Consider the following 57,671-nt stretch of genomic DNA (forward strand, 5'->3'; position numbering starts at 1 on the left):
CCAGGGGCCGACGCCTCGTAAACTGAACGAATCAGCCCTGATACAAACCAAAGCTTTAAATCTATATGAGAATTACTATAAATTACGCGATTGAATCTGCCACTATTGTGCCATTGCCTTTCCCGGGCATGCCGAGTGGGCACAGGGATAGCTGGCGCAGCCATTGCGCACGGGAGTCATGTTGGAAAACTACTATCGCGAGCTGGTGTGTTTCCTGAACGCCAGGCTAGGCAACCGCCAGGCGGCCGAGGATGTGGTGCATGACGCCTATGTGCGGGTGCTGGAGCGCGCCAGCGACACGCCCATCGAACAGCCCCGGGCGTTCCTGTATCGCACGGCATTGAACCTGGTGATCGACGGGCATCGGCGCAATACCTTGCGCCAGGTCGAATCCCTGGAGGTGCTGGACAGCGAAGAGCGCTTCTTCACCCCGTCGCCCCAGACCAGCCTCGACCACGGCCAGCGCCTGGACATGCTCCAGCGTGCCCTGGCCGAGCTGCCACCGCTGTGCCGCGAGAGCTTCCTGCTGCGCAAGCTCGAAGGCCTGTCCCACCCGCAAATCGCCGAGCGCCTGGGCATTTCCCGGGCACTGGTGGAGAAACACATCGTCAACGCCATGAAGCACTGCCGCGTTCGCGTGCGGCAGTGGGACGCGCATTAATCTGCCTACGCCGGTCGTCTCGCGGTAAATTTTTTTTCATTGTCCTCGTTCCTCTCAACACACGACTTGTTGGCCCCTAAACGCTGGGCAGGTCACCCCAGGCTTTTCGCGCCCTGTTGAGGGCTTTTCCAGAGGACACTGGACATGACACAGGCAATTGCATCGCCCATCGTTCACGACTTGATCGGCATCGGTTTCGGCCCCTCGAACCTGGCGCTGGCCATCGCATTGCAGGAGCGCGGGCCGGTCCAGGGTGAACTGGACGTGCTGTTCCTCGACAAGCAGGCCGACTACCGCTGGCACGGCAACACCCTGGTGACCCAGAGCGAGTTGCAGATTTCCTTTCTCAAGGACCTGGTGACCCTGCGCAACCCCACCAGCCCGTATTCGTTCGTCAATTACCTCAAGCACCATGGCCGCCTGGTGGACTTCATCAACCTCGGCACCTTCTACCCGTGCCGCATGGAGTTCAATGACTACCTGCGCTGGGTGGCCGGGCATTTCACCGAACAGAGTCGCTATGGCGAAGAAGTGCTGCGCATCGAACCGCTGCTGCACAATCAGCAGGTCGAAGCCCTGCGGGTGATTTCCCGCGGCCGCCAGGGCGAAGAATTCGTACGTACCACCCGTTCGGTGGTGGTCAGTGCCGGTGGTACGCCGCGGATTCCCGAGGCGTTCAAGGTGTTCAAGGACGACGCGCGGGTGTTCCACCATTCCCAGTACCTGGAGCGCATGGCGGGCCAACCGTGCGTGAAGGGCCAGCCGATGAAGATCGCGATCATCGGCGGTGGGCAGAGCGCGGCGGAGGCCTTCATCGACCTCAACGACAGCTTCCCTTCGGTGCAGGTCGACATGATCCTGCGCGGCTCGGCCCTGAAGCCGGCGGACGACAGCCCGTTCGTCAACGAAGTGTTCTCGCCGGAATTCACCGACCTGGTGTTCCAGCAACCCCACAGCGAGCGCGAACGGCTGGTCAACGAGTACCACAACACCAACTATTCGGTGGTGGACATCGACCTGATCGAGCGCATCTACGGGATTTTCTATCGCCAGAAAGTCTCTGGCATCGCCCGTCATGCGTTCCGGACCCTCACTACGGTGGAGAAGGCCACGGCCACCGACGCCGGCGTGGAACTGGCGGTGCGCAACAACGCTACTGGCGAGTTGACCGTGCGCCGCTATGACGCCGTGGTGCTGGCCACAGGATACGAGCGGCAGATGCACCGCACCTTGCTGGAGCCGCTGGCGCAATACCTGGGGGATTTCGAGGTGGATCGCAACTACAAGCTGATCACCGACGAGCGCTGCAAGGCGGCGATCTACATGCAGGGCTTCTGCCAGGCCAGCCATGGCCTGAGCGATACCTTGCTGTCGATCCTGCCGGTGCGTGCCGATGAAATTGCCGGCTCGCTGTATGAGCACGGGAGCAATCGCGGGCAGGCGCGTCCGGTGCGCGATCAGTTGCTCGCCGCCGTATAGGCCCTGTGGAGGCGAGTCACTCGCAGGAAATCTATCAGCCAACGCAACCCTGTGGGAGCGAGCAAGCTCCCACAGGCCATAGGCCCGGTCTCTGGTCACCCGCAGGAAATTCTTCAGAAATTTCCTACACTCACTTCACAGCCTCCTGCTGTTTGACAGGCTTGGTTCGCTGTTCCCTCGTATTGGCAGTCTGAACCCCTCAGCCGGTCCACCCTGACTGTATGTGCAGTCGGTGTGAGCCGGGCCGACTACGCCAAGCGAAACACCCTGACCAGATGATGTTGCTTTTACGCACAGGCCTGGTGGCGCTGTTGCTGGGCTCATTGAGTGTGGTGCCACCAGTGGACGCTGCCCCCGAGGCGCTGCGGGTGCTCGGGCGCTCCAATGTGAGCGATTATTCGGTGTCCCTGGACGACGCCGACTGGACCTGGCTGCGCCAAAAGGGCACGTTGCAGTTGGGCGCCTCGGCGCCGGACTACGCGCCGTTCAGCATCACCGGCAATGGTCGCGACTATGAAGGCCTGACCGCCGATTATGCGCAATTGCTCGGGCAACTCCTTCACATCAAGGTGCAGGTCCAGCGCTACCCATCCCGTGCCGAATCGCTCCAGGCCCTGCGCGGCGGTGAGATCGATATGCTCGGCACCGCCAACGGCTTCGAAGCCAGCGACCCGGACCTGGCGATGTCCCAGGCCTATGCCGATGACCTGCCCACCCTCGTGGCCCGCATCAACGACAGCCAGGACTTGCCCAGCGACCTGGCGGGCAAGCGCGTGGCGATGCTGTATCACTACTTGCCGCCGGAGACGGTCGAGGCGTTTTACCCCGAAGCCTCCTTGCAGCTGTTCCCCTCGACCTTGGGCGCCATCGGTGCCGTGGCGTTTGGTCAGGCCGATGTTTATCTGGGGGACTCGATCAGTTCCAACTACCTGATCAGCAAGAATTACCTGAACAATATTCAACTGGCCGATTTTTCGCGCATGGAAGTGCAGCCGTTCGCCTTCGCGGTCAGCCGCGACAACGTGCGCCTGTTGCGCATCATCAATGCCGCGCTGCAAGCCATCCCCGCCAGCGAACAGATGAGCATCCTGAGGCGCTGGAGCGCTGGCGGCGCGAGCATGCCGGGTCAGCAGACGCTGCATTTCAGCGTCAAGGAGCAGCGCTGGCTGGATGCCCACCCACGGATCAAAGTCGCTGCCAACGAAAACTTCTTGCCGCTGACGTTCTTCGATGAACAAGGCCATTTGCACGGCATCGGCGCCGATGTGCTGGCGAGGATCAGTTTGCGCACCGGTTTGAAATTCGATGTGCAGCGTGGCGACTCGGTTGATGATTTGATCGGGCAGATCAAGAGCGGCAAGGTCGACGTCCTGGCGACCGCCATACCCAGCACCGAACTCGAAGACGAGTTGCGCTTTACCCGACCGTACCTGACGAATCCGTTCGTGCTGGTGGTGCCCGCGCGGGCCAAGGGGCCGCTAACCCTGGACCAGATGGCCGGCAAGCGCCTGGCGCTGGTGCGTGGCAACGTGTTGCGCGAGTTCCTGCTGGAGCAGTTCCCCCGCGTGCAGTTGGTGACGGCACAAAACACCGCCGATGCCATGGCCATGGTCGCCGCCGGCAGGGCGGACGCTGCGGTCAATCCGCTGATCAGCGCCCGCTACATGATCTCCCGCCAGTACCGCGACACGCTGCAGGTCACCAGTACCGTCGGCACCTTGCCCGCGCGCGTTGCGTTGGCGACGAACCGGGGCGCATTGGAGCTTTACTCGATTCTCGACAAGGCGCTGTTGAGCATTTCTCCCGAAGAGATGGACGAGCTGACCAACCGCTGGCGCAGTGAGGTAGTGATCGACGACAGTTACTGGCTGCGCAACCGCACCACGATTCTCCAGGGGTTCACCGTCGCTGCGCTGCTATTGCTGGTGACCTTGGGCTGGGTCATTTACTTGCGGCGCCTGCTGGAGCAATTGCGCGTCGCCAAGGAAAGCGCTGACGACGCCAACCGGGCCAAGACCACCTTCGTGGCGACCATGAGCCATGAGATCCGCACACCGATGAACGCGGTGATCGGCCTGCTGGAACTGGCCCTGAAAAAAGCCGACCAAGGCATCGTGGACCGGGTCGCCATCGAGGTCGCGTCGGGGGCCGCCCATGGCATGCTGGACTTGATCGGCGACATCCTCGACATCGCCCGCATCGAGTCGGGCAAGCTGTCGCTGGCGCCGCAACGGGCCAATCTGCACGAATTGACCGAGTCGGTGGCGCGGATTTTCGAGGGCCTGGCCCGGCAGAAACACCTGCGCCTGCAACGGGTGCTGGACACCGGGGTCAACCATGACGTGTTGATCGACCCGTTGCGCTTCAAGCAGATCGTCTCGAACCTGTTGAGCAACGCCATCAAGTTCACCGACCAAGGCGAGGTGCGCCTGAGTGTGCGCGGCGAGCCGGACATTGAACACAGGCGCCTGGGCATTTGCCTGCGAGTCGAGGACACCGGCTGCGGGATTTCGCCTGAGGACCAGCGCCGCCTGTTCAGCCCCTTTACCCAGGCCAGCCACACGACCCAGTCGGCCCGCAGCGGTTCCGGGCTGGGGCTGGTCATCAGCCGCACCTTGTGCGAAATGATGGGCGGCACCCTGACGTTGCGCAGCGTGACGGGGGCGGGCACGCAGGTCGAGATCCTGCTGGACCTGCCCCTGCTCGACGCCTTGCCGACCTCGCCGCCTGTCGAGGCTGAGGCGCTGGTGCCGGGCCGGGCGCTGAGTATCCTGGTGGTCGATGACTACCCGGCCAATCGCTTGCTGCTGTCCCAGCAACTGGCCTACCTGGGCCATCGTGTCCAGGAGGCGCAGAACGGTGTCGAAGGCCTGAACGCCTGGCGCAGCGAGCACTTCGATGTGGTCATCACCGATTGCAACATGCCCTTGATGAGCGGTTATGAACTCGCGCGGGCCATTCGCGACGAAGAGCATGCGCAAAACCTGTCGCCTGGGTTGATCCTGGGGTTCACGGCCAACGCCCAGCCTGAGGAAAAGGACCGCTGCGCCGAGGCCGGGATGGACGATTGCCTGTTCAAACCCATCAGCCTTCGGGCGCTCAATGCGTGCCTGGTTTCGGTCACGCCGGACGTGGGGGCGCCTCAGCCCGACGATGGCATCGACTTGACCAGCCTGGAACAACTGACCGGTGGCGACACGACCGCCATCAGGGCACTGCTGGAGGAACTGGTCAGCAGCAATGCCGACGATCAGGCGCGACTGTTGCACTTGTCCAGCCGACAAGACTTGCCGGGCCTGGCGGACCTGGCGCACCGGATCAAGGGTGGGGCGCGGATCGTCCAGGCGCAACGGCTGATCGCCGCCTGCGAGGCGCTGGAAAGCGCTTGTCGAGGCGGCGATACGTTGCTGCTCGCCCAAGCCGTGGAAGATATTCGCCAAGCCATCGAGCACGTGGCGGAGCAACTGAAGACCTAACAAGGGCTTCGTCTGGCTTCATTTTGGGAATAATCCTACATCGTCTTTCAAGCGCTTCCTCTAGCCTGACGGCCTTTAATGTTCTGAGCCGGTTTCTACCTGGCGCGTTGCTATTGGAAAGCTTGCCATGCCGAACAAAGCACTCCGTATCCTGATTGCCGACCCACACCATGCTCATCGAATCGTGCTGGAGCGCCTGTTCAATCAACAGGGCTATTTCCGGATTGTCCCCGTCAGCCATGTGCAAGAGTTGCTGACGCTGGTGGAGTACGGCAGCGAGCCCTTCGACCTGATCGTCGTCAATGCCGGGCTGACCAGCGGGGCGTTGGACTTGCACGATTTTGTTATCTATAACCCACAGGTTCGTCACGGGATGATTTACAACGCGCAACCGGCCAGCCTGTCGCCGGTGCCGGTCGCGCGCCGATCGAGCATGCACCTGAGCCAGGCGCCACTGCCTGACCTTGTCTCCCTGCGGCGCCTGATGGAGCAGGTCGACCCTCAAGCCCGTGAGTCGCTGCAACCGTGGACGCACGCCCTCAGGCAGGGCCATGGACGCTGAGAAAGACCGTTGGTCTGCACTGTCGGATCTGACAGGTGTCTGGGCCTGGCGCTTGTGCAAGAGTCCGGTGCAGTCATGGCGCCGGTGCCGTTTGTAATGACCTGGGGAATTGCCTTGAAAGACGTGTTGATCGTGGATGACCACCCTGTCATACGAGGGGCGCTGCGGCTTATTTGCCAGAATGAGGCGTTCACCCACATCCGAGACGCCAGCGGCGTGGCCGATGCCAGGGCCCTCATCAAGGAGTGCGTGCCAGACCTGGTGATCCTCGACCTGGTGATGAACGGTTTCGATGGCCTGGACCTGCTGGTCTGGATCATGGCCCAATTCCCTGAGTGCAGTGTGCTGGTGTTCACTTCCCAGGATGCGCAGCACTTCTGCAACCGCTGCATCTCGGCCGGGGCCCGGGGTTTTGTGACCAAGAAAAGCGACCTCAAGGAACTGACCAAGGCCATCCAGGCCTTGAAGTCCGGTTATGCCTATTTTCCGCAGATGTCCGTCAGGCTGGATTTTCAGCAGCGCAGCGAACAGCAGGCGCTGGAAAGCCTCTCCACCCGCGAGCTGTCCATCCTGCGCATGCTGGCCATGGGCATGCGCGGCAAGGACATCGCCGAAAGCCTGTTCCTGAGTCCAAAAACTGTCAGCACCTACAAGACTCGGTTGCTGGAAAAGCTTGGCCTGCAATCCTTGGTGGGGCTGTCGGAGTTTGCCAAGCGCAATCACCTTTGAATGACACCAGGCTTTTCAGTCGTTCTCTAAATAGAACGCTAAAGCCGATTTTTGCAGTCTAGTGCTGCAAAGGTGTCGGTTCTAAGCTGTGTCCATTGAATCGCAGTACCTGATTTTGGAGACACAGCATGAAAAACATCATCGGCCTCTACACCAGCCCACGGCCCCATTGGGTTGGCGATGGCTTCCAGGTTCGCACGCTGTTTTCCTACGACAACCTGGGCAAGCACGTCAGCCCGTTCTTGCTGCTGGACCACGCCGCCCCGACTGAATTCACGCCCACCACCGAGCGTCGTGGCGTCGGCCAGCACCCGCATCGCGGTTTCGAAACGGTGACCATCGTCTACCAGGGTGAACTGGAGCACCGAGACTCCACGGGCAGCGGCGGCAAGATCGGTCCCGGCGACGTGCAATGGATGACCGCCGCGTCCGGCATCATCCACGAAGAGTTCCACTCCGAAGCTTTCGCCCGGCAGGGCGGGTTCATGGAGATGGTCCAGTTGTGGGTCAACCTGCCTGCCAAGGACAAGATGGCCCCGGCCGGCTACCAGACACTGCTCAAAGGCGACATTCCGAACATTGCGCTGAAGGACGATGCCGGCAGCCTGCGGTTGATCGCCGGGCGCTTCGAGGGGCATCAAGGGCCCGCGAAGACTTTCACCCCCATCGACGTCTGGGACATTCGCTTGAAGGCCGGTAAAGACCTGGTCCTTGACCTGCATGAAGGCCACAACACCGCCCTGGTGGTGCTGCATGGCTCGGTCCAGGTCAATGGCCGCGAACGGGTCGAGGCCGGCCAGCTCGCGCTGTTCGACCGGGCTGGCGACCAATTGAGCCTGCAAGCCAATAACGATGCCGTTGTGCTGCTGCTCAGTGGCGAGCCGATCGACGAACCCATCGTTGGCCATGGCCCGTTCGTGATGAACAGCGAGCAGGAAATCCACCAGGCCTTCAACGATTTCCACTCGGGGCGTTTTGGCCGGATGGACGATTGAACGCGAAAACAACAGCCACGCCGCACCCACTGTGGGAGCGAGCAAGCTCGCTCCCACAGTGGGGATCTGCATGGGGATCTGTGGGGATCTCTACAGGGCGTTCATTCTGTGCCAATCTTCGCCAATCGCTTTCCTGGAGCTGTCCCGATGCTGTCTCTGATCTCCGAGCACCCGCTGCTCTGTGCCCTGGCGCTGCTGGTGCTCGACATCCTGATATGGCGGCTGGTGAGTGCGGATCGGACCTACTGGAAAATCGGCGCGCGGCTGGTGATTTTTTCCTTGTTCAGCATGTTGCTGTTCAACGAGGGCCTCAACCCCATGGAGCCGGCGCAGTGGGTCGACGACGTGCCACGGCACCTGGCGGCCACCGGGTTGCAGATCGCCTGGTGGCTGCTCGCCGCGCGAACCCTGACGGTGATGATGGGCGCGGTGATGATGCAGCGGGTCGGTCACACCGGGCGCTTGTTGCAGGATTTGCTCGGCGCGGTGATTTTCCTGATCGCCGTCATCGCAGCGCTGGCCTATGTGCTGGACCTCCCAGTCAAGGGCGTGCTGGCGACGTCCGGGGCGATGGCGATCATCGTCGGCCTGGCCTTGCAGAGCACCCTCAGCGACGTGTTCTCCGGGATCGTGCTCAACACCACCAAGCCTTATCAGCTCGATGACTGGATTTCCATCGACGGCACCGAAGGCCGGGTCACTGACATCGACTGGCGGGCCACGCGGTTGCAGACCGCCCAAGGCAGCATGGCGGTGATCCCCAACTCACTCGCGGCCAAGGCCAAGGTCATCAACTTCAGTCGACCCAGCGATGTCCATGGGTTGTCCATCAGCGTCCAGGTCAGCCCTCACGCGCGGCCACAAACCGTGATCGACGCGCTGGAGCGAGCGATGATCGGCTGTCGGACCTTGCTCGCCAACCCGGCACCCTGCGTGACGCTCAAAAGCAGCAGCAGTGATGGGGCGGAATACGAGATCAGCGGGTTCGTCGCCTCCAGGGCCCAGAAGCGCGAGGTGCGCAACCAGCTGTTCGACCTGGCGTTCCGGCATTTGCAGGCCTCGGGCGTGAGCCTGTTGTCCAACAGTGAAAGCGCCACCGCCAAGGATGCGTCGCGGCCTCGGGCGTTGCTGGAAAGCTCGAACATCTTCTCCACCTTGCGCCAGGACGAGAAAGATACCTTCAGCCAGAACATGACCCTGCAGACCTTCCGCGCCGGCGACATGATTTTGCCGGCGGGGGAGGTCAGCGATCATTTGTTCATCATTGAATCCGGCGTGGTCAGCGTGACCCTTGTGCGTAACGGCCAGCCATTCGAAGCCGGGCGCATGGGGCCGGGAGAGGTGATCGGCGAAGCCGGGATCGTTTCCGAACAGGCCGCGCTGGCGAGCTTTTCGGCCAAGACCTTCTGCACCCTTTATCGCATCGAGAACAGCTACCTCAAGCCTTGCCTCGACGCCCGTCACGACATCAACGACGCCATGAAAAACCTGCTGGACGTACGCATCCACCTCGCCCAGAACCTCACCCGCGAGCTACCCAAGCCCGTCGCCAAGAAGCGCTTCCTGCAGTGGCTGCGCAGCCGGGCCTGAACCTGCCCCGAAAACACCCCCTGTGGCGAGGGAGCTTGCTCCCGCTGGGTGGCGCAGCCGCCCCAAAATGGCCTACACCGTTCCCCAGGCAGACCGCGTCAGTCGGGTGACGACTGCTTCGCAGCCGAGCGGGAGCAAGCTCCCTCGCCACAACAGCCCGTAGGGTTGGACTCCCTTGAAAAGGCCAATACCCGGTCACGTCTTGCGGCGCCATTGGCCACCCGAACTTCCCAACAATTGGCTATTTGTACCGCGCCACTGCACGGCTAACGTAGCGCTACACCCCATTGTTCTGGAGCTCATCATGCAACCGCGTATCGATTTCTACACCGCTTCCCCAGACGCCTTCAAAGCCATGCTGGCCCTGGAAAATGCCGTCTCGAAACTGGGCCTGGAAAAGTCCCTGCTGGAGCTGGTCAAGCTGCGTTCCTCGCAAATCAACGGCTGCGCCTTCTGCATCGACATGCACACCGCCGATGCTCGTAAGGACGGCGAGACCGAACGTCGCCTCTACGCCGTGACCGCCTGGCGCGAAGCACCGTTCTTCACTGGCCGCGAGCGCGCCGCTCTGGCCTGGACCGAAGCCCTGACCCGCCTGAGCGACACCCACGCGCCGGACGCCGACTATGCCCTGCTGAGCGAGTATTTCAGCCCCAAGGAAATGGTCGACCTGACCCTGGCGATCAACGCCATCAATGGCTGGAACCGTTTGGCGGTGGGCTTTCGCAAGATGCCTGAGGCGTAAACCGGCCGGCAATCAACCCAAGTAGGCTTTTGGCGTAAAACCAGTCATTTGCTTGAAGAAGGCGATGAAGGCGCTGTCGCTGGCAAAGCCCAATTCGAAAGCGCTGTAACTCAGGCCGCGGCCGGTGGCGAGCAGTTCAATGGCGCGCATCAGGCGCCATTGCTGCCGCCATTGCTGATAGCCCATGCCGGTTTCCCGTTGAAAGATCCGGCCGATGGTCCGGCCACTGGCCCCGATTTGCTCTTCCAATACGTTCAATGTCGGCGGCAAATGCTGCAGTGCCGCCAGCAGAGGTGCCAGGCGTTTGTCCTGAGGCAGCGGCAGCAGCATCGGCTGTTGCGGTGCCTCGCGGATTTCATCCAGGCACAACCCCAGCAGGTGCTTGTTACGGCCTTGCGTCCAGTCGCTGTCGAACGCTGCGTCGGTGATCGGTTCGAGTACGGCGCGTAGCAGTGGCGATACATCGATGATGCACACGTGTGAAGGTAAGTCAGCGCACAGTGATGCCTTCAGGTAGATCGATCGATAATCCACGCTCTGTTGCATCACGGCGCGGTGGGGTATCAACGGCGGAATCCAGGCCGCTCGCGATGGTGGCAGCAAGCACAGTTGCTGCGCCAGGGTGATACGCGTACAGCCCTGGCGTGTGAACAACAGTTGCCCGCGCTGATGTCGATGTACGCCGGAATCGTGATGAGCCAGCGTTGCGGCGAGACCGATGACCGGCGCGTCATGGCGGTCGGGGTCGAATAGGGCATGAGCGTCGAGCCAGGCCATGACTTGTCCGATTTCGAGGATTATTTGTCAGGCTTCGGATAATACGACAGCCAATGGCTTCGTAGACTGCTCGCCCGTCTTCGAACGAGCTTGGCTTGCATGATTTCGCGACCTTTCCTTTGCCTGGCGATTGCCTTGGTGATGTTCCCGCAGATTGCCCAGACCCTCTACAGCCCAGCGTTGGCAGACATCAGCGCGAGTTTTGCCGTCAGTGCAGAAATGGCCGCGCAGCTGTTATCCACGTTTTTCTTGGGATTCGCCCTGGGTGTAGCGGTGTGGGGGCGTGTGTGTGACCGCATCGGTCGCCGGCCCGCCATGTTGAGCGGGTTGGCCTTGTATGCTGCCGCGACGATGCTGGGGTTGAATGTCGACACCTTCGATGCGCTGCTGGCCGTTCAGGCCCTGGCTGCGTTTGGTGCGGCAGTTGGTTCGGTGGTGACCCAGACGGTCCTGCGTGATCGTTATCACGGTGTACAACTGGGCCAGGTTTTTTCAGTGATCGGTATTGCCCTCGCGGCCAGCCCAGCGATGGGTTTGTTCAGTGGCGCCAGCCTGGTACGACTCTTTGGTTACCAAGGCGTACTCGGCGGCCTATTGATGCTGTCGTTGGTTTTACTGGTGTGGTGCGCACGCGCCTTGCCCGAAACCCTGCCGGACCGTCTCCCTGCGCAACCCCTATCGAAGACACTGTGGCGCATGCTCAAGGACCCCTCCATCTGGTGTTCGTCGTTTCTTGTCGCCGCCTTCAATGTGGCGCTGTTCAGTTACTACAATCTCGCTCCGTTTCAGTTCGAACGGCTCGGATTGAGCCCCGAGTTGTTCGGCTACAGCGGCGTGATCCTGGCGCTGGGCTCGGGCTTGGGGGCTTGGCTGAACAAGCGTCTGTTGGCGCGAGGCTACGACGGTGGCCAGCTGTCGGCGGTGGCGGCAGTAGTGCTGCTGATCGGTGGCGTGAGTGTTCAAGGCTTGCTCGACAGCGGCGGTTTTGTTGTGGCGATGCTGCTGATCGTGTTGGCGTTTGGCATGGCGATACCCAACGTGCTGGGCGCCGCGTTGGTTCGCTATGGCGACTGCCTGGGTACTGCCGGGGCGTTGTTTGGCTTGTTCTATTACGTGTTGATTAGTGGTGCACTGATGCTCGCTGCCTGGTTTCAGGCGCTGGGCTGGACCTTGATCCTGTGTGGCGTTCTAGCGGTGTGCTTGGCGGGAAACCCAGCGCGACCCAAGTCGAAAAACCAGTCTGATTGAGTCACCACAGGAATCTATCGTCGGCTGGGACAGCTTCGGACGACAGGCACCGCAATAGGTTTGCTTCGTATTAATAGGAAGCATTACTATTCACACCCCGTTTCCACAGCGCGCCGCGATGACCCCCAAGTTGCCCCGCAGTCCCGGCTTTTTCGAGCATTACGAAGAGTTGATCGGCACCTGGACCCGTCGCCTGCGCAATCGCCAGCAGGCCGAGGACCTGGCCCATGACACCTTCGTGCGGGTGCTTGAGTCCGATTCGAGCGGGGTCGAGCAGCCACGGGCCTATTTGCATCAGACGGCGCGCAACATTGCAGTGGATGGCTATCGGCGCGAAGATCGACGGGGGGCCATGGAGGAGGCGGCCGTCGACCATAGCCAGTCGCTGTCGGGCGACCCGGAGCACTACATGCACGCGATCCAGCTGGCAGACTCCATCGAGCGAGCGCTTGCCGAGCTGCCGGCCAACTGCCGTACGGTGTTTGTCTGGCAGAAGATCGAAGGCCTGACCCAGGCGGAAATCGCCGAGCGTTTGGGCCTGTCCAAAAACATGGTGGAAAAATATATGATCCGCACCCTGCGGCATCTGCGCGATTGCCTGGACGGGCCTGGCCAATGATCCGTCGTCCTCTTCCACCTGAGCCACAGGACCTTCCATGATGGATAGCCGTGAATGCCCGTGCGGGCAGGACAGGGTTCGCGACGCGGCGGCGCAATGGTTCGTGCGCCTGCAAGCGCCCGCCATGAGTGTCGAGGAGCGCCAGCGTTTCGAAGCCTGGCTGGACGAACATGCCAACCACCGCGACGAAATTCAATTGCTCCAGGGTATCTGGAGCGCCACGGACCTGCTGCCCAAGGAACGCCTGCGAGCGCTGTGCGAACCTCCCGCCAAACGTCCCAAGCGTCGGCCACTGCTGCGCTATGCCGTCGCCGCCGGACTGTTCGCGGTGGCGCTGGGGTTGGGGCTGTTCAGCGGTTTGAGTTCTTCCACCGACTACAGCGGCGAATACACCACCGTCCTCGGCGAGCGTCGGCATATCGCCTTGCCGGACGGTTCGATGATCGACCTCAACAGCCGCAGCCGGGTGCGTATTCAATTTGCACATCATCAACGTCGGGTGGAACTGGTCGAAGGCGAGGCCATGTTCACGGTCGAGCATGATGCCGGCCGACCCTTCACCGTCGATGCGGGCAACGGCCAGGTGACGGTGACCGGGACGCGCTTCGATGTGCGCCGCGATGCCGACAAGACCCGGGTGGCGGTGGCGCAGGGCAGCGTCAAGGTCCAGGGACGCGCCGCGCCCCCGGCTCAGTTGGCCATACTGACAGCGGGTCTCGGCACCCAGATCGATGCCCAGGGCAAAGTCGCCACACCTTACGCGGTCAACGCCGAGGCGCTCACTGCCTGGCGCAACGGCAAACTGGTGTTCAACAACGCGCCGCTCAAGGAAGTGGCCGAAGAGGTCTCCCGTTATCGCACTCACCCCCTGCGGGTCGGCAATGCGGCGGTGGGCAACCTGCGCTTGACCAGCGTGTTCCGCGCCGACGATCCCGAGGCACTGCTCAAGGCGTTGCCGAGCATTCTGCCGGTGGCCGTGCGCAGCCTGGATGACGGCAGCCAGGAAATAATTGCGCGATAAATTCAGGTTTTTTTCGAGTTCTTCGTCTTCTTGTCCAACTGCAACTGGTTTGCATTAACAGACGCGTATTCTTGCGATCAACAGGACAAGGTTCGACGTGAAAACAACCGCCAAAAACAACAACCGTACCCACGTACGCTGGCTGCCCCTGGCCCTGGCCCTGGCGGTCAGCGCCGCTGTGCCCCAGGCGTACGCCGATCAGGCTACCACCGCCATTCACATCCAGGCGCAGCCGTTGGGGCAAGCCTTGAGCCAGCTCGGCCAGCAAACCGCGTTGCAGGTGTTCTTCAGCCCCGAACTGGTGGCCGGTAAACAAGCGCCGGCCGTGGACGGCACCCTGTCCCCGGAAGCGGCCTTGCACCAACTGCTGCAGGGCAGTGGTCTGCAATACCGGATTGATGACGGTTCGGCGACCGTATTGCCGGCGCCTTCGGCCTCCAGCGCCGGCCCGCTGGAGCTTGGCGCTACTGAAATCCAGGTGGTCGGTGACTGGCTTGGCGACGCCAATGCGGAGGTGGTGCAGAACCACCCCGGCGCGCGGACGGTGATCCGCCGCGAAGCGATGGTGGAGCAGGGCGCGATGAACGTCGGCGACGTGCTGCGGCGTGTGCCGGGGGTGCAGGTGCAGGACGCCAACGGCACAGGCGGCAGTGACATCTCCCTGAACGTCGGCGTGCGCGGCCTGACTTCGCGCTTGTCGCCACGCTCCACGGTGTTGATCGACGGCGTGCCTGCAGCGTTCGCGCCCTACGGCCAGCCGCAACTGTCCATGGCGCCGATTTCCTCGGGCAACCTGGACAGTATCGACGTGGTGCGCGGCGCCGGTTCCGTGCGCTACGGGCCACAGAACGTCGGCGGGGTGATCAACTTCGTGACCCGGGCGATCCCGGAAAAAGCCACCGGTGAAATCGGCAGCACCCTGGAAACCTCCCAGCGCGGCGGCTGGAAGCACATCGACACGGCGTTTCTCGGCGGCACGGCGGACAATGGCCTGGGCGTGGCGCTGTTGTATTCCGGCGTCAACGGCAACGGTTATCGCCGGAGCAACAACGACAACGACATCGACGACGTCATCCTCAAGACCCATTGGGCACCCACCGAGGTGGACGATTTCTCGCTGAACTTCCATTACTACGACGCCAAGGCCGACATGCCCGGTGGCCTGACCCAGGCCCAGTACGACGCGGACCCGTACCAGTCCGACCGCGACTGGGACAACTTCAGCGGCCGGCGCAAGGACGTGTCGTTCAAATGGTTGCGCCAGATCGACGACCGCACCCAGGCCGAAGTGCTGACCTATTACTCCGACAGTTACCGGGGCAGCACCATCGCTTCCCGGGACCAGCGCAACCTGGTGTCCTACCCGCGCACCTATTACACCTTCGGCATCGAGCCCCGGGTGTCCCACGTGTTCGACCTGGGCCCCACCACCCAAGAGGCCAGCGTGGGTTATCGCTACCTCAAGGAAGGCATGCACGAAGAGGCCAGTCGCCTGGCGTTGCGTGATAACGAACCAGTGGTGCGTCCGGGGGCCGACGGTCACGTCTACCAGGACCGTACCGGTGGCACTGAAGCCCACGCGGTGTATATCGATGACAAGATCGATGTCGGCAAGTGGACCATCACCCCGGGCATCCGCTTCGAAAGCATCAGCACCGAATGGCATGACCGCCCGGTGCTCGACACAGCCGGTCGCCCGGTGCAGGAAAAACGCCGCAGCATCGACAGCAACGAACCGTTGCCGGCCCTGAGCGTGATGTATCACCTGTCCGATGCCTGGAAGCTGTTCGCCAACTACGAGACCTCGTTCGGCAGCCTGCAGTATTTCCAGCTCGGCCAGGGCGGTGACGGCAACAACACCGCCAATGGCCTGAGCCCGGAAAAGGCCAAGACCTACGAGATCGGCACGCGCTACAACGATGACGTGTGGGGCGGGGAAGTGACGCTGTTCTACATCGACTTCGACGACGAATTGCAGTACATCAGCAACGACGTGGGCTGGACCAACATGGGCGCGACCAAGCACCAGGGGCTGGAGGCTTCGGTGCATTACGACATGGCCGCGCTCGACCCACGTCTCGAAGGCCTCACCGCCAATGCCGGTTTTACCTACACCCGTGCGACTTACGAAGGCCAGATCCCGAGCTTCAAGGGACGTGACCTGCCGTTCTATTCCCGGCAGGTGGCCAACGTGGGCCTGCGCTACGACGTCAATCGCTGGACCTACAACCTCGACGCCTTTGCCCAGTCCAAGCAGCGCTCACCGGGCAACAGCGTGAACGCCGATGGCAGCTTCAGCGACGACTACATCACCGATGGCAGCGCCGATGGGCAGTTTGGCGACATGCCGGGCTACGTGCTCTGGAACGTGCGCGCCGGTTATGACTTTGGCGCGCAGCTGTCGAACCTGAAAGTCGGCGCCGGGGTGAAGAACCTGTTCGACCATCAGTACTACACCCGTTCCAGTGACAACAACTCGGGCATGTACGTGGGCGCACCGCGTACGTTCTTTGTGCAGGCGAGTGTGGGGTTCTGATCGAGGACCAGGCCCTGTAGCCTGGAACACAATGCCAGGGGCTGAAATACAATCCAGTGGCGAGGGAGCTTGCTCCCGCTGGGTGGCGCAGCCGCCCCAAAATGGCCTGACGCCGTTTTCCAGGCAGACCGCATCGGCTGGTTTACGACTGCTGCGCAGCCGAGCGGGAGCAAGCTCCCTCGCCACAGAGAGCGGTGTGAGGCCTCAGACTTTCAACACTTTCCCGCTAATCGCCACCGCCACCAGCGACAGCGCAATCAACCCAAACGCAAAGCTCAAGCTGCTGCCATGGGCGACGAAACCAATCAGCGCCGGGCCGGCAAGGATGCCGGCATAGCCGATGGTGGTGATGGCCGGCACAGCGATGGCCTCTGGCATCAAGGTCTGTTTGCCGACGGCGGTGTACAGCACCGGCACGATGTTCGAACACCCGGCGCCCACCAACCCATAGCCCAGTAGCGCGGCTTGCCACATCGGTGCGAGGGTCGCCAACAGGAACCCGGCTGCCGCGATCGATCCGCCATAGATGATCACGCGTTTGGCTCCGAGGCGATGTACCACTGAATCGCCGGTCAGCCGGCCGACGGTCATGGTCAGCGCGAAGGCGGCATAACCCAGCCCGGCATAGGCGGTATCCACCGCGCGCTCGGTGGTCAGGAACACGGCGCTCCAGTCCAGCACTGCGCCTTCGGCCAGGAACACGATGAAACAGAGGATGCCGATAAACAGCACCACGCCATGGGGAATGGCGAACGCCGGTCCCGAGCTTTCACTGCCGTAGGGCAGCAGGTGCGGCGCAGCCTTGAACAACGCTACCAGCAGCACGCCATTGACCACCAGCGTCGCCCCCAGCGGCGAAAGCCCCAGGCCAAGCAGCGCGCTAACACCCGCCGCGCCAATGATCCCGCCGAGACTGAACATGCCGTGGAAACCCGACATCATGGTCTTGCCACTGGCCCGTTCGACGATCACCGCTTGCAGGTTCACGGTCGAGTCCACGGTGCCGAGCCCGGCGCCAAACAGGAACAATGCGGCCACCAGCCAGGGCAGGGAAGTCATTGTCGCCAGTAACGGCAACGCCAGGCAGATCAGAATCGTACCGCCGCTGAGCACCCGCCGGCAGCCGAACCGCGTCGCCAGCGCACCGGAAATCGGCATCGCCAGGATCGACCCGACCCCCAGGCACAACAGCAGCAACCCGAGGGTGCCTTCATCCAGGTTCGCCCGCACCTTGGCGTAAGGCACCAGCGGCGCCCAGGCGGCGATGCCGATGCCGGCGATGAGATAGGCGATGCGGGTGGACATCTGTTCCAGGCGTCCGGGGATAAAGGTGGGCGGGGGCGTAATGGCAGTCATGAAACGTCCTTGGCTTACGTGCGATGCGGTGGTGCAGGCAGGAGCCTATGCTTGCATATCCACTGACCGCACCGCGACCCCAAGGTGCCGACGCGAATATCCGGTTGCCAGCAAGCTTTGCTCCCTGGCCTTTGCCGACATAAAGTAGCGGTCCTTGCTGGCTGATACCGGACAGATCCATGACGAAGTTTTATGACGCGCGCGGCAATATCTATGGCGTCATTTCCCCTCGGCAGGTTCGAGACCACGGCATCGCTCTGCCTCAGTCGGCTGCCCAGGCCGCGCAGACACGCGAGTCTTGGGCAACGGCTGCCGTGCACGCGTTCTGCGCCTGGGCGCCGGGCGAAGCGCCGCCGGATGCCAAGGCTCATCGCAGTGACGGTTTGCTGATCGGCCCGTTCCAGAACGAACCGCCCTTTGATCTGTTGATCGTCAATACCGACGGCACCCTGGCCGAGCGCAGTGGCAACGGCTTGACGATTTTCTCCCAGGCCTTGCAAGAGCAGGGCTTGATGGCAGGGACGGGTGATTGCTTGCTGCAGGTCCATCACGATAAACCCGACGGTTTGTCACCGCTGCAAACCTCGGTTCGCGCTGCTGAATTCGAAGGCGCCCAAGGCTTCTGGCTGGACCTGGGCAAACCGCTGTTCGGGCCCGGCGCCGTCGGTGCCCAGGACGTCGAGCGTGTGATGTTCAACCAGTGCGATGTCAGCCGTGTGGCGGCGCTTGACCGGTTGAACCCGGCGTGGGGCAACAGCCAGTTCGTGAACATTGGCAACCCGCATTGCGTGACGCTGGTGGACAGTGCCGAGGCGCTGCCGAGCAATTCGCAGATGCGTGCGCCGGCACTGTGCCAGAGCCTGACCCGCATCGCCTATGCTCCGCCGGGTGGGTCTGGAATGCCGTGCCCTATGGGGGTGAACCTGCAATGGGCCTGGCTCGAAGCCGAAGGGCGAATCGCCGCCCGGGTGTTCGAGCGGGGTGAAGGTCCCACCGCATCCTCGGGCACCAGCGCCAGTGCCGTGGCCAGTGCGGCATGGCGGGTGGGTTGGGTGCAGGCGGGGGCGGTGAGTGTGATGATGCCAGGGGGGACTGCGCCGATTTTGCTGGAAGAAGAGGCGGGTGAGTTGGCGCGGGTCAGGTTGTTTGGGACGGCGCGGTCTGTGCCCTAGAGCTTTCTGAAGGTTTGTGGCGTGGCCGATGCCGCTTCGCGAGCGCGCCCGCTCCTACAATGGATCTGTGTCGGATACAACATTTCTATTCATTGAAAATCCCCTGTGGGAGCGAGCTTGCTCGCGATAGCGGCAAGTCAGTCACATCCATATCAACGGTTAGACCGTCACCGCGAAGCACGCCCGCTCCCACAGGGAAATCAGCCTGGCTGCTGCGCAAACTCCACCACCGGCATCTGCCGCTTCATCAGCACCTCACCGTTGCGAATCGAATAGAGCGGCAAGCCCTGGCTGCGGATCACTTCGTAGTCACTGTCCGCCGACAGGATCAGCAGGTTAGCCGGACGCCCGGATTCCAGGCCATAGCGCTCGCCCAGGGCCATGGCCTTGGCGCTGTTGTCGGTGACCAGGTCGAGGGCGCTTTGCAGGTTGCGGTAGCCGAGCATGTGGCAGATGTGCAGGCCGGCTTCGAGGACTCGCAAGATGTTGCCGTTGCCCAGCGGGTACCACGGGTCGACGATGGAGTCCTGGCCGAAGCACACATTCATCCCGGCCTCGAGCAGTTCATTGACCCGGGTGACACCGCGGCGTTTGGGGAAATTATCGAAGCGCCCTTGCAGGTGAATGCTTTCGGTCGGGCACGAGACGAAGCTGATGCCCGAATGCCCGAGCAGGCGGAACAGCTTGGCGCAGTAGGCGTTGTCGTAGGAGCCCATGGCCGTGGTGTGGCTGGCGGTGACACGCGCGCCCATGTCGCGGCTGCGGGCTTCTTCGGCGAGCACTTCGAGGAAACGTGAGTGCGGGTCATCGGTTTCGTCGCAATGCACATCCACCAGGCAGCCGGTGCGTTCGGCCAGGTCCATGAGGAATTTCACCGAGCTGACGCCCTGGTCGCGGGTGTACTCGAAGTGGGGAATGCCGCCCACCACGTCGGCGCCCATGCGGATCGCTTCTTCCATGAGCTCGCGGCCGTTGCGATAGGACTCGATGCCTTCCTGGGGAAACGCGACGATCTGCATGTCGATCAGGTGACGGCTTTCCTCGCGCACTTGCAGCAGGGCCTTGAGCGCCGTGAGCTCGGGGTCGGTCACGTCGACGTGGGTGCGCACATGCTGGATGCCATGGGCGGCGAGGGCCTGGATGGTTTTCTTGGCGCGGGTCTTGGTGTCTTCCTCGGTGATGGTGGCCTTGCGTTCGCCCCAGCACTCGATGCCTTCGAACAGCGTGCCGCTCATGTTCCAGCGCGGTTCACCGGCGGTGAGCGTGGCGTCCAGGTGGATGTGTGGTTCGACGAAGGGCGGGACCACCAGGTTGCCGCCGGCATCGAGGTCTTCCGGGCCGAGGCTGGGTGCCTCGGTCTGGCGGGCGATGTTGGCGATCAAGCCGTTTTCCAGGTGCAGTTCATGCAAGCCTTCACGGTTACGCAGGCGGGCGTTGATGATGTGCATCAGGCGAATCCTTTAGAGGTTTTGTAGGGACGCATCAGCGGTGCGAGTACCCATTACGCTGATCAATAGCACATACGTTAGCGCGCCGGCAGCGATTCCTACCAGCGGCGCGACCCAGGGTGAATTGAACGCCGCGACGGTGCCAACCCCATAGGCCAACAGCCCGGGCCAGTTGAACGCCGGCAGTTGCGCCTCGGCCAGGCGCGGATAACGACCACGCCAGCGGAAGAAGAAATCGGCCATGATGACCCCGCCGATGGGTGGGATGACGGTGCCCAGCAGGATCAGGTAGGGCACCAGCAGATCGTACATGCCCAGCAGCGCCAGCAACGTGCCGATCACCGCGCCACCGAGGGTTACGGTCTTGCGCCGACGGGTGCGCAGCAGGTTGCAACCGGCCACGGCGAAGTTGTAGATGGTGTTGTCCTGGGTGCTCCAGATGTTGAGCAGCAGCATCGCCATCGCCGCCATGGCGAAGCCCTGCAGCAGCAACACTTCGACCACGTCCGGTTGTTGATAGACGATGGCCCCGTAGGCGCCGATCAGCACCATCAGCCCATTGCCTAGGAAGAAGCCGATCAGACTCGCCAGCACCGCGACCTTCGCCGAGCGGGAGAACCGCGTCCAATTGGTGGCCTGGGTCGCGCCGCTGACGAAGGTGCCGAACACCAACGTGATGGCGGTGGACCAGTCGAGGCTGCCCGTCGGCACCACCGCCAACAAGCCCTCGAAGCCACCGACCTTCACCGTCGCGACCCACATCGACAGCATCAGCAGCAACATCATGGCCGGCACGGCAATGTAGGAGAGGATTTCCAAGCCGCGATAACCAATGTAGGCCGTGGCGCAGAACCCCAGGCCGAACAGCACCATCAACCCGAGCACGGTGCTCTCGCTCAACTCGAAATACTTGCCCAACACCACTGCGGCAGTCGCCGTGCCCCAGGCGTACCAGCCGATCTGGGTGAACCCCAGGATCAAGTCACTGAGCTTGCTGCCCACCTCGCCGAAACAGAAACGCCCCATCAACACCGAATTGAGCCCGCTCTTGAAGGCGATATAGCCCAGGCCTGCGGCGTAGAGGCCCAGCAGCAGATTGCCGATGACGATGACCGTGAGCATCTCGGCAAAACCGAACGCTACCCCCAGCTTGCCGCCGGCAAACATGGTGGCGGTGAAAAAGGTGAAACCCAGCAGCACCATGGCCGTGGAGGCCAGGCCCTTGCGAGCGTGCATCGGGACTTCGCTCAAGGGATAGTCATTGCCCGGATCGTTCTGAGTCATGTGGCGGTCCTTGCGGATGAGGGGGATATCGCAAACGTGCAGCGCCCGTGCCAAGCGAGTGATCGCGAGGTTATTTATAGACAATCCTGGGGATTGGGTGGGCGCAGGGACCAAAAGCGGTGCAAGAGTGATTCAAGTTGGAACACGGATCTCACTCGCAGGGAATCCCCTGTGGGAGCGGTTTCTTCAGGGACCAAGATGCAATGGTAGGAACCGCAACACCGCCGCGACGATGGCCTCCGGCGCGTCTTCCTGGACCAGGTGCCCGGCATTTGGAATGGGATGAAATTGTGCCCCTGGGATCATCCGTTGCAGGGCCCGGCCGCGCTCGATGGGAATCCACTGATCATCCTCGCCCCACAGGATCTGGGTCGGGCAGCGCACGTTCGGATACAGCCTCTCGGCTTCCCGGGTGTAGCGTTCGTCCATCTGCGCGATCTGCCGGTAGAACGCCGCCTGGCCCGGCTCGCCAAGCCAAGGCTGCACGTAGGGCGCCAGTTCCGCGTCCGGGATGTCCCGTTTGATCGCGCCGCGGACATAGGTCGGCACGATGGCCCGCTGAATGTAGTCGGGCAGGCCGCTGAAGGCCGCTTCATGCTGGCGGACATGCTGCACAAAGGGCGAACCCCAGGGTGACAGCGCCACGGGGTCGATCAGGGTCAGGCTGCGGTAATCCTTGCCGTTTAGCAGGTGCGTGCGCAGGGCCGTGGCACCGCCAAAGTCATGGGCCACCACATCCGGGCAATCCAGGCGCCAATGCTCCAGCAATTGTGCGAACAACAGGTTTTGCACGCCGAGGGACACGTCGGCATCGGGTTGCGCGGATTGGCCATACCCCAGCAGGTCGAAGTAATGCACCCGGTGGGTGGCGAAGAACAGCGGGGCGATCCGGTGCCACACGTAGGAAGAGAAAGGAGTGCCGTGGACAAACACCAACGGCGGGCCATCGCCGTGGATGGCGTAGCGGATGCAGTGCCCGTTGAAGTCGTATGTTTGATCCAGCGTCCAGTGGGTCATGATCGATACTCCCCAGAAAATGGCTCAGGGGCTAGAGCATAGGCCAATGCCATTGAGCTGGGGAGACACCCTTGTGGCGAGGGAGCTTGCTCCCGCTGGCCGCGAAGCGGTCCTCAAGCCTGAGATTGCGGTGTATCAGGTTGAATCGAGTCGCTGCTTTTGGGGCTGCTGCCCAGCCCAGCGGGAGCAAGCTCCCTCGCCACAGAAGCTCCCTTGCCACAAGGAAAAGGGGTTATTCGCCGTGGTAGATGCAACCGCTGGTGCAGGTCTCATGGATGCGGATGGCGCTGAGTTCCGGCAGCAATGGCTTCAATTCATTCCAGATCCACTTGGCCAGGACTTCGCTGGTGGGGTTTTCCAGGCCAGGAATGTCGTTGAGGTAGTTGTGGTCCAGGCGCTCGTAGAGCGGCTTGAAGATCGCCTTGATTTCCGAGAAGTCACGAATCCAGCCCGTGTGTGGATCGATGTCGCCGCTCAGGTGGATCGCCACTTTGAACGAGTGGCCGTGAAGGCGGCCGCACTTGTGGCCGTCCGGCACGTGGGGCAGGCGGTGGGCGGATTCGAAGGTAAACTCTTTGAAAATTTCCACAGGTTCGGGCTCTTTAGATATCGGTGCGCAAGGCAGGCGGCGGAGTTTATCAGTTTGATAACGGTGTTGCGCGACCGTGCTGACTAAAGGGTCAGCAAACGTTCGCCCAAGCCACCGTTGGCCGTCAGCTCCAGGAACTCGTCACCGAGCCGGCGGCTCTCGTCCATCGCCGTGCGCCAGTACTTGCGGCGGCTCGGGTCATCCCCCATGAAGCGCTTGAAGTCGTTGCGGTCCGGCAGTTTGCCGTAGGGCAGGCGCGCCAGGTATTCACGGGACGGTGCCAGCAGCAGCACGTCTTGCAGGCGGTCGACGTTGCCCCGGCGCCACGGCAGGCCCTTGTCGAACCAGCCGGGGATGACCCGGTCGGTGAAATGCGGGTAGAGCACGATGTCCTCGCCGCTGTAGGGCAGGTCGAGGTGGTAGTCCAGCAGACCGCCGTCGCGGTAGGTACCGGCACCGGCGCCCGGCAGGTCGCGCACGCCTTCCATCACCATCGGGATCGAGCCCGAGGCCAGCAGGGCCTGGCGCAGGTTGCCGGCCGCCAGCGGAACGAAGCGTGACGGAAAGTCATTCAACGGATGCAGGGGCGGGGCCAGGCGCGGGTCATGGATGATCAGCCGTTCGAAATGCCGCGACAGCCGCGCCCGACCTCGCAGGTTGTCGGCGATCACCGACGACAAGCCCAGGCCCAGCCGGCCGCGATGATCCTGGGCCAGCAGGCCGTGGCTCTTGACCACCATGATGTTGAGCCGGTATCGCGGGTTATCGAGGATCGAAGCGTCGCGGCCGTCGAGCAAATCATCGAGCATGCGTTGCGAGCTTTGGCTGACCCCGGCCATGGTCACGCCTTTGGCAAAGCTTTGTTCGTTGTACAAGGTGCCCAGGCGCCGGATGCCCTCGGCGGCATCCGGCAGGCAGGCGCTGGCGAAGCGCCAGGCACCCACCGAGGCCCCGATCAGCGAGCGCTCCCGGGGCGCGGCGGGCAGCCATTCGTCGAACAGCGCCAAGTCCAGCCCCTGGATGCCCAGGGCCTTGGGACCACCGGCAGCGCCCGGCAGGATGCCGACGTCGGCGGCGTTCAAGCCGGCCTGGCGAATCCGCGCGAACGCACGGGGGCCGGCCTTGAGGGTGAGGGCGGGAAACTTGATGTGGATGGCGGTCATACCGGTCTCGAATGCGGGTAAGCGGCTGATTATAACGACACAAAACCTTGTTATTGATGTGGGTCCCATGATGGCCATTCAGTTTCAGTTAAGTTCACCCCGATACAGTCGCCCCGGTAAAGATTATAAGAAGGAGATACCCCATGAACCGCCTGACTGCCTTTTTTATCGCGACCCTGATGGCACTGGGAACCAGCCTGGTTCACGCACGAGACCTGGACACGGACGAAGCCCGCAAACTGCAAGACGCTGGTACCATCCTGTCCTTTGAAAAACTCAACGCCGCTGCCCTGGCCGAACACCCTGGCGCCACCTTGACCGATACCGAGCTGGACGAAGAGTACGGCAAGTACATTTACCAGGTGGATTTGCGCGATACGAAGGGCATTGAGTGGGATCTGGAATTGGACGCCACCAACGGCAAGGTGCTCAAGAATCATCAGGATACGTAATGAAGCTTAATCTGCGCGCCCATAATCGATGGGCGCTGGCGCTGCTGGCGTTTTGTTCGCTGGCCGTGGCCCGGGACCTGGATCAGGACGAGGCCCTGCAACTGCGCCAGCAGGGTGTGATCTTGCCGCTGGAGCAACTGCTGCAACAGGCGCTGGACCTGCACCCGGGCGCCAAACTGCTGGAAGCCGAGCTGGAGGAGAAACACGGCGTCTATATTTATGAGGTCGAGCTGCTGGATACCGACGGCGTCGTGCGCGAATTGGACCTGGAGGCCGCGACCGGCCGCTTACTCAAAGATAAGGAAGACTGATGCGCCTGCTTCTGGTGGAAGATCACGTGCCCCTGGCCGACGAACTGATGGCCGGGCTTGCACGCCAGGGCTACGCCGTCGACTGGCTCGCCGATGGTCGCGACGCGGTGTACCAGGGCAGCAGCGAACCCTACGACCTGATCATCCTCGATCTCGGCCTGCCGGGCGTGCCGGGGCTTGAGGTGCTCGCCCAATGGCGTGCCGGTGGCTTGAGCACGCCAGTGTTGATCCTTACCGCGCGCGGTTCCTGGGCCGAGCGCATCGAAGGCCTCAAGGCCGGGGCCGACGATTACCTGACCAAACCTTTTCATCCTGAAGAGCTGCAGTTGCGGATCCAGGCGTTGCTGCGCCGCTCCCACGGCCAGGTCAACCAGCCGACGCTGAAGTCGGCCGGGTTGCACCTGGATGAGAGTCGCCAGTGCGTGGTCCGCGACGGCACCGACATCCAGCTCACGGCCGCCGAGTTCCGCCTGTTGCGCTATTTCATGCTGCATCCCGAGCAGATCCTTTCTAAAAGCCATCTCGCCGAACACCTGTACGACGGTGAGACCGAGCGCGATTCCAACGTGCTTGAAGTCCACGTCAATCACCTGCGGCGCAAGCTGGGCCGCAGCGTGATCGAAACCCGTCGCGGCCAGGGTTACCTGTTCGGCGGGCAGGCGCAGTGAGATCCATCCAGCGGCGCCTGAGCCTGGGGTTGATCGGTGTGATGGTGGTGGTCGGCCTGGTTCTGGCACAGACCAGCCTATGGTTGTTCGAGCTGGGCTTGCAGCGTTACCTGGAAGCCGGGCTGCGCAACGACAGCGAAAACCTGCTGGTGGCCCTGGTGCGCGGCCCGCAGGGGCTGCAACTGGATGAACGACGCTTGTCGCCGGCCTATCAGCGGCCGTTTTCCGGACATTATTTCCGTATCGACTTTGCCGATGTGCACTGGCGCTCCCGCTCCCTGTGGGACCAGGAATTGCCCCGGCTCGATCACCCGGGCCTGCACAGCAACCTGCAACTGGGGCCTGAGGGCCAGAAGCTGCTGGTGCTGCGCACCGACTATCGACGGCTGGGCCAGGCGATCTCCATCAGCGTGGCCCAGGATTACACGCCGGTGCGTGACAGCTTCCGCCGAATGCAGCAGATCGGCCTGGGGCTCGGGTTGGCGGGGTTGCTGTTGATTCTGTTGCTGCAACGCATCACCGTGCGCCGCGCCTTGCGTCCGCTGGACCGGGCGCGGGAGCAGATTGCCCAGTTGCAGCGTGGGCAGCGTTCGCAACTCGACGAACAGGTGCCACGGGAGCTGGAACCGCTGGTGGCGCAAATCAACCATCTGCTGGCTCACACCGAGGACAGCCTCAAGCGTTCACGCAACGCCCTGGGCAACCTCGGCCATGCCTTGAAGACCCCGCTGGCGGTGCTGCAAAGCCTGGCTTCGAACGAGAAGCTCGATCCGTATCCCGAGTTGCGCAAGCTGCTGCTCGATCAACTGGAGCAGGTCCGCCAGCGCCTGAACCGGGAACTCAACCGCGCCCGCTTGTCCGGCGATGCCTTGCCCGGCGCGCACCTGGACTGCGATGCCGAGTTGCCAGGATTGCTCGCCACGCTGAACATGATCCACGGCGAACACCTGCACCTGAGCTACGCCGCCCCGCCGGGCCTGCACCTGCCCTGGGATCGTGAAGACCTGCTGGAATTGTTGGGCAACCTGTTGGACAACGCCTGCAAATGGGCCGATGCCGAAGTGCGCCTGACCATGACCGAGACAGCCGACGGATTCAGTCTGGCCGTGGAAGACGACGGCCCGGGCATCCCCAGGGATCGCCGCGACCAGGTGTTCAGCCGCGGCACGCGGCTGGATGAACAGACCGATGGACACGGCTTGGGCCTGGGCATCGTGCGGGACATCGTCGACACCTGGGGCGGCCTGCTGGCGTTGGACGACAGCGAGTGGGGTGGATTGAAGGTCGTGATTGAGTTGCCCAAGCGCTGACCTCTATCGCATGGCGCCGCCCTCCTGTGGGAGCGAGCTTGCTCGCGATGGCGTCAGTTCAGCCACATGGATAGCTACCGAAAGATCGCTATCGCGAGCAAGCTCGCTCCCACTAGGGTGGGGCGGCGGTGGTAGTCAATATTGCGAGATTTGAAAACCCGCCCCACGGCCCTTGCAGCTTGCCGCCGCTTGCTGCAAAGTCGCGACCTTTTTGTCCGGTGGCTTTCCATCGCTGTGCTTTGAGGTAATGATGATAAATGCAGTAATTGCCGCGGTTGGCGTCATGCTGGTGCTCAGCCTGGCCCGCGTGCATGTGGTGATCGCGCTGATTATCGGTGCGTTGGTGGGTGGCCTGACGGGTGGCCTGGGGATCGAGGCGACGCTCAAGGCGTTCAACGCCGGCCTGGGTGGTGGTGCGACGGTGGCGCTGTCCTACGCCTTGCTCGGCGCGTTCGCCGTGGCGATTGCCAAGTCCGGCATGGCCCACGCCCTGGCGGACAAAGCCCTGGCCCTGGTGGATCGCCAGGACACTGCCGGCGGCAGGGGCGTCAAATGGGTGCTGATCGGTTTGCTGGGAACGGTCGCGGTCGCCTCCCAGAACATTTTGCCGATCCATATCGCTTTCATTCCGCTGCTGGTGCCGCCGCTGCTCTATGTGCTGACCAAGTTGCAGCTGGACCGCCGGTTGATCGCCTGCGTCATGACCTTCGGCCTGATCACCCCCTACATGTTCCTGCCGGTTGGTTTCGGCAATATCTTCCTCAACGAAATCCTCCTGGCCAACATCGCCCGCAGCGGCGTGGACGTCAGCGGCATCAACGTCACCCATGCCATGGGCATTCCGGCGCTGGGCATGGTGTTTGGTCTGCTGTTGTCATTGTTCTCCTACCGCAAGAAGCGCGTCTATGACCTGAAGAAAATCGCCCGGGTCGAGCAAGTGGCCGTGCGCTACAACCCACTGAGCCTGATGGTGGCCGGTTTTGCGGTGGCGGCGGCGTTCGCGGTGCAACTGCTGGTGGACTCGATGATCATCGGCGCCCTGGTCGGGTTCCTGATTTTCTCGCTGTCGGGGGTGGTGCGCTGGCGCGAGACTGACGACCTGTTCACCGAAGGCATGAAGATGATGGCGATGATCGGCTTCATCATGATCGCGGCCTCAGGCTTCGCCGAAGTGATGAAGGCCACCGGCGAAGTCCAGAGCCTGGTGGAGTCTTCGGCGGCCTGGATCGGCCACAACAAGGGCATTGGCGCGCTGATGATGTTGCTGGTGGGGCTGCTGGTGACCATGGGCATCGGCTCGTCGTTTTCCACGGTGCCGATCCTGGCGACGATTTTCGTGCCATTGTGCCTGCAACTGGGCTTCAGCCCGCTGGCGATCGTCTGCATCGTCGGCACCGCCGGCGCCCTGGGCGATGCCGGCTCGCCCGCCTCGGACTCGACCCTGGGCCCGACCTCCGGCCTGAACATCGACGGCCAGCACCATCACATCTGGGACACCGTGGTCCCGACCTTCATCCACTACAACCTGCCGCTGCTGGTGTTTGGTTGGGTGGCGGCGATGGTGTTGTAAGGCTGATTCAACAGGGCTCAAGGACCGAGTCGCATCCTTCGCGAGCAAGCCCGCTCCCACACTGGATCCGCAATGAACACAGAATATGTGTGCACCAGCGATCCCTTGTGGGAGCGGGCTTGCTCGCGATGAGGCCTTTGAATCCCGCGAAGAAGTTGCTGCCTGTACGCGATAGCCGGTTAAACCTGTCCTACAGTTTTGCCGTGCGGTGCCGTTAATACAGCTAACCACGCCAATAACACCTACAAGAGTGAACAGCATGCGCCTGAGCCTGAAGGCTAAAGTCCTGTCCCTTGCGATACTGCCGGTATTGCTGTCCGCCGTGATCATCAGCCTGACCACGGCTTTCATCTTGAAGGAGCAAGCTAGCAAAGAGGTCCAGCAGACCCGCGAACGCCTGCTCAGCGAGGCCAAGGCCACGCTGCAGAACTATGTGGCAGTGGGCCTGACCGCCATCAAGCCGCTCTACGATGCCGCTGCGCCTGGCGATAATGAAGCGCGTGCCCAGGCGATCAAGCTGCTGTCGAACATCAGCTACGGCAAGGACGGCTATTTCTTCGGCTACGACTCCGAGACCATTCGTCTGTTCAAGGCCAACAGCCCCGATGGCGTTGGCAAGAGTTTCAAGGACAACCGCGACCCGAACGGTGTCTACGTCAACCGCGACCTGGTGAAAGTCGCCAAGGACGGAACGCATTATCTGGAATACAGCTCGCCACTGCCCGGCAGCCAGGACTTGGTGCCCAAGCTCGGCTACACCGAGTACCTGTCCAAGTGGGACCTGGCAGTCGGTAGCTCAGTCAACCTGGACGGCATCGAGGCCCAGGTGGCCCTGGTGGAAGCCAAGGTCCACGATCGTGTACAAGGCGTGATATTGAGCATTGTCGGGATCGCCGCCGTGGTGTTGCTGGTGATCGCGGTCGTGGGCCTGTTGCTGGCCAATGCGATCCTGCGTCCCCTGCACCTGATGAAAGACAACCTCGACGACATCGCCGCGGGCGAGGGCGACCTGACCCGTCGGCTGACCATCACCAGCCAGGACGAGCTCGGCCAACTGGCCGGTTCGTTCAACCGCTTCGTCGACAAGATCCACGGCCTGGTGCGGCAGATCACCGACATGACCTCGCAACTGACCGGGCTGGTGACGCAAGTCTCCGAGCAGGCCCAGCGCTCCGAGCAGGCCATGGAACGCCAGCGCCACGAAACCGATCAGGTCGCCACGGCGATCAACGAGATGTCCTCGGCAGCCCAGGAAGTCGCCCGCAGCGCCCAGGGTGCCGCCGTCGCGGCCCAGCAGACCGACGAGGAAGGACAATCGGCCAAGCGTGTGGTGGCCGGCAGCATCCAGCAGATTCATGCGTTGGTGAACGATATCCGCAGCAGCGGCGTGTCCCTGGACAGCCTGCAGCAGGACGTGGCCTCGATCGTCAGCGTGCTCGGGGTGATTCGTTCGATTGCCGAACAGACCAACCTGCTGGCCCTCAACGCCGCCATCGAGGCCGCACGTGCTGGCGAGGCAGGGCGTGGGTTTGCCGTGGTGGCCGATGAAGTGCGGGCCCTGGCCAGCCGGACCCAGCAGAGCACCCAGGAAATCCAGGGCATGATCGATCGCCTGCAATCAGGCACCCACGCGGCGGTGGAAGCGATGCGCCGTTCCAGTGAGGCCGGCGACGGCACCTCGGAACGGGCCAACGAGGCGGGCGCCTCCCTGGACACCATGGCGCAACTGATCGGCACCATCAACTCGATGAACGCCCAGATCGCCAGCGCTGCCGAAGAACAGACCGCGGTGGCCGAGGAAATCAACCGCAGCGTGCATCAGATCGCCGTGGCGGTGGACAGCGTCGCCGACGAAACCCAGCTCGGCGCCCAGACCTCCCGCAGCCTGGCTGACCTGGGCCAGCGCCTGGGCAAGCTGGTGGGGCAGTTCCGGATCTGATCCCATCGCAGCAGGAGCTGCCGAAGGCTGCGATCTTTTGCTCTCGATCCAGATGTTTTCACCCGGGCAACCGGGTCTTATCGAGAAAGAAGGATCGCAGCCTTCGGCAGTTCCTGCCGGGTAAGTGGCGAGGGAGCTTGCTCCCGCTGGGTTGCGAAGCAACCCTGGAACCAGGCACCTCGGTGTAACGGGCTGATCACCTTTTTGGGGCTGCTCCGCAGCCCAGCGGGAGCAAGCTCCCTCGCCACATTGCCACATTGCCATAATCAGGCAGGCAACTCGCGCACATCGCGCATCAACAACCCAAACCGCAGGTCCACCGCATCCGGGATGGGCAGGTACACCACGTGTCCATCCCCCGGTGCCACCTCGATGCCCTGGCCTTTGGCATTCTGCAACTGATGCAGGTCGAAGTGGAAATTGCCCTTGGGGGTCATCAGTTCCATGTGATCCCCCAGGCCAAAGCGGTTCTTCACCCGCACTTCGGCCAGGCGTTCGCGCCGTTCGCCGGTCAGTTCGCCAACGAACTGCTGGCGCTCCGACACCGAGCTGCCGTTCTGGTAGTTCTGGTATTCGTCGTGCACGTGGCGCCTCAGAAAACCTTCGGTGTAGCCGCGCTGGGCCAGGGACTCCAGGTCGGTCATCAGGCCACGATCGAATTCCCGCCCGGCCACCGCGTCATCGATGGCCCGGCGATACACCTGGGTGGTGCGCGCGCAATAGAAGTGCGACTTGGTCCGGCCTTCGATCTTCAGCGAGTGCACGCCCATGCGCGCCAGGCGCTCGACGTGTTGTACGGCGCGCAGGTCCTTGGCATTCATGATGTAGGTGCCGTGTTCGTCCTCGAAGGCCGGCATGGATTCTTCCGGGCGGTTGGCTTCCTGGAGCAAAAACACTTGGTCGGTGGGCGCGCCGAGGCCCAGGGTCGGCTCGGGCTGATAGCTCTGCACAATGTCGCCCACGGTATTTTCCACCGCCGGTTGTGCCGCATATTTCCAGCGACAGGCATTGGTGCAACTGCCCTGGTTGGCGTCGCGCTTGTTCAAATAGCCGGACAGCAGGCAGCGCCCGGAATAAGCCATGCACAGCGCTCCGTGGACGAACACTTCCAGTTCCATGGCCGGCACCTGCTCGCGGATCTCGGCGATTTCCTCCAGGGACAGTTCCCGGGACAGGATGATCCGGCTCAAGCCCTGCTGCTGCCAGAACTCGACGCTCGCCCAGTTCACCGTGTTGGCCTGCACCGACAGGTGAATCGGCATCTGGGGGAAGTGCCGGCGCACCAGCATGATCAGCCCCGGGTCGGACATGATCAGCGCGTCCGGCGCCATGGCGATCACCGGTTCAAGGTCTTTGAGGAAGGTGCGCAGCTTGGCGTTGTGCGGGGCAATGTTCACCACCACGTAGAAGCGCTTGCCCATGGCCTGGGCCTCGGCAATACCCAAGGCCAGATTCGCATGGTCGAACTCGTTGTTGCGCACCCGCAGGCTGTAGCGCGGCTGGCCGGCATACACCGCATCGGCACCGTAGGCGAAGGCATAGCGCATGTTTTTCAGGGTACCGGCGGGAGCCAGCAGTTCGGGGGCGGCGAGGGTCATGATGGCGTCGGATCGCAAAAGGCGGCGAGGGTAGCCCATGGTCGGCCAGGCCTTATTGATCTGAATCAATGCACGGCGCAAACGAGAAGGCACTCCCACGAGTCCTGGCTGACTAATGTTTATCCCGCCTTAGGACATGGAAAGCTGATGAATCGAAAGATGCTGCAAAACAAAGCCCAGATGCTGCTCCTGGTGCTGGTCACCATCGCGTTCATCTGGATTCTGCTGCCGTTTTACGGCGCGGTGTTCTGGGCGGTGATCCTGGGCATCGTCTTTGCGCCGATGCAGCGCCGCCTGCAGTTGAAATTCGGCTGGCACCGCAATGTCACGTCGCTGTTCACGTTGAGCATCTGTGTGGTCAGCGCGATCTTGCCGGTGATCATCATCAGCACGTTGTTGGTCCAGGAAGGCGCGGCGCTGTACAAGAGCCTGGAAAGCGGAGAACTGGACATTGCCGATTACCTGGCCCGTTTCAAGGATGCCTTGCCGCCGTACTTTCAGCACCTGCTGGACCGCTTCGGCCTGGGCAACCTGAACGGCTTGCGCGACAAGATCGTCAAGAGCGCGATGCAGGGCAGCGAGTTCTTCGCCACCCAGGCCTTCAGTTTCGGGCAGGGCACCTTTCAGTTCATGGTCAGCTTCTTCGTGATGATCTACCTGCTGTTCTTCTTTCTGCGCGACGGCGCGGAGCTGGTGCGCAAGGTGCGCATGGCCATTCCCTTGGCGGAACACCAAAAGCGCCGCCTGCAGCTGAAGTTCAATCGAGTGGTGCGCGCCACGGTGAAAGGCAACCTGCTGGTCGCCATCAGCCAGGGGGCGCTGGGTGGGCTGATCTTCTGGGTCCTGGGGATTCCGACGGTGTTGCCCTGGGCGGTGCTGATGGCGTTCCTGTCGTTGTTGCCAGCGGTGGGGGCGGGCCTCGTCTGGGCGCCAGTGGCGGTGTATTTCCTGCTTTCCGGGGCGATCTGGCAGGGCGTGGTGCTGACGCTGTTCGGGGTGTTCGTGATCGGCCTGGTGGACAATTTCCTGCGCCCGATCCTGGTGGGCAAGGACACCAAGATGCCCGACTACATGGTGCTGGTCTCGACATTGGGCGGGCTGGCGGTGTTCGGGCTCAATGGCTTCGTGATCGGGCCGCTGATCGCCGCGCTGTTCATGTCGAGTTGGGCCCTGTTCGTCGAAACCACGCCGCGGGTGCAGTTGCCCTAGGCGCTCAGCAGGTACGGGCCGATGCGTTGCGACAGGGCCTGGGCGGCGGGCAGTGAAGTCAGCGGGCCGCTGATGGTCACGCCGTCTTGCACCAGATACCAGCAGGCCAGCAACCCGAGCTCCCGGAGTGGGGCAGGGACGGCGCTGCCAATGACAGACATGATTTGAACCTTGGGCATGGGACACCTCCATCAATCGATGGGGGTTACCTTACGACTCAGTGGGGGTAACGAAAAATCAACCGGCTCAATAGTAGGAATCGATGTCGCTCAATCGACGACCAGATCGAGCATGTGCACCACTTCCTGCTCGTTGAGCAGGCCCTTGCGCACCAGGTTTTCCGCCAGTAAGGAAAGGAACTTGGCGCTGCGGTGGCCTTCGAGTTGCTTGAGTTCGGTCAGCACGTTGTACACCTTGCTTGAGGTGCACAGGCCGACGATGCGATGGGGGTTTTGTGTTGGCATACCTTCGTCCTTGTTTTTATGAAGCTGTTGTTGGCGGACAGAGCCAGTTTGCGGCCCTGTCATGACGCTCACGTGACAGCTTGGGTTGTTGGAAAAAAGAAAGCAGGATTCAGACCATAATGCCTTTTTGGCGCCGGATTATTGTTCCTGTAGCGACCTCGGCAAGTCTTTTCAACCAGCTGCGCTTTATTTTTCCCACAAAAAAGCCCCTGAACCTTTCGATTCAGGGGCTTGATTGCTTGCTATCTGGCTCCACGACCTGGACTCGAACCAGGGACCCAGTGATTAACAGTCACTTGCTCTACCAACTGAGCTATCGCGGAATGGCGCGTATGTTACTGATTGGAAAAGAGAAGTCAAGCGTCCATTGGCGGGCGGCGCATTCCTGGTGCCCTTTGATGGTCAATCAACGATTGGCAGTTACCGTCAGGGCAGGAGAGGACTACCATGGTCGCCCGGAAGTGGCAGGATGCGCTGCCGGCCATTCGCCGACATTAAGGTACGCGCCATGAACCACCTGTTACCTCTTCTCAGTGCCCGCCGCGCCGAGGTGCTCTTGTGAGTACCGCCCAGATCAGCTTGCCCAAGGGTGTGGGGCCTCATGCCGAGAAACTGTACGACGCCATCACCCAGGCCAGCACGGCTGAGGAATTGAACCGTGCCGGGGGCAAGGCCGAGGGTTTTGTCCTGGGGCTGGAAAGTACCAAGGCGATCAAGAGCCAGGTGGCCGAGTCGCTGTACGTCGTGTACGACGATGCGGCGAGCCAGCGGGCGACGGAGTTGTAGTCCTGGAGGCTTTTTGTGGCGAGGGAGCTTGCTCCCGCTGGGCTGCGTAGCAGCCCCAGGAAATGCTTGAGCCAATCAGTCTGACACACCGCGGTGGCTGGCTTTAGGGCCGCTTCGCAGCCCAGCGGGAGCAAGCTCCCTCGCCACGGGTCGGTGTGCGGGCTCAAAAAAAACGGGAAGCCATGGCTTCCCGTTCTTCATTACAGAGACCTTCAGATCACCTGGACGATGGCCTTGGTCACCGCGTCGATGTTGTTCTGGTTCAGCGCGGCCACGCAGATGCGGCCGGTGTCCAGGGCGTAGATGCCGAACTCGTTGCGCAGGCGCGTCACTTGTTCAACGGTCAGGCCGGAGTAGGAGAACATCCCGCTCTGGCGTGCGACGAAGCTGAAGTCGTGGTGCGGGGCGGCCTTGGCCAGCATGTCCACCATCTGGATGCGCATGCCGCGAATGCGCAGGCGCATTTCGGCCAGCTCGGCTTCCCACTGGGCCCGCAGTTCCGGGCTGTTGAGCACGGCGGCGACGATGCTGGCGCCGTGGGTCGGTGGGTTGGAGTAGTTGGTGCGGATCACGCGCTTGACCTGGGACAGCACGCGGGCACTTTCTTCTTTCGATTCGCTGACGATCGACAGGGCGCCGACGCGCTCGCCGTACAGGGAGAACGACTTGGAGAACGAGCTGGAGGCAAAGAAGGTCAGGCCCGACTCGGCGAACAGGCGCACGGCCGCCGCGTCTTCGTCGATACCGGCGCCAAAGCCCTGGTAGGCCATGTCCAGGAACGGAACGTGGTTCTTGGCCTTGACCACGGCCAGCACGTTTTTCCAGTCTTCCGGGCTCAGGTCCACGCCGGTCGGGTTGTGGCAGCAGGCGTGCAGCACAACGATCGAGCGGTCGGGCAGGGCGTTGAGGTCTTCCAGCAGGCCGCTGCGGTTCACGTCGTGGGTGGCGGCGTCGTAGTAGCGATAGTTCTGCACCGGGAAACCAGCGGTTTCGAACAGGGCGCGGTGGTTTTCCCAGCTTGGGTCGCTGATGGCGACGACGGCGTCAGGCAGCAGTTGCTTGAGGAAGTCGGCACCGATCTTCAGTGCGCCGGTGCCGCCCACGGCCTGGGTGGTGATGACGCGACCGGAGGCGATCAGCGGCGAATCCTTGCCGAACAGCAAGGTCTGCACGGCCTGGTCGTAGGCGGCAATGCCGTCGATCGGCAAGTAGCCACGGGAAACGTGCTGAGCCACGCGAGCCGTCTCGGCCTCGACAACGGCGCGCAGGAGTGGAATACGCCCCTCTTCATTGCAGTAAACACCTACACCCAGGTTGACCTTGTTGGTACGGGTGTCGGCGTTGAAAGCTTCGTTGAGGCCCAGGATGGGGTCGCGGGGTGCCAATTCGACAGCGGAAAACAGGCTCATTATTGCGCGGCTCTAATGGAGAGTGAGGGGAGGTGTGGCGCTCCAGCCGAATGCACTAGAGCGGTGCACAAACGGGGAGCTAGTATAGAGGCCATCACTCGGCACGGCGACAGGCGATTCGGCTTTCAGGCTAAGTTTTTTCGATTTTTTTCGACCGTTAGTCCTTTCGCCGCGTCAAAGTCTTCAAGGCGTGTAGGACGTTCGTCTTGAAAGCGAAGGCATTCACCTCCACATTGTGTGCATCCCAGCTTTTTCCTCGGGCGACACCCGTCGTTTCGGTCTTTCTCGTTCCTGTCGGCTGGCCGACAGGGGTGAATCCAGAGGTTATGTCATGTCTGAATTCCAGCTAGTCACCCGCTTCCAGCCCGCCGGCGATCAGCCGGAAGCCATCCGCCTGATGGTCGAAGGCATCGAGGCCGGGCTGGCGCACCAGACGTTGCTCGGTGTGACCGGTTCGGGCAAGACCTTCAGCATCGCCAATGTGATCGCCCAGATTCAGCGCCCGACCCTAGTACTGGCGCCGAACAAGACCCTGGCGGCGCAGCTGTACGGCGAGTTCAAGGCGTTTTTCCCGAATAACGCCGTGGAATACTTCGTTTCCTACTACGACTACTACCAGCCCGAGGCCTACGTGCCGTCGTCGGACACCTTCATCGAGAAGGATGCCTCGATCAACGATCACATCGAACAGATGCGACTGTCGGCGACCAAGGCCTTGCTCGAGCGCAAGGACGCGATCATCGTCACCACGGTGTCGTGCATCTACGGCCTGGGCAGCCCGGAAACCTACTTGAAGATGGTGCTGCACGTGGACCGTGGCGACAAACTCGACCAACGCGCCTTGCTGCGGCGCCTGGCGGACTTGCAGTACACCCGCAACGACATGGATTTCGCCCGGGCGACGTTCCGGGTGCGTGGCGATGTGATCGACATCTACCCGGCGGAATCGGACCTGGAAGCGATTCGCATCGAGCTGTTCGACGATGAAGTGGAGAGCCTCTCGGCGTTCGACCCGCTGACCGGTGAAGTGATCCGCAAGTTGCCACGCTTCACGTTCTACCCCAAGAGCCACTATGTGACGCCCCGGGAAACCCTGCTGGACGCCATCGAAGGGATCAAGGTCGAGTTGCAGGAGCGCCTGGAATACCTGCGTTCGAACAACAAGCTGGTGGAAGCCCAGCGTCTGGAGCAGCGGACCCGGTTCGACCTGGAGATGATCCTGGAGCTGGGCTACTGCAACGGCATCGAAAACTATTCGCGCTACCTGTCGGGCCGTCCGGCGGGCGCGCCACCCCCCACCTTGTATGATTACCTGCCAGCCGATGCCCTGCTGGTCATCGACGAGTCCCACGTCAGCGTGCCCCAGGTCGGCGCCATGTACAAAGGCGACCGTTCGCGCAAGGAAACCCTGGTGGAATACGGTTTCCGCCTGCCCTCGGCGCTGGACAACCGGCCGATGCGCTTCGATGAATGGGAAAGCGTGAGCCCGCAGACGATTTTTGTCTCGGCTACGCCCGGCAACTACGAAGCCGAGCATGCCGGGCGGGTGGTCGAGCAAGTGGTGCGACCGACCGGGCTGGTGGACCCGCAAGTCGAAGTGCGCCCGGCGCTGACCCAGGTGGACGACCTGCTCTCGGAAATCTCCAAGCGCGTGGCGCTGGAAGAGCGAGTGCTGGTCACCACGCTGACCAAGCGCATGGCCGAAGACCTTACCGACTACCTGGCCGACCACGGCGTGCGGGTGCGTTACCTGCACTCGGACATCGACACGGTGGAGCGGGTCGAGATCATTCGCGACCTGCGCCTGGGCACTTTCGATGTGTTGGTGGGGATCAACCTGCTGCGCGAAGGCCTGGACATGCCGGAAGTGTCGCTGGTGGCGATTCTCGACGCCGACAAGGAAGGTTTCCTGCGTTCCGAGCGTTCGTTGATCCAGACCATTGGTCGTGCGGCACGTAACCTCAATGGCCGGGCGATTCTGTATGCCGACCGCATCACCGGCTCCATGGAGCGGGCCATCGGCGAGACCGAGCGCCGTCGCGACAAGCAGATCGCCTTCAACCTGGCCAACGGCATTACCCCCAAAGGCGTGTTCAAGGACGTCGCCGACATCATGGAGGGCGCCACCGTGCCCGGCTCGCGCAGCAAGAAGCGCAAGGGCATGGCCAAGGCGGCCGAAGAGAGCGCTCGTTACGAGGCCGAACTGCGCTCGCCAAGCGAAATCACCAAGCGCATCCGTCAATTGGAAGAGAAGATGTACCAGTTGGCCCGGGACCTGGAGTTCGAGGCGGCGGCGCAGTTGCGCGATGAGATTGGCAAGTTGCGCGAGCGTTTGCTGGTTGTCTGAGGTTGTGTGGCGACCTTAAGGGCGTCATCTCGAGCAAGCTCGCCCCCACAGTTCGATCGAATCGCCCAATGATCCCTTGTGGGAGCGGGCTTGCTCGCGATGGGGGCGATTCGGTCTGACGACTGGCGACACAAATCCCGCTCTCACTGGAGCCCGCCCGCCATCGCCTGTTACCATTCGCCCCCTGTTTGATCTTCGCTTTTATATTCTTTCCGAGACATGCCATGACCACCGTCCGCACCCGCATCGCGCCTTCGCCCACTGGCGATCCCCATGTCGGCACCGCCTACATCGCTTTGTTCAACTATTGCTTTGCCAAGCAGCATGGCGGCGAGTTCATTCTGCGGATCGAGGACACCGACCAGTTGCGTTCGACCCGCGAGTCCGAACAGCAGATCTTCGACGCCCTGCGCTGGTTGGGGATCGACTGGAGCGAAGGCCCGGACGTCGGCGGCCCGCACGGTCCGTATCGCCAGAGCGAGCGTGGTGACATCTACCAGCAGTATTGCCAGCAACTGGTGGACATGGGGCATGCGTTCCCGTGTTTCTGCACCGCCGAAGAGCTGGACCAGATGCGCGCCGAGCAAATGGCCCGTGGCGAAACCCCGCGCTACGACGGCCGGGCGCTGCTGCTGTCCAAGGAAGAAGTCGCCCGTCGCCTGGCGGCTGGCGAGCCCCATGTGATCCGCATGAAGGTGCCCACCGAAGGCGTCTGCGTGGTGCCGGACATGCTGCGTGGCGATGTCGAGATCCCGTGGGATCGCATGGACATGCAAGTGCTGATGAAGACCGACGGCCTGCCGACGTACTTCCTGGCCAACGTGGTCGACGATCACTTGATGGGCATCACCCACGTGTTGCGCGGTGAAGAATGGCTGCCGTCGGCGCCGAAACTGATCCTGCTCTACGAATACTTCGGCTGGGAGCAACCACAGCTGTGCTACATGCCGCTGCTGCGTAACCCGGACAAGAGCAAGCTGTCCAAGCGCAAGAACCCGACCTCGGTGACGTTCTACGAGCGCATGGGCTTCATGCCCGAGGCGATGCTCAACTACCTGGGACGCATGGGCTGGTCGATGCCGGACGAGCGCGAGAAGTTCTCGCTGCAGGAAATGGTCGAGCATTTCGATCTGTCGCGCGTGTCCCTGGGCGGGCCGATCTTCGACGTCGAGAAACTGTCGTGGCTCAACGGCCAGTGGCTGCGGGACCTGCCGGTGGAGGAGTTCGCCGCACGTGTGCAGAAGTGGGCATTGAACCCTGAGTACATGATGAAGATCGCTCCTCATGTGCAGGGTAGGGTAGAGACCTTCAGTCAGATCGCCCCGCTGGCCGGTTTCTTCTTCGCCGGCGGCGTGACGCCGGATGCGAAGTTGTTCGAATCCAAGAAGCTTTCGGGCGACCAGGTGCGCCAGTTGATGCAACTGATCCTGTGGAAGCTCGAAAGCCTGCGTCAGTGGGAGAAGGACAGCATCACCGCGACCATCCAGGCCGTGGTCGAATCGCTGGAGTTGAAACTGCGCGATGCCATGCCGCTGATGTTCGCCGCCATTACTGGCCAGGCCAGTTCGGTGTCGGTGCTCGATGCGATGGAAATCCTCGGGCCGGACCTGACCCGTTTCCGCCTGCGCCAGGCCATCGATCTGCTCGGTGGTGTGTCGAAGAAGGAAAACAAGGAGTGGGAAAAACTGCTGGGCGCGATCGCGTAAGCGTTCAATGAGGCAGGACATACCCCGGTTTTCCGGGGTTTGTCGGTAAGTGATTGTTATCCCGGCAAAAAATTTTCAAATTTGTTGAAAATAAATTTGACAGCCCTCCGATACGCCCTTAAGATTCGCCCCGTCCTCAGCGATGAGGGGCTATAGCTCAGCTGGGAGAGCGCTTGCATGGCATGCAAGAGGTCGACGGTTCGATCCCGTCTAGCTCCACCAATTTACACTTCAAGGCCTGGCCACACCGGTCTTGATGCGATCAACACTCAGCGTTGATCAGTTGTACAGAAGGGTTTGCGTCCCCTTCGTCTAGTGGCCTAGGACACCGCCCTTTCACGGCGGTAACAGGGGTTCGAGTCCCCTAGGGGACGCCAGTTTTACAGAAGCGATGTTGCAAGATGTCGCTCCGCCGCGAGGCGAAAAATCCGGGGCTATAGCTCAGCTGGGAGAGCGCTTGCATGGCATGCAAGAGGTCGACGGTTCGATCCCGTCTAGCTCCACCAATTACAGGTTCAAGGTCTGGCCACACGGTCCTTGAATCGATCAGTTCTCAGCACTGATCAAGTCAGAAGGTTTGTGTCCCCTTCGTCTAGTGGCCTAGGACACCGCCCTTTCACGGCGGTAACAGGGGTTCGAGTCCCCTAGGGGACGCCACGATTACCCGCTCTGCGGGATTTTATAAGGGTCATTCAATTCTTGAATGGCCCTTTTGTTTGTCTGGCGTTCGGCCAATTCCCTTGTCCTTGAAAATAGACTTCTGACCGGCGGTCAAAATTTCCGCTTGCGGAAAATTATTATAGGAATAATATTTCAATCGTAATATTCGGAGGCGACGATGAGCGATAAAAAGGCACAAACCCGTGAACGCATTCTCAAGGCCGCCAGCGACGCGCTGATCCAGCGTGGGCCGGCTGAGCCGAGCGTGGGCGAGGTGATGGGCGCGGCCGGCCTGACGGTGGGCGGTTTTTATGCCCATTTCGAAAGCAAGGATGCCTTGATGCTGGAGGCATTCAAGCACTTGCTCAGCCGGCGTCGCGGCCTGATCGCCGACATGGACGGCGAGCTGACAGGCGAAGAGCGGCGCGCCCTGGTGGCGGCGTTCTATCTGTCGCGCAAGCACCGCGATTCCACCGAAAACGCTTGTCCGATCCCGGCGTCGGTCGGCGAGCTCGGTCGGCTGCCGGATGCGTTCCGTGAGGTCCTCAATGAGCATATCGAGCTGATGACCGCACAGTTGGCGGCCAGCCCGGAGGACGCCGACAAAGTCTTGGCCGACATTGCCTTGATGGTGGGCGGCCTGGCCCTGGCGCGAGCACTGGGCCCTGGAGAGTTATCGGATCGTTTGCTGCGCGCCGCCAAGTCGGCGGTGCGATGAGCTAAGGCGCAAGCCCTGGAGATGAGCGATGAACAGGTTGAGCTGGATTCGTAGCGTCAATGGCACGCTTGGTTGGGTGGCTCCGCGCCTGGTGGCGAAGAAGATGCGTGGGGTGTTCATGCAGCCCCGGAACCTGCCGCCCCGCGACTGGGAGTTGCCGCTGCTGGCCAGTTCTGAGCGCATCACCTTGCGTTTCGGTCTGTCGGCGTTACGTTGGGGCAGGGGCCCGGTCGTCCTGCTGATGCACGGCTGGGAAGGGCGGCCCACTCAGTTCGGGGCGTTGATCACTGCGTTGGTGGACGCCGGCTACATGGTGGTGGCGCTGGACGGCCCGGCCCATGGTCGCTCTCCTGGTCGCGAGGCGAATGTCTTGCTGTTCGCCAGGGCCATGCTTGAAGCAGCGGCTGAATTACCGCCGCTGCAAGCCGTGATCGGGCATTCCATGGGCGGTGCCAGTGCCATGCTGGCGGTTCAGTTGGGGTTGCGTACCGAGACCCTGGTCAGTGTTGCCGCGCCCGGCCGCATTCTTGGCGTGTTGCGCGGGTTTGCCCGAATGATGGGGTTACCACCCAAGGCACGTTCGGCCTTCATTCGCGAAGTGGAGCGTGACGTCGGCATGCGGGCCGCAAAGATGGACGTCTCCCACTACCAGCTGGATCTGCCTGGGCTGATCGTCCATGCCGAGGACGACACATTCGTCTCGGTCAAGGAATCGCAACTGATCCACGAAGCCTGGTTCGACAGCCGCTTGCTGCGATTGCCCGAGGGTGGGCACCAGCGGGTGCTGGCCGATCCTCGTGTCATTGATGGGGTGTTATCACTGCTGGCCGGGCGCAGCCTGCAAGCGCGGCAATCGGCTTGATCATCCGTTACACTGCCCCGATCCACATTCAACCGGGAGAGGGGCATGGGCTGGGATCGCGCAACACCGTTCATTATTGATCTTCAGGTAAATGCCGAAGACATCGACGGGCTGGGGCACGCCAACAACGCGGTGTACGTTACCTGGCTCGAGCGCTGTGCCTGGCGTCATTCCCAGCGCCTGGGGCTGGATCTGGTGGAGTACCGGCGCCTCGACCGGGCCATGGCAGTGGTGCGGCATGAAATCGATTACCTGGCAGCCGCCTATGAAGGCGACGAGCTGCAATTGGCGACCTGGATCGTCGACTGGGACCAGCGGTTGAAGATGACCCGGCATTTCCAGCTGATTCGGCCAAGCGACAACACTACGTTGCTGCGGGCCCAGACCACCTTCGTTTGCATCGAACTGTCCACTGGCCGGCCCAAGCGTATGCCGCAGGAATTCATCGAGGGTTATGGTCCCGCCCTGGAACCGTCCGGCATCCTCGTGGGCTGATCCACCGCCATCGCGAGCAAGCTCAGCTCCCACAGGGATTGGTGGTGAATTCCGATGTCATGGGCAAAATCCGGTAAACTGCCGCACGTTTTTTCCTTGAGTGTGTCTTTTTCATGCAAATTGCCCTGGCGCCCATGGAGGGGTTGGTCGACAACATCCTGCGGGATGTCCTGACCCGTGTTGGCGGGATCGACTGGTGTGTCACCGAGTTCATCCGTGTCAACGACCGCCTGCTCACGCCGGCCTATTTCCATAAGCTCGCCCCTGAGTTGCTGACCGGTGCCCAGACCGCTGCCGGCGTGCCGTTGCGGGTGCAGTTGCTCGGTTCCGATCCGGTGTGCCTGGCGGAAAACGCGGCGTTGGCGTGCGAGTTGGGTTCCCAGGTTATCGATCTGAACTTCGGTTGCCCGGCCAAGACCGTGAACAAATCCCGGGGTGGGGCGGTGTTGCTCAAGGAACCGGAGTTGCTCAACCAGATCGTCGAACACGTGCGCCGCGCGGTGCCCAGGCATATCCCCGTTACCGCCAAGATGCGCCTGGGTTTCGATAGCCCGGACGGCGCGCTGGTGTGTGCCACAGCGCTGGCCGAAGGTGGCGCGGCGCATATCGTGGTGCATGCGCGGACCAAGGTCGACGGCTACAAGCCTCCGGCCCACTGGGAGTGGATTCCGCGGGTGCAGGAAGTGGTCAAGGTGCCGGTGTTCGCCAACGGCGATATCTGGAGCGTGGACGACTGGCGCCGTTGCCGCGAAATCAGCGGTGTCGAAGACATCATGCTCGGTCGCGGTCTCGTTTCCCGTCCTGACCTGGCCCGGCAGATCGCCGCCGCTCGAGCCGGTGAGGAGGTGGTCGAGATGTCCTGGGTCGAACTGCAGCCGATGCTCCACGACTTCTGGGTGCAAGTGGTCGAGCAACTGACACCGCGCCAGGCCCCGGGCCGGTTGAAGCAGTGGCTGGCGATGCTGACTCGCAATTACCCCGAAGCGGTGGCGCTGTTTAGCGCTTTGCGCCGGGAAACCGACCTGGACGCGGTGGGCCATTTGCTGGGTGTGCAGCGCACCGAAGCGGCCTGAAAAAAATTTCAGAAAAAGCTCTTGAAAAGTTTTTGGCGGTCCCTAGATAAGGGTTACGCGATGCCGAATTCGGGTCGCGGAGACAAAAAAACTTGCTGAATTTTTCAGGAGATTTGAATCATGAGTACTGCATTTTCGCTGGCCCCTCTGTTCCGTTCCTCGGTAGGTTTCGACCGTTTCAATGACTTGTTCGAAACCGCCCTGCGCAACGAGCCGGGCAGCAGCTATCCACCCTACAACGTGGAAAAACATGGTGATGACGAGTACCGCATCGTGGTCGCCGCCGCCGGGTTCCAGGAAGAAGACCTGGACCTGCAAGTGGAAAAAGGTGTGCTGACCATCAGTGGTGGCAAACGTGAAGCCAGTAACGACAGCGTCACCTACCTGCACCAGGGCATCGCCCAGCGTGCGTTCAAGCTGTCCTTCCGGTTGGCCGACCATATCGAGATCAAGTCCGCCGGCCTGCGTAACGGTCTGTTGAGCATCGACCTGCTGCGAGTGGTTCCGGAAGAGGCGAAAGCCAAGCGCATCCCGATCAACGGTGCGCAGCAGCAACCCGCGCTGCAAAACTGATGCATCGCAACTGAAGAAGGGCGCCAGATGGCGCCCTTTTTCATATTTGTACCTGTGGCGAGGGAGCTTGCTCCCGTTGGACTGCGCAGCAGTCCCAATCAATTGTCGAGGTACAGTCGACCGCTTTGTAGGGCTGCTGCGCAGCCCAGCGGGAGCAAGCTCCCTCGCCACAACATCGCCTGGCTCGGCTTTCTCATATTCCTTTCTATGGCAACAACCGCTCAAACGCCTCCAGCGGCAGCGGTCGGCTATGCAAATAACCCTGGTATAGATGGCAATCGAGCCCTTGCAGGAAGTGCAATTGCTCCAGGGTCTCCACGCCTTCGGCAATCATGATCAGGTTGAGGCTGCGGGCCATGGCGACGATGGCGCGGATGATTTCGGCGTCGTTGGGGTCGCTGGTGGCGTCGCGCACGAATGACTGGTCGATTTTCAGCGTGTCCACCGGCAGGCGCTTGAGGTAGGTCAGCGACGAATAACCGGTGCCGAAATCATCCATGGCGAAGCTCACCCCCAGTTTCTTGAGCCGGCGCATCTTGGCAATGGTGTCGTCCAGGTTCTGGATCACGATGCCTTCGGTGATCTCCAGTTTCAGCAGGGAGAAGGGCAGGCCATGAGTGACGAGGCTATTTTCGATGCGTTCGACAAAGTCGCTCTGGCGGAATTGCCGTGGGCTGATGTTCACGCACAGGCTGAATTGCTGGGGATCGATCTTGCCCTTGGCGATCAGTTGCTTGAAGCCGTCGCAGGCTTCATCGAGGATCCAGGTCCCGACTTCCAGGATCAGGCCACTGTCCTCCAGCACTTTGATGAATTCGTTAGGCGATTGGGCGCCCAGGTCCGGGTGGTGCCAGCGCACCAGGGCTTCGGCGCCGATGATGCGGTTGTCCCGGGCATCGACCTGAGGCTGGAAATGCACGCTGAACTCGCCACGGGCCAGGGCAAGGCGCAGATCGGTCTCCATGCGTAGTCGTTCGCTGGCGGCTTTTTGCATGGTGGTGTGAAACATCTGCGAGGTGTTGCGCCCTGAGTCCTTGGCGCGGTACAGCGCAATGTCGGCGCGCTTGAGCAAATCGGTGGGCGTGGAACCGTGGTCGGGAATCAGCGCTATACCGATGCTCGGCGTGACCTGCAGTCGCTGCCCATCGAGGAACATCGGCTCCGAGAGCAATTCGCGCAGGGTGTTGGCCAGGGTCTGCACTTGCTTGCTGACATCGCTGCGCGAGCCTTCCAGGCCGCTGAGCAGCACCACGAACTCATCGCCACCCAGCCGTGCGACGGTGTCTTCCAGGCGCACGCTGGCCTCCAGGCGTGCGGTGATGATCTTCAGCACGGTGTCGCCCACCGGGTGACCGAGGGAGTCGTTGATGTGCTTGAAGTGATCCAGATCGAGAAACAGCAGGGCGCCGCGCAAGTTGTGGCGCTTGAGCAGGGCGATCTGCTGGCTCAGCCGGTCCATCAGCAAGGCGCGGTTGGGCAGGTTGGTCAGCGGGTCGTGGTAGGCCAGGTGGCGGATCTGGGCTTCGGCATTGCGCAGCAGGCTCACGTCCCGGGCGGTCAGCAGCAGGCACGCCGTTTCATTGAGGGTGATGGGCTCGACCGAGACCTCCACCGTAAGGATTTCCCCCCGTTTATTGCGCCCGAGCATCTCCTGGTGAACGACGCGGCCCTTGAGTCGCAGCTCGGCCAGCAAGGCGGCTCGCTGTTTTTCTTCGGCCCAGATCCCCACTTCGTAGACGGTGTGCCCGATCACTTCGTCGGCGCGGTAGCCGGTCAGCCGGCAGAAGCCGTCGTTGACCTCGAGGTAGCGACCGCTTTCGAGCTCGGTGATGGTGATGGCGTCGGGGCTGGAATGAAAGGCCTTGGCGAATTTCTCTTCACTGGCCTTGAGGGCGGCTTCGGAGCGTTGTTGCTGCGTGATGTCCCGCAAGGTCGTGACGATGCAGGGCTGGTTGCCGACGTTGATTTGCCGGCTGGAAATCACACAGGTCAATGGCTGGCCGTTCTTATGGTGAACGACGATGGCGACATTGTTCAGCGATTGTTCGCGGATCACCCGTTCGATGCGTTGCAGGCTGCTGCCCGAGGCATCCCATAGGCCGATTTCGTCGGCGTCGAGACCAATCACGTCGCTGGCGGTCCAGCCGAAGGTCTGGGTGAAACTGGAATTGATCTCAAGGAACCGGCCGCTGTCCTGGTGAGTGACGCAGATGGGGTCGGGGCTGACCTGGAACAGTGTGGCGAATTTTTCCTCCGAGGCGGCCAGGCTTTGTTCGCGCTCCACCTGGTCGGTGATGTCGAGCAAGGTGCCGGCCATGCGCAAGGGGCTGCCGTCGTCGTTGCGGTAGAGGCGGGCGCGGCTTTCCAGGTAGCGCGAGCTGCCGTCCGGCAGTTGCACGCGGTAGGTCAACTGATAGTTGCCCGCCGGGCCTTCGCGCAGGCTGCGATAGGCATTGCGCATGTTGTTGCGTTCTTCAGTGGGGACGCCTTCGAAAAACGCATCGAACGATTCGTGGAACGGCTTGGGCTCCAGGCCATGGAGCTGCGCGGCCCGGGCCGAGCCGTAGAGCATGCCGCTGGGAATGTGCCAGTCCCAGGTGCCCAGTTGCGCCGAGTCAAGGGCCAGGTCCAGGCGTTCCTGGCTGTCCTTGAGGGCCTGTTCGGCGAGTTTGCGCTCGGTGGTGTCGAGGAAGGTACTCAACAGGTAGGGCTGGCCCTCCAGCTCGACTTTCTGTGCGCTGAGCAGGCCGGTGTGGATCTGGCCGTTGCTGGCCCGCAGTTCCACCTCCATGCTCGCCAGTTCGCCCCTGGCCTTGATGACCTCCAACAGTTTTACCCGTTGCCCGGGGTCGACCCACAGGCCCAGTTCCAGGGTGGTCCGGCCAATCACATCGTGCAGCGGCCAGCCGAACAGGCTTTCGAAATACTGGTTGGCCTCGCTGATCATCCCGTCTTCCTGGCGGGTCAGCAACACCATGTTCGGGCTCAGGTGGAACAGCGTGGCAAAGCGCTTTTCCGAACTGCGCAGCGCCTGTTCCCGCTCGCGCTGATGGGTGATTTCGCGGATCACCCCGATCATGCGCGGGCGCCCATGCTTGTCGGGCAGCACGCTGCCGCTGATCTCCAGCCAGTGCAGGCTGCCATCGGGCCAGACGATGCGGTGGTGCATGGCCTGTTCCAGCGGCGCTCCGGCCACTGCCGCGTGAAAGGCGCGCACGGCCCGGGCCCGGTCTTCGGGTAGTAACAGGTCCAGATAATCCACATCCGCTGGCAATGGCTGGCGCGGATCGAAGCCGAACAGCGCCTGGGTGCCCCGGGACCAGCTGATCTGTCCGCTGTCGATGTCCCACGACCAGGCCCCCAGCCGTGCACCGTTCAGGGCGGCCAGCAACTGCTGCGCGCTGTCCCAGCTTTGTTCGGACCGTTTCGGGTCGAGCGCCTGGATGCGTGGCAAGGGCGGAAGGTGGTCAGCGGGTTTGGGCATTATCTCGCGAGCCTTGAGCGGGTTTGGGCATAAAGCACAAGCGTTCGGGCCCTACAGGCGCGGCACAACCTATGCCCTTGTCCCTGGCAAATCGATTTGTGCGTCCAGTAAGGCCATGAAAGCCCGTGCGGCATTCGATAGCGTCCGTTCGGTGTGCAAGATATAGCCTAGCTGGCGACTGAGTTGTATGCCCGGCAAAGGAATGCGCGCCACCTGTTCGTCGAGCATGGTGCGCGGCAAGACGCTCCAGGCCAGGCCGATGGAGACCATCATTTTTATGGTTTCCAGGTAATTCGTGCTCATGGCGATGTTCGGCGTCAGGCCCTGGGCTTCGAACAGCCGTTGCACGATGTGATGGGTAAACGTGTTGCCCCCCGGGAAAACCGCTGGATGCAAGGCAACGTCCGCCAGGCTGACCGCGCCGTTTTCCAGCAGCGCATGCTCCGGGGCGACCACGAAATCCAGGGGGTCGTCCCACACTGGCTTGGCCCGTACCAGCGTATGGGGTTCGGGGGCGAGGGTGATGACGGCCAGTTCCGCCCGACCATGGAGGATTTCTTCGTAGGCCACTTCCGAATCCAGGAACTGGATATCCAGCGCCACCTGGGGGTAGCGTCGGGTGAATTCCCGCAATAACGGCGGTAGGCGGTGCAGGCCTATGTGGTGGCTGGTGGCGAGTGTCAGGCGCCCGGTCACTTCGCCGGTCAGGTTGGTCAGGGCGCGGCGGGTGTCGTCCAGCACGTTGAGGATCTGATAGGCCCGAGGCAGCAGGGCCCGGCCCGCCTCGGTCAGGCCCACTTCACGACCGAGACGGTCGAACAGGCGTACCTTGAGCTGTTGTTCGAGGCCGGCAATGCGCTTGCTGATGGCCGGCTGGGTCAGGTGCAAGCGTTCGCCGGCGCCGGAGAAACTGCCCGTCTCGGCGATGGCTATAAAGGCATTGAGGTTGGCGAGGTCCATGGCGGTTCCGGTCAGATTCCAGTTGGTTATGCAAAGCATGAAAAATATGAATTTGAGTTATTTAATGTAACCCCATAGGATCAGCCTCACAAGCCAAGGGGTTATTGATTCGCTCAGGACCCGGGGCATAGAAACAAGCTGATGAGGAAACCGTCTGATGGCCGGCAAAACGCTCTACGACAAGCTCTGGGATTCGCATTTGGTCAAGCAGCGCGACGATGGCTCGGCGCTGATCTATATCGATCGTCACATCATCCACGAAGTGACGTCGCCGCAAGCCTTCGAAGGCCTGCGCCTGGCTGGGCGCAAGCCTTGGCGTATCGATGCCAACATCGCGACCCCGGACCACAACGTACCGACCACCCCGGAGCGCAAGGGCGGCATCGAAGCCATTGTCGACCAGGTCTCGCGCCTGCAGGTCCAGACCCTCGACGATAACTGTGACGAATACGGCATCGTTGAATTCAAGATGAATGACGTGCGCCAAGGCATCGTCCACGTCATCGGCCCGGAGCAGGGCGCGACCTTGCCGGGCATGACCGTGGTCTGTGGCGACTCGCACACCTCGACCCACGGCGCCTTCGGTGCCTTGGCCCATGGCATCGGCACCTCCGAGGTGGAGCATGTGCTCGCCACCCAGTGCCTGGTCGCCAAGAAAATGAAAAACATGCTGGTGCGCGTCGAGGGCAAGTTGCCGTTCGGCGTGACCGCCAAGGACATCGTCCTGGCGGTGATCGGCAAGATCGGCACCGCCGGCGGTAACGGCCATGCCATCGAGTTCGCGGGCAGCGCGATCCGTGACTTGTCCGTCGAAGGCCGCATGACCATCTGCAACATGTCCATCGAGGCCGGTGCCCGCGTGGGCCTGGTGGCCGCCGATGAAAAAACCGTGGAATACGTCAAGGGCCGTCCGTTCGCCCCGAAAGGCGCCGAATGGGACATGGCGGTCGAGGCCTGGAAAGACCTGGTCTCCGATGCCGATGCCAAGTTCGACACCGTGGTCGAGCTCGACGCAACGCAGATCAAGCCGCAAGTCAGCTGGGGCACTTCGCCTGAGATGGTGTTGGCGGTGGACCAGAACGTACCGGATCCGGCCAAGGAAATGGACTTGGTCAAGCGCGACTCCATCGTCCGCGCCTTGAAATACATGGGCTTGAGCGCCAACCAGGCGATCACTGATATTCAGCTCGACCGCGTGTTCATCGGCTCCTGCACCAACTCGCGGATCGAAGACCTGCGCGCCGCAGCAGTGATCGCCAAGGGCCGCAAAGTCGCCTCGACCATCAAGCAGGCCATCGTGGTGCCGGGTTCGGGCCTGGTGAAAGCCCAGGCGGAAGCGGAAGGGCTGGACAAGATTTTCCTCGAAGCCGGTTTCGAATGGCGGGAGCCGGGCTGCTCGATGTGCCTGGCGATGAACCCGGACCGTTTGGAGTCGGGCGAACATTGCGCCTCCACCTCCAACCGTAACTTCGAAGGCCGTCAGGGCGCCGGTGGTCGTACGCACCTGGTGAGTCCGGCCATGGCCGCGGCGGCGGCTGTCAACGGCCGTTTTGTCGACGTCCGCGAATTGATCTGAAGGAGCGCAGCATGAAAGCTTTTACCCAGCACACCGGTCTTGTCGCGCCTTTGGATCGTGCCAACGTCGACACCGACCAGATCATTCCCAAGCAGTTCCTGAAGTCCATCAAGCGCACCGGCTTCGGCCCGAACCTGTTCGACGAGTGGCGCTACCTGGATGTCGGCCAGCCTTACCAGGACAACTCCAAGCGGCCGTTGAACAAGGATTTCGTGCTTAACGCCGAGCGTTACCAAGGCGCCAGCGTGCTGCTGGCCCGTGAGAACTTCGGCTGCGGCTCGAGCCGTGAGCACGCGCCATGGGCCCTGGAAGAGTACGGTTTCCGCAGCATCATCGCGCCGAGCTATGCCGACATTTTCTTCAACAACAGCTTCAAGAACGGTTTGCTGCCGATCATCCTCAGCGATGCTGACGTGGATGAGCTGTTCCAGCAGGTCGAGGCCAACCCGGGCTATCAGTTGCAGATCGACCTGGCCGCCCAGACCGTGACCCGTCCCGACGGCAAGGTGCTGGGTTTCGAGATCGACGCGTTCCGCAAGCATTGCCTGCTCAACGGCCTGGACGATATCGGCCTGACTTTGCAGGACGGCGAGGCGATTGCTGCGTTCGAGGCCAAGCACCGGGCGAGCCAGCCTTGGTTGTTTCGCGATGCTTGATTTTGCGTAAGGCGTAAAGACACCATCGCGAGCAAGCTCGCTCCCACATTGGATTTGCGGCGTTCACAAAGCCCCCGTGGGAGCGAGCTTGCTCGCGATGGGGCCGGCCCAGGCAAGACAAAACCACAAGGACACCCCATGACCAGCACGGCCCACAGTCAGGTTGTACAAAAGCAATTCGGTGAACAGGCCTCGGCCTATCTGAGCAGTGCCGTGCACGCCCAGGGTGCTGAATTCGCGCTGCTACAAGCTGCATTGGCCGGTCGTGGCGATGCCCGGGTGCTGGACCTGGGGTGCGGTGCCGGCCATGTGAGTTTCCACGTGGCGCCGCTGGCCGGTGAAGTAGTGGCTTATGATTTGTCCCAGCAGATGCTCGACGTGGTTGCCACGGCGACTGCCGAGCGTGGCTTGGGTAATATCGGCACGGTACGGGGCGCCGCCGAGCACCTGCCGTTCGCCGACGCTGAGTTCGACTTCGTGTTCAGCCGTTACTCGGCGCATCATTGGAGCGATCTGGGCCTGGCCTTGCGGGAAGTGCGCCGAGTGCTCAAGCCGGGCGGCGTGGCGGCGTTCATCGATGTCCTGTCGCCTGGCGCGCCGTTGCTGGACACGTACCTGCAAAGCGTCGAAGTGCTGCGTGACACCAGCCATGTGCGCGATTATTCGGCCGGTGAGTGGTTGCGGCAGGTCAGCGAGGCGGGGCTGCACACCCGCAGTACTTCGCGTCAGCGCCTGCGCCTGGAGTACCGCTCGTGGGTCGAGCGCATGCGTACCCCCGAGGTGATGCGGGCGGCGATTCTCCAACTGCAGCGCTCGATGGGCGACGAAGTGCGTGAATATTTTCAGATTGAGGCCGATGGTTCGTTCAGTACAGATGTACTGGTGCTGTGGGCCGAGCGATAGCATTTTTCCCGGCCCGCCAGGGACACAAAGCCTGGCGCGCCGATAGCGCAAACGAGGAACGCATGAGCAAGCAGATTCTGATTCTCCCCGGTGACGGTATTGGCCCGGAAATCATGGCCGAAGCGGTCAAGGTCCTGGAGCTGGCAAACGACAAGTATGGCCTGGGCTTCGAACTCAGCCACGACGTGATCGGCGGCGCCGCCATCGACAAGCACGGCGTGCCCCTGGCCGATGAAACTCTGGACCGTGCCCGTGCAGCCGATGCCGTGCTGTTGGGTGCCGTGGGCGGCCCGAAGTGGGACAAGATCGAACGCGACATCCGTCCTGAGCGCGGCCTGCTGAAGATTCGCGCGCAACTGGGCCTGTTCGGCAACCTGCGTCCGGCGATTCTTTATCCGCAACTGGCCGATGCGTCGAGCCTGAAGCCGGAAATCGTCTCGGGCCTGGACATCCTCATCGTCCGCGAGTTGACCGGTGGTATCTACTTCGGCGCCCCGCGTGGCACCCGTGAGCTGGAAAATGGCGAGCGCCAGGCCTATGACACCCTGCCGTACAGCGAAAGCGAAATCCGCCGTATCGCCCGGGTCGGCTTCGACATGGCCCGCGTGCGTGGCAAGAAGCTGTGCTCGGTGGACAAGGCCAACGTACTGGCTTCCAGCCAACTGTGGCGTGAAGTGGTCGAGCAGGTGGCCAAGGATTACCCGGACATCGAACTGAGCCACATGTACGTCGACAACGCCGCCATGCAACTGGTGCGTGCGCCGAAGCAGTTCGACGTGATCGTCACCGACAACATGTTCGGCGACATCCTGTCCGACGAAGCGTCGATGCTCACTGGCTCCATCGGCATGCTGCCGTCGGCCTCCCTGGATGCCAACAACAAGGGCATGTACGAGCCGTGCCACGGTTCGGCGCCGGACATCGCCGGACAGGGCATTGCCAACCCATTGGCGACCATCCTGTCGGTGTCGATGATGCTGCGCTACAGCTTCAACTTGAACGATGCCGCCGACGCGATCGAAAAAGCCGTCAGTGTGGTCCTGGACCAAGGCTTGCGCACCGGTGACATCTGGTCGCAAGGTTGTACCAAAGTCGGTACGCAGCAAATGGGCGATGCAGTAGTCGCCGCGCTGCGGAATCTGTAATCTTTCGGGCCCACCGCTCCGACGGTGGCCCACTTTTGTATAGGTGTAGTTGCGATGAAACGTGTAGGTCTGATCGGTTGGCGCGGCATGGTCGGTTCCGTGCTCATGCAGCGAATGCTGGAAGAGCAGGATTTCGATCTCATTGAGCCGGTGTTTTTCACCACTTCCAATGTCGGTGGCCAGGGCCCGTCCGTGGGCAAGGACATCGGTGCGCTCAAGGATGCCTACAGCATCGAAGAGCTCAAGACCCTCGACGTGATCCTGACCTGCCAGGGTGGCGACTACACCAGCGAAGTCTTCCCCAAGCTGCGTGAAGCCGGCTGGCAGGGTTACTGGATCGACGCCGCCTCCAGCCTGCGCATGCAGGATGACGCGGTGATCATCCTCGACCCGGTCAACCGCAAGGTCATCGACCAGCAGTTGGACGCGGGCACCAAGAACTACATCGGCGGCAACTGCACCGTCAGCCTGATGCTGATGGGCCTGGGCGGCCTGTTCGAAGCGGGTCTGGTGGAATGGATGAGCGCCATGACCTACCAGGCGGCGTCCGGTGCCGGCGCGCAGAACATGCGTGAGCTGATCAAGCAGATGGGCGCCACCCACGCCGCCGTCGCCGATGACCTGGCCAACCCGGCCAGCGCCATCCTCGACATCGACCGCAAGGTCGCTGAGGCGATGCGCAGCGATGCCTACCCGACCGAGAACTTCGGCGTACCGCTGGCCGGCAGCCTGATCCCCTGGATCGACAAGGAACTGCCTAACGGCCAGAGCCGCGAAGAGTGGAAGGCCCAGGCCGAAACCAACAAGATCCTGGGTCGCTTCAAGAGCCCGATCCCGGTGGACGGCATCTGCGTGCGCATCGGCGCCATGCGCTGCCACAGCCAGGCGCTGACCATCAAGCTGAACAAAGACGTGCCGATCGCCGACATCGAAGGGCTGATCAGCCAGCACAACCCTTGGGTCAAGCTGGTACCGAACAACCGCGAAATCAGCATGCAGGAGCTGAGCCCGACCAAGGTCACCGGCACCCTGAACGTACCGGTGGGCCGTCTGCGCAAACTGAACATGGGTTCGCAGTTCGTCGGTGCCTTCACCGTCGGCGACCAACTGCTGTGGGGCGCGGCCGAACCGCTGCGTCGCATGCTGCGGATCCTGCTCGAACGTTGATCGATTGCTGCTGTGAAAGAACCCGTGCCTTGTGAGAGGTGCGGGTTTTTTTATCTCGGTCGGGTGAGTGCCACAGGTTCTCTTGTGTTCAATTGCTTGCCCGCCAGCCACCCGGTAAAGTGCCGCTCCCCACGTTTTACCTGAGGTAGACCCATGAGCCAGTCCTTTGATATTGCCGTGATCGGCGCCACCGGTACTGTTGGCGAAACCCTCGTGCAGATTCTCGAAGAGCGGGACTTCCCGGTCGGCAACCTGCACCTGCTGGCCAGCAGCGAATCGGCAGGCAGCTCGGTGATGTTCCGCGGCAAAAACGTGCGGGTGCGCGAGGTCGATGAGTTCGACTTCAGCAAGGTCCAACTGGTGTTCTTCGCCGCTGGTCCGGCAGTGACCCTGAGTTTCGCCCCGCGGGCCACGGCGGCTGGCTGTGCGCTGATCGACCTGTCCGGGGCCTTGCCGCCTGAACAGGCCCCGCAGATCGTGCCGGAAGCCAATGCCCAGATGCTCGCCGGCTTGGGCAAGCCGTTGCAGGTCAGCAGCCCCAGCGCTTCGGCCACGGCCTTGGCGGTGGTGCTGGCGCCGCTGCGCGAATGCCTGGACTTGCAGCGCATCAGCCTGACCGCGAGCCTCGCTGTGTCGGCCCAGGGCCGCGTGGCGGTGAGCGAATTGGCGCGCCAGACCGCCGAGCTGCTCAACGCCCGTCCGCTGGAGCCGAAATTCTTTGATCGACAGATGGCGTTCAACCTGCTGGCCCAGGTCGGCACCCCGGACGAGCAGGGTCATACGCAGCTGGAAAAGCGCCTGGTCCGCGAGTTGCGCCAGCTGCTGAATCAACCTTTGTTAAAGATTTCCGTAACTTGCATTCAAGCCCCGGTGTTTTTTGGCGATAGCTTTAGCGTGACTGTGCAGTCTGCGAGTCCCATCGACCTGGTCAAGGTCAACGCGGCGTTGGAAGCGGCACCCGGTATCGAGTTGGTGGATGCGGGCGATTATCCGACGGCGGTGGGCGATGCGGTGGGGCAGGATGTGGTCTACGTTGGTCGTGTGCGCGGTGGGATCGACGATCCGGCGGAACTAAATATGTGGCTGACGTCAGATAACGTGCGCAAGGGCGCGGCACTCAATGCCGTGCAGGTGGCTGAGTTGTTGATAAAAGACTTGCTGTAAAAGATACTTGGCATCAATTTGTCGAATGATTCTAGCTGGGCGCTATGCTTGGTCGGAGTGCTGAAGGCGAACATCCCTCTGGGCGACTTTCCCGGGGCATGAGTGAAATGATCGCGCGCACCGTCGCATCGGGGCTGCGCGCAATGCCTTACGGCAGCGGCATCAATACCTTCTCGCTGGCCGAGGAATGTTCAAACAAAGGAAGAGGCTATGGTTCAAGTTCGCAAACTGGTGTTAGCAATAGCGGCCGCCTCGGCGCTGTCCTCCGGTATGGCGCAAGCGCTCGGGCTCGGGGAATTGACCCTGAAGTCGACGCCGAACCAGCCTCTGGTCGCCGAGATCGAGTTGCTCGACGTCCAGCAACTGACCGCTGCCGAAGTCGTGCCGAGCCTGGCCTCGCCCGATGACTTCGCCAAGGCCGGCGTCGACCGCCAGGCCTTTCTCAACGACCTGAGCTTCACCCCGGTGATCAACGCCAATGGCAAGAGCATCCTGCGGGTAACGTCTAGCCGGCCGCTGTCTGAACCGATGGTCAAGTTCCTGGTGCAGGTGATGTGGCCCAACGGCCGTCTGCTGCGCGACTACAGCGTATTGCTCGATCCTTCAAAATTCTCGCCACAGGCCGCTGACGCTGTCCGGGCGAAACCGCCCCAGGTCGTGGCCACGCCGGTCACCGGGGCCACCAAGCCTTCCCAATACACCACCACGCCGCGCGATACCCTGTGGGAAATCGCCGCCAAGGTGCGTAATGGTGGATCGGTCCAGCAAACCATGCTTGCGATCCAGGCGTTGAACCCGAACGCATTCATCAACGGCAACATCAACCTGCTCAAGACCGGTCAGGTCTTGCGCCTGCCCGACCCGGTGCAAAGCACTGCACTGCCGCAACCCCAGGCCATCGCTGAAGTGGCTGCGCAGAACGCCGCCTGGCGCTCGGGTCGCCGTGGCGTGGCGGGTGCTGGCAAGCAGCAGTTGGATGCCACCAAGCGTGGCCGTGGCGAAGGCGCGCCGGCGCAGGCTGCCGGTCGCGACAACTTGAGCCTGGTGTCGGCCGACTCGGCGAAGGCGGGCGGCAAGGGCAAGGGCGCTGCCGGTGATGCCCAGGCGCTTAGCAACAAGCTTGCAGTCACCCAGGAAAGCCTCGACTCGGCTCGCCGGGATAACGAAGAACTGAAAAGTCGCATGGCAGATCTGCAGAGCCAACTGGACAAACTGCAGCGCCTGATCGAGCTGAAGAACAACCAACTGGCCAAGATGCAGGCCGAAGGTGCTGCCGTTCCTCCTGCTGGCGAGGCACCTCCTGCAATGTCCGCAGAGTTGACCCCTGCGCCAGCGGCACAGGCCCCGACGGCTGCGCCTGCGCCAGAGGCGGCCCCGGAAGCGACGCCGCCTGCCGCTCCGGTCGAGCCGACGCCTGCCGCGTCCAACGAACAAAAATACAATGACCTGCTGACCAACCCGATTCTGCTGGGATTGATTGGCGGCGGCGCGGTGCTCCTGCTGTTGCTGCTGTTGTTGCTCGCCCGTCGCCGCAAGGCTCAACAGGAAGCGGAAAAGCATTTGCGCATGGCTCGAGCCCTTGAGGAGGAGGCTGACTTCTCCCCGGAGCTCGATCTGCCCCCGAGCAGCTTCGAGGGCATTGATGTTCCACCGCCAAGCGTGAAACTCGAGCCAAAACCCGCGCCTGCCCCTGCGCCAGTACCCAAGCCGGCTTCGGTGGTCGCGCCTGTGGTGGTCACACCGCCTATCGCGGCGCCATTGGTGGCTCCGGCTGCCGAGCGCTCCGACGACGTGCTGCCCCAGGCCCAGTCCCATATCGACCGCGGTCGCTTGAACCAGGCCGCTGACTTGCTTGAGCAAGGCATCAAGGCCGAGCCTCAGCGCAGCGACCTGCGCCTGAAGCTGATGGAAGTCTACGGTCAGCAGGGCGACCGCGACGCTTTCGTCGCCCAAGAACGCCAATTGGTGGCCAATGGCGAGAATTTCGCCCAGGTCGAAC

General features: G+C 62.1%; 48 protein-coding genes, 5 tRNA genes and 1 pseudogene (1 of these 54 running past the window's edge). 40 read left to right on the forward strand and 14 right to left on the reverse strand.

Annotated features, from left to right (window positions below; all coding sequences use genetic code 11):
- Positions 1-178 precede the first annotated feature (178 nt).
- The 8 genes from BLU76_RS09675 to BLU76_RS09710 all read left to right on the forward strand — a co-directional run bounded on the left by BLU76_RS09675 (position 179) and on the right by BLU76_RS09710 (position 10,237).
- Complete coding sequence (locus BLU76_RS09675; protein WP_058546861.1) at positions 179-661, forward strand: sigma-70 family RNA polymerase sigma factor; 483 nt, start codon at positions 179-181, stop codon at positions 659-661.
- A gap of 144 nt (positions 662-805) precedes the next feature.
- On the forward strand, positions 806-2,140 hold the full coding sequence (locus BLU76_RS09680; RefSeq protein WP_092149209.1) for a lysine N(6)-hydroxylase/L-ornithine N(5)-oxygenase family protein: 1,335 nt from the start codon (positions 806-808) through the stop codon (positions 2,138-2,140).
- Positions 2,141-2,415: 275 nt separating this feature from the next.
- Complete coding sequence (locus BLU76_RS09685) at positions 2,416-5,616, forward strand: transporter substrate-binding domain-containing protein (RefSeq protein WP_092222555.1); 3,201 nt, start codon at positions 2,416-2,418, stop codon at positions 5,614-5,616.
- A 127-nt stretch (positions 5,617-5,743) separates the two neighbouring features.
- Complete coding sequence (locus tag BLU76_RS09690; RefSeq protein WP_092149215.1) at positions 5,744-6,178, forward strand: response regulator; 435 nt, start codon at positions 5,744-5,746, stop codon at positions 6,176-6,178.
- A gap of 75 nt (positions 6,179-6,253) precedes the next feature.
- Entirely contained in the window at positions 6,254-6,907 is a 654-nt protein-coding gene (locus BLU76_RS09695) for a response regulator transcription factor (RefSeq protein ID WP_170845957.1), read from the forward strand.
- A 128-nt stretch (positions 6,908-7,035) separates the two neighbouring features.
- Entirely contained in the window at positions 7,036-7,902 is an 867-nt protein-coding gene (locus BLU76_RS09700) for a pirin family protein (protein WP_063320281.1), read from the forward strand.
- Between the two features lie 147 nt (positions 7,903-8,049).
- Positions 8,050-9,492, forward strand: coding sequence for a mechanosensitive ion channel family protein (locus tag BLU76_RS09705; protein WP_092149218.1), 1,443 nt, complete (start codon positions 8,050-8,052; stop codon positions 9,490-9,492).
- Positions 9,493-9,796: 304 nt separating this feature from the next.
- Positions 9,797-10,237: a carboxymuconolactone decarboxylase family protein gene (locus tag BLU76_RS09710; protein WP_092222556.1), complete on the forward strand. Its 441-nt coding sequence runs from the start codon at positions 9,797-9,799 to the stop codon at positions 10,235-10,237.
- Positions 10,238-10,249: 12 nt separating this feature from the next.
- On the opposite strand, the gene BLU76_RS09715 is transcribed toward BLU76_RS09710, so the two are convergent.
- Positions 10,250-11,014 (reverse strand): AraC family transcriptional regulator, encoded by a 765-nt coding sequence (locus BLU76_RS09715; RefSeq protein WP_092222557.1) that lies wholly within the window; start codon positions 11,012-11,014, stop codon positions 10,250-10,252.
- A 99-nt stretch (positions 11,015-11,113) separates the two neighbouring features.
- Here BLU76_RS09715 and BLU76_RS09720 point away from each other — a divergent pair, with 99 nt between their 5' ends.
- The 4 genes from BLU76_RS09720 to BLU76_RS09735 all read left to right on the forward strand — a co-directional run bounded on the left by BLU76_RS09720 (position 11,114) and on the right by BLU76_RS09735 (position 16,438).
- A complete protein-coding gene (locus tag BLU76_RS09720; protein WP_092222559.1) occupies positions 11,114-12,262 on the forward strand; it encodes an MFS transporter in 1,149 nt (382 codons plus the stop codon).
- A gap of 118 nt (positions 12,263-12,380) precedes the next feature.
- On the forward strand, positions 12,381-12,881 hold the full coding sequence (locus BLU76_RS09725; RefSeq protein ID WP_092149230.1) for a sigma-70 family RNA polymerase sigma factor: 501 nt from the start codon (positions 12,381-12,383) through the stop codon (positions 12,879-12,881).
- A 37-nt stretch (positions 12,882-12,918) separates the two neighbouring features.
- Complete coding sequence (locus BLU76_RS09730; protein ID WP_092222561.1) at positions 12,919-13,902, forward strand: FecR family protein; 984 nt, start codon at positions 12,919-12,921, stop codon at positions 13,900-13,902.
- Between the two features lie 97 nt (positions 13,903-13,999).
- The gene (locus BLU76_RS09735) at positions 14,000-16,438 is read left to right on the forward strand and encodes a TonB-dependent siderophore receptor (protein ID WP_092149236.1); all 2,439 of its coding nucleotides are present in this window, start codon (positions 14,000-14,002) and stop codon (positions 16,436-16,438) included.
- A 204-nt stretch (positions 16,439-16,642) separates the two neighbouring features.
- Here the strand turns inward: BLU76_RS09735 and BLU76_RS09740 are convergent, their stop codons facing one another.
- A complete protein-coding gene (locus tag BLU76_RS09740) occupies positions 16,643-17,794 on the reverse strand; it encodes an MFS transporter (protein WP_063320287.1) in 1,152 nt (383 codons plus the stop codon).
- Positions 17,795-17,973: 179 nt separating this feature from the next.
- Between BLU76_RS09740 and BLU76_RS09745 the strand changes: the two genes are divergently transcribed.
- Positions 17,974-18,966, forward strand: a complete 993-nt coding sequence (locus tag BLU76_RS09745; protein WP_092149239.1) for a diaminopimelate epimerase — start codon at positions 17,974-17,976, stop codon at positions 18,964-18,966.
- A gap of 200 nt (positions 18,967-19,166) precedes the next feature.
- On the opposite strand, the gene codA is transcribed toward BLU76_RS09745, so the two are convergent.
- The 5 genes from codA to BLU76_RS09770 form a co-directional block, all read right to left on the reverse strand.
- Entirely contained in the window at positions 19,167-20,414 is a 1,248-nt protein-coding gene (codA, locus tag BLU76_RS09750) for a cytosine deaminase (protein ID WP_092149242.1), read from the reverse strand.
- A 12-nt stretch (positions 20,415-20,426) separates the two neighbouring features.
- A complete protein-coding gene (gene codB, locus BLU76_RS09755) occupies positions 20,427-21,698 on the reverse strand; it encodes a cytosine permease (RefSeq protein WP_072345861.1) in 1,272 nt (423 codons plus the stop codon).
- Between the two features lie 186 nt (positions 21,699-21,884).
- Positions 21,885-22,715 carry an alpha/beta fold hydrolase gene (locus BLU76_RS09760; RefSeq protein WP_092149245.1) on the reverse strand — a complete coding sequence of 277 codons (831 nt, stop codon included), beginning with the start codon at positions 22,713-22,715 and terminating at the stop codon, positions 21,885-21,887.
- Positions 22,716-22,947: 232 nt separating this feature from the next.
- Entirely contained in the window at positions 22,948-23,304 is a 357-nt protein-coding gene (gene queD, locus BLU76_RS09765; RefSeq protein WP_003203918.1) for a 6-carboxytetrahydropterin synthase QueD, read from the reverse strand.
- A gap of 83 nt (positions 23,305-23,387) precedes the next feature.
- Positions 23,388-24,467, reverse strand: a complete 1,080-nt coding sequence (locus tag BLU76_RS09770; RefSeq protein ID WP_092149248.1) for a hypothetical protein — start codon at positions 24,465-24,467, stop codon at positions 23,388-23,390.
- 143 nt (positions 24,468-24,610) lie between these two features.
- Between BLU76_RS09770 and BLU76_RS09775 the strand changes: the two genes are divergently transcribed.
- The 7 genes and pseudogenes from BLU76_RS09775 (at position 24,611) to BLU76_RS32275 (ending at position 30,717) form a co-directional block, all read left to right on the forward strand.
- The gene (locus BLU76_RS09775; protein ID WP_063320292.1) at positions 24,611-24,919 is read left to right on the forward strand and encodes a PepSY domain-containing protein; all 309 of its coding nucleotides are present in this window, start codon (positions 24,611-24,613) and stop codon (positions 24,917-24,919) included.
- On the forward strand, positions 24,919-25,230 hold the full coding sequence (locus BLU76_RS09780; protein WP_063320293.1) for a PepSY domain-containing protein: 312 nt from the start codon (positions 24,919-24,921) through the stop codon (positions 25,228-25,230). Before BLU76_RS09775 ends, BLU76_RS09780 begins: the two co-directional genes overlap by 1 nt.
- The gene (locus tag BLU76_RS09785; RefSeq protein WP_063320294.1) at positions 25,230-25,898 is read left to right on the forward strand and encodes a response regulator transcription factor; all 669 of its coding nucleotides are present in this window, start codon (positions 25,230-25,232) and stop codon (positions 25,896-25,898) included. The genes BLU76_RS09780 and BLU76_RS09785 overlap by 1 nt, the downstream gene beginning before the upstream one ends.
- Positions 25,895-27,208: a sensor histidine kinase gene (locus tag BLU76_RS09790; protein WP_063320295.1), complete on the forward strand. Its 1,314-nt coding sequence runs from the start codon at positions 25,895-25,897 to the stop codon at positions 27,206-27,208. Before BLU76_RS09785 ends, BLU76_RS09790 begins: the two co-directional genes overlap by 4 nt.
- 253 nt (positions 27,209-27,461) lie before the next feature.
- On the forward strand, positions 27,462-28,778 hold the full coding sequence (locus BLU76_RS09795) for a Na+/H+ antiporter family protein (RefSeq protein ID WP_161951748.1): 1,317 nt from the start codon (positions 27,462-27,464) through the stop codon (positions 28,776-28,778).
- A gap of 259 nt (positions 28,779-29,037) precedes the next feature.
- Positions 29,038-29,859: pseudogene (locus BLU76_RS32270) on the forward strand (cache domain-containing protein); the annotation flags it as partial.
- Between the two features lie 102 nt (positions 29,860-29,961).
- Positions 29,962-30,717, forward strand: a complete 756-nt coding sequence (locus BLU76_RS32275; protein WP_371856978.1) for a methyl-accepting chemotaxis protein — start codon at positions 29,962-29,964, stop codon at positions 30,715-30,717.
- Positions 30,718-30,983: 266 nt separating this feature from the next.
- On the opposite strand, the gene yegQ is transcribed toward BLU76_RS32275, so the two are convergent.
- Complete coding sequence (gene yegQ / locus BLU76_RS09805; RefSeq protein WP_092149341.1) at positions 30,984-32,315, reverse strand: prephenate-dependent tRNA uridine(34) hydroxylase TrhP; 1,332 nt, start codon at positions 32,313-32,315, stop codon at positions 30,984-30,986.
- 147 nt (positions 32,316-32,462) lie between these two features.
- Here yegQ and BLU76_RS09810 point away from each other — a divergent pair, with 147 nt between their 5' ends.
- Positions 32,463-33,524 carry an AI-2E family transporter gene (locus BLU76_RS09810; protein WP_092149254.1) on the forward strand — a complete coding sequence of 354 codons (1,062 nt, stop codon included), beginning with the start codon at positions 32,463-32,465 and terminating at the stop codon, positions 33,522-33,524.
- On the opposite strand, the gene BLU76_RS09815 is transcribed toward BLU76_RS09810, so the two are convergent.
- From BLU76_RS09815 to BLU76_RS09825, 3 genes are all read right to left on the reverse strand, one after another.
- On the reverse strand, positions 33,521-33,703 hold the full coding sequence (locus tag BLU76_RS09815; protein WP_003203898.1) for a hypothetical protein: 183 nt from the start codon (positions 33,701-33,703) through the stop codon (positions 33,521-33,523). The genes BLU76_RS09810 and BLU76_RS09815 overlap by 4 nt on opposite strands.
- Before the next feature lie 90 nt (positions 33,704-33,793).
- Positions 33,794-33,988, reverse strand: coding sequence for a hypothetical protein (locus tag BLU76_RS09820; RefSeq protein WP_003203896.1), 195 nt, complete (start codon positions 33,986-33,988; stop codon positions 33,794-33,796).
- Positions 33,989-34,235: 247 nt separating this feature from the next.
- Positions 34,236-34,311, reverse strand: a tRNA-Asn gene (locus BLU76_RS09825).
- A gap of 235 nt (positions 34,312-34,546) precedes the next feature.
- On the opposite strand from BLU76_RS09825, the gene BLU76_RS09830 reads away from it, so the two are divergent.
- A complete protein-coding gene (locus tag BLU76_RS09830) occupies positions 34,547-34,774 on the forward strand; it encodes a hypothetical protein (RefSeq protein ID WP_063320300.1) in 228 nt (75 codons plus the stop codon).
- 212 nt (positions 34,775-34,986) lie between these two features.
- Here BLU76_RS09830 and BLU76_RS09835 read toward each other — a convergent pair whose 3' ends face one another.
- The gene (locus tag BLU76_RS09835; RefSeq protein ID WP_014337444.1) at positions 34,987-36,183 is read right to left on the reverse strand and encodes an amino acid aminotransferase; all 1,197 of its coding nucleotides are present in this window, start codon (positions 36,181-36,183) and stop codon (positions 34,987-34,989) included.
- A 331-nt stretch (positions 36,184-36,514) separates the two neighbouring features.
- On the opposite strand from BLU76_RS09835, the gene uvrB reads away from it, so the two are divergent.
- The 11 genes from uvrB to BLU76_RS09890 all read left to right on the forward strand — a co-directional run bounded on the left by uvrB (position 36,515) and on the right by BLU76_RS09890 (position 44,617).
- Positions 36,515-38,530: an excinuclease ABC subunit UvrB gene (gene uvrB, locus BLU76_RS09840; RefSeq protein ID WP_063320302.1), complete on the forward strand. Its 2,016-nt coding sequence runs from the start codon at positions 36,515-36,517 to the stop codon at positions 38,528-38,530.
- Positions 38,531-38,754: 224 nt separating this feature from the next.
- Entirely contained in the window at positions 38,755-40,236 is a 1,482-nt protein-coding gene (gene gltX, locus BLU76_RS09845) for a glutamate--tRNA ligase (protein WP_014337445.1), read from the forward strand.
- A 146-nt stretch (positions 40,237-40,382) separates the two neighbouring features.
- Positions 40,383-40,458 (forward strand) — tRNA-Ala (locus tag BLU76_RS09850).
- A 79-nt stretch (positions 40,459-40,537) separates the two neighbouring features.
- Positions 40,538-40,613 (forward strand) — tRNA-Glu (locus BLU76_RS09855).
- Between the two features lie 53 nt (positions 40,614-40,666).
- Positions 40,667-40,742: transfer RNA gene (locus BLU76_RS09860), tRNA-Ala, on the forward strand.
- Between the two features lie 75 nt (positions 40,743-40,817).
- A tRNA-Glu gene (locus tag BLU76_RS09865) sits at positions 40,818-40,893 on the forward strand.
- A gap of 181 nt (positions 40,894-41,074) precedes the next feature.
- Complete coding sequence (locus BLU76_RS09870; RefSeq protein WP_063320303.1) at positions 41,075-41,614, forward strand: TetR/AcrR family transcriptional regulator; 540 nt, start codon at positions 41,075-41,077, stop codon at positions 41,612-41,614.
- Between the two features lie 28 nt (positions 41,615-41,642).
- On the forward strand, positions 41,643-42,476 hold the full coding sequence (locus BLU76_RS09875) for an alpha/beta fold hydrolase (RefSeq protein ID WP_092149257.1): 834 nt from the start codon (positions 41,643-41,645) through the stop codon (positions 42,474-42,476).
- A 45-nt stretch (positions 42,477-42,521) separates the two neighbouring features.
- The gene (locus tag BLU76_RS09880) at positions 42,522-42,971 is read left to right on the forward strand and encodes an acyl-CoA thioesterase (protein WP_092149260.1); all 450 of its coding nucleotides are present in this window, start codon (positions 42,522-42,524) and stop codon (positions 42,969-42,971) included.
- A 113-nt stretch (positions 42,972-43,084) separates the two neighbouring features.
- Entirely contained in the window at positions 43,085-44,044 is a 960-nt protein-coding gene (locus BLU76_RS09885) for a tRNA dihydrouridine synthase (protein ID WP_063320306.1), read from the forward strand.
- A gap of 120 nt (positions 44,045-44,164) precedes the next feature.
- Complete coding sequence (locus tag BLU76_RS09890) at positions 44,165-44,617, forward strand: Hsp20 family protein (protein ID WP_063320307.1); 453 nt, start codon at positions 44,165-44,167, stop codon at positions 44,615-44,617.
- Positions 44,618-44,822: 205 nt separating this feature from the next.
- Here the strand turns inward: BLU76_RS09890 and BLU76_RS09895 are convergent, their stop codons facing one another.
- Together BLU76_RS09895 and BLU76_RS09900 are read right to left on the reverse strand one after the other, a co-directional pair.
- Positions 44,823-48,101 (reverse strand): sensor domain-containing protein, encoded by a 3,279-nt coding sequence (locus tag BLU76_RS09895; protein WP_092149263.1) that lies wholly within the window; start codon positions 48,099-48,101, stop codon positions 44,823-44,825.
- A 69-nt stretch (positions 48,102-48,170) separates the two neighbouring features.
- Positions 48,171-49,061: a LysR family transcriptional regulator gene (locus tag BLU76_RS09900; protein ID WP_092149266.1), complete on the reverse strand. Its 891-nt coding sequence runs from the start codon at positions 49,059-49,061 to the stop codon at positions 48,171-48,173.
- Positions 49,062-49,218: 157 nt separating this feature from the next.
- Here BLU76_RS09900 and leuC point away from each other — a divergent pair, with 157 nt between their 5' ends.
- The 7 genes from leuC to BLU76_RS09935 all read left to right on the forward strand — a co-directional run.
- A complete protein-coding gene (gene leuC, locus BLU76_RS09905) occupies positions 49,219-50,637 on the forward strand; it encodes a 3-isopropylmalate dehydratase large subunit (RefSeq protein ID WP_092149269.1) in 1,419 nt (472 codons plus the stop codon).
- Positions 50,638-50,648: 11 nt separating this feature from the next.
- On the forward strand, positions 50,649-51,293 hold the full coding sequence (leuD, locus tag BLU76_RS09910) for a 3-isopropylmalate dehydratase small subunit (protein ID WP_003203864.1): 645 nt from the start codon (positions 50,649-50,651) through the stop codon (positions 51,291-51,293).
- Between the two features lie 138 nt (positions 51,294-51,431).
- Entirely contained in the window at positions 51,432-52,196 is a 765-nt protein-coding gene (locus BLU76_RS09915; RefSeq protein WP_092222563.1) for a class I SAM-dependent methyltransferase, read from the forward strand.
- 62 nt (positions 52,197-52,258) lie between these two features.
- A complete protein-coding gene (gene leuB / locus BLU76_RS09920) occupies positions 52,259-53,341 on the forward strand; it encodes a 3-isopropylmalate dehydrogenase (protein WP_063320312.1) in 1,083 nt (360 codons plus the stop codon).
- A 54-nt stretch (positions 53,342-53,395) separates the two neighbouring features.
- Complete coding sequence (gene asd / locus BLU76_RS09925; protein ID WP_063320313.1) at positions 53,396-54,508, forward strand: aspartate-semialdehyde dehydrogenase; 1,113 nt, start codon at positions 53,396-53,398, stop codon at positions 54,506-54,508.
- Between the two features lie 153 nt (positions 54,509-54,661).
- The gene (locus BLU76_RS09930) at positions 54,662-55,672 is read left to right on the forward strand and encodes an aspartate-semialdehyde dehydrogenase (RefSeq protein WP_092149275.1); all 1,011 of its coding nucleotides are present in this window, start codon (positions 54,662-54,664) and stop codon (positions 55,670-55,672) included.
- A 210-nt stretch (positions 55,673-55,882) separates the two neighbouring features.
- Positions 55,883-57,671, forward strand: the 5' portion of a protein-coding gene (locus tag BLU76_RS09935) for a FimV/HubP family polar landmark protein (protein WP_092222565.1). 806 nt of this gene lie beyond the right edge of the window; only the first 1,789 of its 2,595 coding nucleotides appear in the window; the start codon lies at positions 55,883-55,885; the stop codon falls past the right edge of the window.

Source organism: Pseudomonas sp. NFACC08-1, assembly GCF_900106735.1.
Classification (GTDB): domain Bacteria; phylum Pseudomonadota; class Gammaproteobacteria; order Pseudomonadales; family Pseudomonadaceae; genus Aquipseudomonas; species Aquipseudomonas fluorescens_Q.

Bases quoted from the DNA above. Each gene is read 5' to 3' on its own strand.
- BLU76_RS09815 (WP_003203898.1), bottom strand. From the start codon at position 33,703: ATGCCCAAGGTTCAAATCATGTCTGTCATTGGCAGCGCCGTCCCTGCC.
- BLU76_RS09710 (WP_092222556.1), top strand. From the start codon at position 9,797: ATGCAACCGCGTATCGATTTCTACACCGCTTCCCCAGACGCCTTCAAA.
- BLU76_RS09760 (WP_092149245.1), bottom strand. From the start codon at position 22,715: ATGACCCACTGGACGCTGGATCAAACATACGACTTCAACGGGCACTGC.
- codA (WP_092149242.1), bottom strand. From the start codon at position 20,414: ATGCACATCATCAACGCCCGCCTGCGTAACCGTGAAGGCTTGCATGAA.
- BLU76_RS09880 (WP_092149260.1), top strand. From the start codon at position 42,522: ATGGGCTGGGATCGCGCAACACCGTTCATTATTGATCTTCAGGTAAAT.
- BLU76_RS09680 (WP_092149209.1), top strand. From the start codon at position 806: ATGACACAGGCAATTGCATCGCCCATCGTTCACGACTTGATCGGCATC.
- asd (WP_063320313.1), top strand. From the start codon at position 53,396: ATGAAACGTGTAGGTCTGATCGGTTGGCGCGGCATGGTCGGTTCCGTG.
- codB (WP_072345861.1), bottom strand. From the start codon at position 21,698: ATGACTCAGAACGATCCGGGCAATGACTATCCCTTGAGCGAAGTCCCG.
- BLU76_RS09675 (WP_058546861.1), top strand. From the start codon at position 179: ATGTTGGAAAACTACTATCGCGAGCTGGTGTGTTTCCTGAACGCCAGG.
- BLU76_RS09690 (WP_092149215.1), top strand. From the start codon at position 5,744: ATGCCGAACAAAGCACTCCGTATCCTGATTGCCGACCCACACCATGCT.
- leuC (WP_092149269.1), top strand. From the start codon at position 49,219: ATGGCCGGCAAAACGCTCTACGACAAGCTCTGGGATTCGCATTTGGTC.
- BLU76_RS09695 (WP_170845957.1), top strand. From the start codon at position 6,254: ATGGCGCCGGTGCCGTTTGTAATGACCTGGGGAATTGCCTTGAAAGAC.
- uvrB (WP_063320302.1), top strand. From the start codon at position 36,515: ATGTCTGAATTCCAGCTAGTCACCCGCTTCCAGCCCGCCGGCGATCAG.
- BLU76_RS09725 (WP_092149230.1), top strand. From the start codon at position 12,381: ATGACCCCCAAGTTGCCCCGCAGTCCCGGCTTTTTCGAGCATTACGAA.
- BLU76_RS09705 (WP_092149218.1), top strand. From the start codon at position 8,050: ATGCTGTCTCTGATCTCCGAGCACCCGCTGCTCTGTGCCCTGGCGCTG.
- BLU76_RS09740 (WP_063320287.1), bottom strand. From the start codon at position 17,794: ATGACTGCCATTACGCCCCCGCCCACCTTTATCCCCGGACGCCTGGAA.
- leuB (WP_063320312.1), top strand. From the start codon at position 52,259: ATGAGCAAGCAGATTCTGATTCTCCCCGGTGACGGTATTGGCCCGGAA.
- BLU76_RS09820 (WP_003203896.1), bottom strand. From the start codon at position 33,988: ATGCCAACACAAAACCCCCATCGCATCGTCGGCCTGTGCACCTCAAGC.
- BLU76_RS09875 (WP_092149257.1), top strand. From the start codon at position 41,643: ATGAACAGGTTGAGCTGGATTCGTAGCGTCAATGGCACGCTTGGTTGG.
- BLU76_RS09770 (WP_092149248.1), bottom strand. From the start codon at position 24,467: ATGACCGCCATCCACATCAAGTTTCCCGCCCTCACCCTCAAGGCCGGC.
- yegQ (WP_092149341.1), bottom strand. From the start codon at position 32,315: ATGACCCTCGCCGCCCCCGAACTGCTGGCTCCCGCCGGTACCCTGAAA.
- BLU76_RS09700 (WP_063320281.1), top strand. From the start codon at position 7,036: ATGAAAAACATCATCGGCCTCTACACCAGCCCACGGCCCCATTGGGTT.
- BLU76_RS09685 (WP_092222555.1), top strand. From the start codon at position 2,416: ATGATGTTGCTTTTACGCACAGGCCTGGTGGCGCTGTTGCTGGGCTCA.
- BLU76_RS09780 (WP_063320293.1), top strand. From the start codon at position 24,919: ATGAAGCTTAATCTGCGCGCCCATAATCGATGGGCGCTGGCGCTGCTG.
- BLU76_RS09885 (WP_063320306.1), top strand. From the start codon at position 43,085: ATGCAAATTGCCCTGGCGCCCATGGAGGGGTTGGTCGACAACATCCTG.
- BLU76_RS09930 (WP_092149275.1), top strand. From the start codon at position 54,662: ATGAGCCAGTCCTTTGATATTGCCGTGATCGGCGCCACCGGTACTGTT.
- BLU76_RS09915 (WP_092222563.1), top strand. From the start codon at position 51,432: ATGACCAGCACGGCCCACAGTCAGGTTGTACAAAAGCAATTCGGTGAA.
- BLU76_RS09810 (WP_092149254.1), top strand. From the start codon at position 32,463: ATGAATCGAAAGATGCTGCAAAACAAAGCCCAGATGCTGCTCCTGGTG.
- BLU76_RS09895 (WP_092149263.1), bottom strand. From the start codon at position 48,101: ATGCCCAAACCCGCTGACCACCTTCCGCCCTTGCCACGCATCCAGGCG.
- BLU76_RS09785 (WP_063320294.1), top strand. From the start codon at position 25,230: ATGCGCCTGCTTCTGGTGGAAGATCACGTGCCCCTGGCCGACGAACTG.
- leuD (WP_003203864.1), top strand. From the start codon at position 50,649: ATGAAAGCTTTTACCCAGCACACCGGTCTTGTCGCGCCTTTGGATCGT.
- BLU76_RS09715 (WP_092222557.1), bottom strand. From the start codon at position 11,014: ATGGCCTGGCTCGACGCTCATGCCCTATTCGACCCCGACCGCCATGAC.
- BLU76_RS32275 (WP_371856978.1), top strand. From the start codon at position 29,962: ATGGAACGCCAGCGCCACGAAACCGATCAGGTCGCCACGGCGATCAAC.
- gltX (WP_014337445.1), top strand. From the start codon at position 38,755: ATGACCACCGTCCGCACCCGCATCGCGCCTTCGCCCACTGGCGATCCC.
- BLU76_RS09730 (WP_092222561.1), top strand. From the start codon at position 12,919: ATGATGGATAGCCGTGAATGCCCGTGCGGGCAGGACAGGGTTCGCGAC.
- BLU76_RS09720 (WP_092222559.1), top strand. From the start codon at position 11,114: ATGATTTCGCGACCTTTCCTTTGCCTGGCGATTGCCTTGGTGATGTTC.
- BLU76_RS09745 (WP_092149239.1), top strand. From the start codon at position 17,974: ATGACGAAGTTTTATGACGCGCGCGGCAATATCTATGGCGTCATTTCC.
- BLU76_RS09900 (WP_092149266.1), bottom strand. From the start codon at position 49,061: ATGGACCTCGCCAACCTCAATGCCTTTATAGCCATCGCCGAGACGGGC.
- BLU76_RS09775 (WP_063320292.1), top strand. From the start codon at position 24,611: ATGAACCGCCTGACTGCCTTTTTTATCGCGACCCTGATGGCACTGGGA.
- BLU76_RS09870 (WP_063320303.1), top strand. From the start codon at position 41,075: ATGAGCGATAAAAAGGCACAAACCCGTGAACGCATTCTCAAGGCCGCC.
- BLU76_RS09890 (WP_063320307.1), top strand. From the start codon at position 44,165: ATGAGTACTGCATTTTCGCTGGCCCCTCTGTTCCGTTCCTCGGTAGGT.
- BLU76_RS09835 (WP_014337444.1), bottom strand. From the start codon at position 36,183: ATGAGCCTGTTTTCCGCTGTCGAATTGGCACCCCGCGACCCCATCCTG.